This is a genomic window from Bradyrhizobium sp. SRS-191, assembly GCF_024586915.1.
GTDB lineage: Bacteria > Pseudomonadota > Alphaproteobacteria > Rhizobiales > Xanthobacteraceae > Bradyrhizobium.
This window is the reverse complement of record NZ_JANBVS010000003.1, coordinates 1-57,671: the sequence shown is the minus strand read 5'-3', so window position 1 is coordinate 57,671 and position 57,671 is coordinate 1. Positions and strand designations below refer to the sequence as shown.

Annotated in this window: 41 protein-coding genes (1 of these 41 running past the window's edge); 33 read left to right on the top strand and 8 right to left on the bottom strand. The window is 65.5% G+C overall.

Annotated features, from left to right (window positions below; genetic code table 11):
• The 14 genes from NLR35_RS07020 to NLR35_RS06955 all read left to right on the top strand — a co-directional run.
• Nucleotides 1–476: the 3' portion of an amino acid ABC transporter ATP-binding protein gene (locus NLR35_RS07020; RefSeq protein WP_306577290.1), read on the top strand. Its footprint begins 292 nt before the window's first position; only the last 476 of its 768 coding nucleotides appear in the window; the start codon falls outside the window, past its left edge; the stop codon is at nt 474–476.
• Nucleotides 477–500: 24 nt separating this feature from the next.
• Nucleotides 501–893: a RidA family protein gene (locus tag NLR35_RS07015; protein ID WP_257165825.1), complete on the top strand. Its 393-nt coding sequence runs from the start codon at nt 501–503 to the stop codon at nt 891–893.
• Nucleotides 894–904: 11 nt separating this feature from the next.
• Nucleotides 905–1,507: an urea carboxylase-associated family protein gene (locus NLR35_RS07010; protein WP_257165824.1), complete on the top strand. Its 603-nt coding sequence runs from the start codon at nt 905–907 to the stop codon at nt 1,505–1,507.
• Nucleotides 1,504–2,313, top strand: coding sequence for an urea amidolyase associated protein UAAP1 (locus NLR35_RS07005; RefSeq protein WP_257165823.1), 810 nt, complete (start codon nt 1,504–1,506; stop codon nt 2,311–2,313). The genes NLR35_RS07010 and NLR35_RS07005 overlap by 4 nt, the downstream gene beginning before the upstream one ends.
• 11 nt (nt 2,314–2,324) lie before the next feature.
• Nucleotides 2,325–2,966 (top strand): urea amidolyase associated protein UAAP2, encoded by a 642-nt coding sequence (locus tag NLR35_RS07000; protein ID WP_257165822.1) that lies wholly within the window; start codon nt 2,325–2,327, stop codon nt 2,964–2,966.
• A gap of 258 nt (nt 2,967–3,224) precedes the next feature.
• Nucleotides 3,225–3,800 carry a cupin domain-containing protein gene (locus NLR35_RS06995; protein ID WP_257165821.1) on the top strand — a complete coding sequence of 192 codons (576 nt, stop codon included), beginning with the start codon at nt 3,225–3,227 and terminating at the stop codon, nt 3,798–3,800.
• Between the two features lie 344 nt (nt 3,801–4,144).
• Entirely contained in the window at nt 4,145–5,161 is a 1,017-nt protein-coding gene (locus NLR35_RS06990) for an ABC transporter permease (protein WP_257166145.1), read from the top strand.
• 3 nt (nt 5,162–5,164) lie between these two features.
• Nucleotides 5,165–6,016, top strand: coding sequence for an ABC transporter permease (locus NLR35_RS06985; protein ID WP_257165820.1), 852 nt, complete (start codon nt 5,165–5,167; stop codon nt 6,014–6,016).
• Nucleotides 6,016–6,978 carry an ABC transporter ATP-binding protein gene (locus NLR35_RS06980; protein WP_257165819.1) on the top strand — a complete coding sequence of 321 codons (963 nt, stop codon included), beginning with the start codon at nt 6,016–6,018 and terminating at the stop codon, nt 6,976–6,978. Before NLR35_RS06985 ends, NLR35_RS06980 begins: the two co-directional genes overlap by 1 nt.
• Nucleotides 6,975–7,967: an ABC transporter ATP-binding protein gene (locus NLR35_RS06975; protein ID WP_257165818.1), complete on the top strand. Its 993-nt coding sequence runs from the start codon at nt 6,975–6,977 to the stop codon at nt 7,965–7,967. The genes NLR35_RS06980 and NLR35_RS06975 overlap by 4 nt, the downstream gene beginning before the upstream one ends.
• Nucleotides 7,957–9,411 carry an amidase gene (locus NLR35_RS06970; RefSeq protein WP_257165817.1) on the top strand — a complete coding sequence of 485 codons (1,455 nt, stop codon included), beginning with the start codon at nt 7,957–7,959 and terminating at the stop codon, nt 9,409–9,411. The genes NLR35_RS06975 and NLR35_RS06970 overlap by 11 nt, the downstream gene beginning before the upstream one ends.
• A gap of 47 nt (nt 9,412–9,458) precedes the next feature.
• Nucleotides 9,459–11,069: an ABC transporter substrate-binding protein gene (locus NLR35_RS06965; protein WP_257165816.1), complete on the top strand. Its 1,611-nt coding sequence runs from the start codon at nt 9,459–9,461 to the stop codon at nt 11,067–11,069.
• A gap of 66 nt (nt 11,070–11,135) precedes the next feature.
• On the top strand, nt 11,136–12,335 hold the full coding sequence (locus NLR35_RS06960; protein WP_257165815.1) for an amidase: 1,200 nt from the start codon (nt 11,136–11,138) through the stop codon (nt 12,333–12,335).
• The gene (locus tag NLR35_RS06955) at nt 12,332–12,823 is read left to right on the top strand and encodes a heme-binding protein (protein ID WP_257165814.1); all 492 of its coding nucleotides are present in this window, start codon (nt 12,332–12,334) and stop codon (nt 12,821–12,823) included. Before NLR35_RS06960 ends, NLR35_RS06955 begins: the two co-directional genes overlap by 4 nt.
• A 158-nt stretch (nt 12,824–12,981) precedes the next feature.
• Here the strand turns inward: NLR35_RS06955 and NLR35_RS06950 are convergent, their stop codons facing one another.
• Both NLR35_RS06950 and NLR35_RS06945 read right to left on the bottom strand, forming a co-directional pair.
• On the bottom strand, nt 12,982–15,033 hold the full coding sequence (locus tag NLR35_RS06950) for an acetoacetate--CoA ligase (RefSeq protein ID WP_257165813.1): 2,052 nt from the start codon (nt 15,031–15,033) through the stop codon (nt 12,982–12,984).
• Between the two features lie 46 nt (nt 15,034–15,079).
• Complete coding sequence (locus NLR35_RS06945; RefSeq protein WP_257165812.1) at nt 15,080–15,772, bottom strand: TetR/AcrR family transcriptional regulator; 693 nt, start codon at nt 15,770–15,772, stop codon at nt 15,080–15,082.
• 271 nt (nt 15,773–16,043) lie between these two features.
• Between NLR35_RS06945 and NLR35_RS06940 the strand changes: the two genes are divergently transcribed.
• The 7 genes from NLR35_RS06940 (at nt 16,044) to NLR35_RS06910 (ending at nt 23,896) form a co-directional block, all read left to right on the top strand.
• Entirely contained in the window at nt 16,044–17,264 is a 1,221-nt protein-coding gene (locus tag NLR35_RS06940; RefSeq protein WP_257165811.1) for an ABC transporter substrate-binding protein, read from the top strand.
• A 16-nt stretch (nt 17,265–17,280) separates the two neighbouring features.
• The gene (locus tag NLR35_RS06935; RefSeq protein ID WP_257165810.1) at nt 17,281–18,642 is read left to right on the top strand and encodes a serine hydrolase; all 1,362 of its coding nucleotides are present in this window, start codon (nt 17,281–17,283) and stop codon (nt 18,640–18,642) included.
• Nucleotides 18,643–18,879: 237 nt separating this feature from the next.
• A complete protein-coding gene (locus NLR35_RS06930; protein WP_257165809.1) occupies nt 18,880–20,112 on the top strand; it encodes a branched-chain amino acid ABC transporter substrate-binding protein in 1,233 nt (410 codons plus the stop codon).
• Between the two features lie 106 nt (nt 20,113–20,218).
• Nucleotides 20,219–21,166 carry a branched-chain amino acid ABC transporter permease gene (locus tag NLR35_RS06925; protein ID WP_257165807.1) on the top strand — a complete coding sequence of 316 codons (948 nt, stop codon included), beginning with the start codon at nt 20,219–20,221 and terminating at the stop codon, nt 21,164–21,166.
• Entirely contained in the window at nt 21,163–22,455 is a 1,293-nt protein-coding gene (locus NLR35_RS06920) for a branched-chain amino acid ABC transporter permease (RefSeq protein WP_257165806.1), read from the top strand. The genes NLR35_RS06925 and NLR35_RS06920 overlap by 4 nt, the downstream gene beginning before the upstream one ends.
• Nucleotides 22,452–23,201: an ABC transporter ATP-binding protein gene (locus NLR35_RS06915; protein WP_257165805.1), complete on the top strand. Its 750-nt coding sequence runs from the start codon at nt 22,452–22,454 to the stop codon at nt 23,199–23,201. Before NLR35_RS06920 ends, NLR35_RS06915 begins: the two co-directional genes overlap by 4 nt.
• Nucleotides 23,201–23,896, top strand: a complete 696-nt coding sequence (locus tag NLR35_RS06910) for an ABC transporter ATP-binding protein (protein ID WP_257165804.1) — start codon at nt 23,201–23,203, stop codon at nt 23,894–23,896. Before NLR35_RS06915 ends, NLR35_RS06910 begins: the two co-directional genes overlap by 1 nt.
• Before the next feature lie 131 nt (nt 23,897–24,027).
• Here the strand turns inward: NLR35_RS06910 and NLR35_RS06905 are convergent, their stop codons facing one another.
• From NLR35_RS06905 to NLR35_RS06895, 3 genes are all read right to left on the bottom strand, one after another.
• On the bottom strand, nt 24,028–24,276 hold the full coding sequence (locus tag NLR35_RS06905; protein ID WP_257165803.1) for a hypothetical protein: 249 nt from the start codon (nt 24,274–24,276) through the stop codon (nt 24,028–24,030).
• Nucleotides 24,277–24,481: 205 nt separating this feature from the next.
• The gene (locus NLR35_RS06900) at nt 24,482–27,559 is read right to left on the bottom strand and encodes a DEAD/DEAH box helicase (protein WP_257165802.1); all 3,078 of its coding nucleotides are present in this window, start codon (nt 27,557–27,559) and stop codon (nt 24,482–24,484) included.
• Between the two features lie 392 nt (nt 27,560–27,951).
• Nucleotides 27,952–28,353, bottom strand: coding sequence for a response regulator (locus NLR35_RS06895; protein ID WP_257165801.1), 402 nt, complete (start codon nt 28,351–28,353; stop codon nt 27,952–27,954).
• Nucleotides 28,354–28,465: 112 nt separating this feature from the next.
• On the opposite strand from NLR35_RS06895, the gene NLR35_RS06890 reads away from it, so the two are divergent.
• Both NLR35_RS06890 and NLR35_RS06885 read left to right on the top strand, forming a co-directional pair.
• Nucleotides 28,466–29,467, top strand: a complete 1,002-nt coding sequence (locus NLR35_RS06890) for a chemotaxis protein CheB (protein WP_257166144.1) — start codon at nt 28,466–28,468, stop codon at nt 29,465–29,467.
• Between the two features lie 6 nt (nt 29,468–29,473).
• Nucleotides 29,474–29,782 (top strand): hypothetical protein, encoded by a 309-nt coding sequence (locus tag NLR35_RS06885; protein WP_257165800.1) that lies wholly within the window; start codon nt 29,474–29,476, stop codon nt 29,780–29,782.
• A gap of 44 nt (nt 29,783–29,826) precedes the next feature.
• Here the strand turns inward: NLR35_RS06885 and NLR35_RS06880 are convergent, their stop codons facing one another.
• Complete coding sequence (locus NLR35_RS06880; RefSeq protein ID WP_257165799.1) at nt 29,827–30,045, bottom strand: hypothetical protein; 219 nt, start codon at nt 30,043–30,045, stop codon at nt 29,827–29,829.
• Nucleotides 30,046–30,232: 187 nt separating this feature from the next.
• Between NLR35_RS06880 and NLR35_RS06875 the strand changes: the two genes are divergently transcribed.
• Complete coding sequence (locus tag NLR35_RS06875; protein WP_257166143.1) at nt 30,233–33,400, top strand: CheR family methyltransferase; 3,168 nt, start codon at nt 30,233–30,235, stop codon at nt 33,398–33,400.
• Entirely contained in the window at nt 33,397–34,143 is a 747-nt protein-coding gene (locus NLR35_RS06870; protein WP_257165798.1) for a Crp/Fnr family transcriptional regulator, read from the top strand. The genes NLR35_RS06875 and NLR35_RS06870 overlap by 4 nt, the downstream gene beginning before the upstream one ends.
• 668 nt (nt 34,144–34,811) lie before the next feature.
• On the opposite strand, the gene NLR35_RS06865 is transcribed toward NLR35_RS06870, so the two are convergent.
• Nucleotides 34,812–35,120: a hypothetical protein gene (locus NLR35_RS06865; protein WP_257165797.1), complete on the bottom strand. Its 309-nt coding sequence runs from the start codon at nt 35,118–35,120 to the stop codon at nt 34,812–34,814.
• A gap of 596 nt (nt 35,121–35,716) precedes the next feature.
• Here NLR35_RS06865 and NLR35_RS06860 point away from each other — a divergent pair.
• The 3 genes from NLR35_RS06860 to NLR35_RS06850 all read left to right on the top strand — a co-directional run bounded on the left by NLR35_RS06860 (nt 35,717) and on the right by NLR35_RS06850 (nt 40,045).
• Entirely contained in the window at nt 35,717–36,847 is a 1,131-nt protein-coding gene (locus NLR35_RS06860) for a PepSY domain-containing protein (protein ID WP_257165796.1), read from the top strand.
• Nucleotides 36,844–37,104 carry a hypothetical protein gene (locus NLR35_RS06855; RefSeq protein ID WP_257165795.1) on the top strand — a complete coding sequence of 87 codons (261 nt, stop codon included), beginning with the start codon at nt 36,844–36,846 and terminating at the stop codon, nt 37,102–37,104. The genes NLR35_RS06860 and NLR35_RS06855 overlap by 4 nt, the downstream gene beginning before the upstream one ends.
• A 613-nt stretch (nt 37,105–37,717) precedes the next feature.
• Nucleotides 37,718–40,045 carry a TonB-dependent siderophore receptor gene (locus NLR35_RS06850; protein WP_257165794.1) on the top strand — a complete coding sequence of 776 codons (2,328 nt, stop codon included), beginning with the start codon at nt 37,718–37,720 and terminating at the stop codon, nt 40,043–40,045.
• Between the two features lie 62 nt (nt 40,046–40,107).
• Here NLR35_RS06850 and NLR35_RS06845 read toward each other — a convergent pair whose 3' ends face one another.
• Nucleotides 40,108–40,248, bottom strand: coding sequence for a hypothetical protein (locus NLR35_RS06845; RefSeq protein WP_257165793.1), 141 nt, complete (start codon nt 40,246–40,248; stop codon nt 40,108–40,110).
• Nucleotides 40,249–40,387: 139 nt separating this feature from the next.
• Here NLR35_RS06845 and NLR35_RS06840 point away from each other — a divergent pair, with 139 nt between their 5' ends.
• The 5 genes from NLR35_RS06840 to NLR35_RS06820 all read left to right on the top strand — a co-directional run.
• Nucleotides 40,388–40,624 carry an MbtH family protein gene (locus NLR35_RS06840; protein ID WP_257165792.1) on the top strand — a complete coding sequence of 79 codons (237 nt, stop codon included), beginning with the start codon at nt 40,388–40,390 and terminating at the stop codon, nt 40,622–40,624.
• 20 nt (nt 40,625–40,644) lie between these two features.
• Nucleotides 40,645–41,370: a thioesterase II family protein gene (locus tag NLR35_RS06835; protein ID WP_257165791.1), complete on the top strand. Its 726-nt coding sequence runs from the start codon at nt 40,645–40,647 to the stop codon at nt 41,368–41,370.
• A 76-nt stretch (nt 41,371–41,446) separates the two neighbouring features.
• Entirely contained in the window at nt 41,447–42,409 is a 963-nt protein-coding gene (locus NLR35_RS06830) for a TauD/TfdA family dioxygenase (protein ID WP_257165790.1), read from the top strand.
• Between the two features lie 56 nt (nt 42,410–42,465).
• On the top strand, nt 42,466–52,185 hold the full coding sequence (locus NLR35_RS06825) for a non-ribosomal peptide synthetase (RefSeq protein WP_257165789.1): 9,720 nt from the start codon (nt 42,466–42,468) through the stop codon (nt 52,183–52,185).
• A partial coding sequence (locus NLR35_RS06820) for an amino acid adenylation domain-containing protein (RefSeq protein ID WP_374940792.1) occupies nt 52,182–57,671 on the top strand: 5,490 nt, incomplete at its 3' end. The genes NLR35_RS06825 and NLR35_RS06820, both read left to right, overlap by 4 nt.

Sequence of the window (57,671 nt, the reverse complement as noted above, 5' to 3'; positions counted from 1 at the left end):
ATTTCGCGCTGTGGCCGCATTTGACCGTGCTGCAGAATCTCATGGAGGCACCGGTGCAGGTGCAGAAGCGCCCCGTGGCCGAGGTGCGCGAGGAAGCGATGGCGCTGCTCGCCAAGGTCGGGCTCTCCGACAAATGCGATGTGTTTCCGGCGCGGCTGTCCGGCGGGCAGAAGCAGCGCGTCGGCATTGCGCGTGCCTTGGCGATGAAGCCGGATGTGCTGCTGTTCGACGAGCCGACCAGTGCGCTCGATCCGGAACTGGTCGGCGAGGTGCTGCTGGTGATGCGCGAGCTCGCCCGCGAGGGCCGCACGATGGTGATCGTGACTCACGAGATGGGTTTTGCCCGCGACGCCGCCACCCGCATTCTGTTTATGGATCGCGGCCGCGTCGTCGAGACCGGCCGGCCGGAGCGCTTCTTCGTCAGCCCGGACACCGAGCGTGCGCGCCAGTTCATCCAGCGCTACGCCGCCGGGTAGTCAAGAGAACAGCGAGGACACGCCATGGATCCGATCTATCATCTCCTCCCCGACGCGCCAAAGCCGGTCACGCCCTACAGTCATGCGGTGCAGGCAGGTCCGTTCCTGTTCGTCACCGGCCAGCTCGCGACCGATCCCGACGACGACGCGCTGCCGCTGCCCGATGGCATCGAGGCGCAGACCCGCAAGGTAATGGACAATCTCGCGCGCGTGCTGAAGGGCTGCGGCATGAGCTTTGCGAACGTCGTGTTCGCCCGCATCTACCTGACCGATTTCAAGCGCGACTACGCGCCGATGAACGCGATCTTCTCGAGCCATTTCGACGATGCGCATCGGCCGGGCCGCACCACGATCGGCGTCTGCGATCTGGCGCGCGGCGGCATCGTCGAGATCGACATGGTCGCCTACAAGCCATGAGGGAGAGAGCGATGGATCCGATCGAGATTCCGGCCCGGCGCGGCAAGGCGGCCTTCGTTGCGGCCGGCCAGGTGGTCACCGTGATCAACACCCACGGCGAGCAGGTGGTCGACACCTGGGCCTTCAATCGCGCCGACCTCTCCGAGTTCATGTCGAACGAGCACACGCGGGCGCATTCGCTGCATTTGGTGCCGCGGCCGGGCGACGTGCTCCGGACTAACATGCGCCGGCCGATCCTGACCTTGATCGAGGACACCTCGGGCGGCATTCACGACACGCTGATCGCAGCCTGCGACCGCTATCGTTATGCGTTCCTCGGACATCAGGGCCACCACGACAATTGCACCGACAATCTGTTTGCCGGCATGGCCGAGCTCGGCCTGACGCCGCCGGAGGTGCCGAGCCCGCTCAACCTGTTCATGAACATTCCGTGGGATGCCGAGGGCACGCTCGGCTTCGCCGCGCCGCCGCGTCCCGTGCCCGGCGGCCATGTGTGCCTGCGCGCGGAGATGGATCTGGTGATCGCATTCTCCGCCTGTCCGCAGGACATCCTGCCGATCAACGGCAAGGCCGGGAAGCCGGTCGAGGCGCATTTCACGGTGACATCAGCATGAGCGGAGGAAGCAAGGCCGAGCGGGCCGCGGCCAACCGCCGCCGCTATGAGGAGCTGCGCGCGGCGGGGCAGGAGCTGAAGCAGCTGCCGCTGCCGACGCCGCTCGACGGCGCGCCGATTGCAACCGACGCGACTATCCAGACCGAGCAGGTTCCGCCCGGCTGGCACACGACGGTGCGGCTCTCGCGCGGCGAGGCGCTGCGCATCATCGATGATCACGGGCGTTCGAGCGTGTCGCTGCTGGCGTGGCGCAGCGAGGATTCGAGCGAGCGGATCAACTGCGCCGACACGGTGAAGGTGCAGTGGAGCGCAGCACTCTCGAAAGGCCGCATGATCTTGTCGGACATGGGACGGGTGCTGCTGTCGGTGATCGAGGATACCTCCGGCGCGCATGATCTTCTCGTCGGCGGCTCGACCGCGGACTCGACGCTTTCGGCCTATGGCGAGGTGACGCGCAACACGCAGGCGAACTTCATCTCCGCCGCTGCCAAGATCGGACTGGGCGTGCGCGACATCCCGCCGTGCGTGACCTTCTTTGCTCCCGTGACAACGGATACGACGGGACGCTTCGTCTGGCACGACGCGCGCAAGCGCGCCGGCGATTTCGTCGATCTGCGCGCCGAGATGAACCTGATCGTCGCGGTCTCCAACTGTGCCCATCCGCTCGACCCGGCGCGGCCGGCGGCGACCGCCCCGGTCACGCTGATCCGCCACCGCTTGCCGCCGCCCACAGCGGACGACGTCTGCCGCACAGCGTCGCCGGAAGCGGTACGCGCCTACGCCTTCACTGATCAGCTGTTCGCCTGAGGAGCACGATCATGTCATCGACCGATCCGGCCTCGATCGTTTACGCCTTCGATATTCCTGCCGAGCAGCCCTGGTCGCGGGTGCTGAAGAAGGGCCAGACACTGCGCATCATCGACAGCGAGGGCGAGCAGGCGGTGGACGCACTGATGTACGTGGCCGATGATACCGCCGAACGCTACAGCGCGCAGGATACGCTGCGTGTCCAGGATTCGGCCTATCTCGAGCTCGGGACGCGGCTGATTTCCAACCGTGGCCGGGTGATGGCGCGGATCACGGCAGATACCTGCGGCCGCCACGACACCTCGGCGGGCTGCTGTTCCTGCGAGAGCAACGCCGTGCGCTTCGGCGAGGCGACGCGCTACCTGCATGCCTGCCGCGAGAACTTCATCCTGGAGCTGTCGCGGCATGGCCTGACCAAGCGCGACATCGTCTCCAACCTGAATTTCTTCATGAACGTGCCGATCGAGCCCACGGGCAATTTCACCGTGCTGGACGGCCCCTCGGTGCCGGGCAACTACGTCGACGTGACCGCCGAGATGGATTTGCTGTTCGTGATCTCGAACTGCCCGCAGGTCAACAACCCCTGCAACGGCTTCGATCCGACCCCAATCCGCGTCGAGATCAGGGAGACGTCTGCAGCCGCGAGCCTTTAAGTCCGCCTGCAGGTCCATCTGATCGATGTTGGCAGCGAGCCAGAGAGGCTCAACTCCGCCTCGTCGCGCAGGTGATAGCAGCGACAGAGCAGGCGTCGGCCTATGCGGCGCAACGGCGTAACGGGAACGCCGGCGGCTGGAGGCGCCGCGCGAGGAGAGTTGGCCGCCTCCTTCGCCTCCCCGTTGCCAGCAGATGCTGGTAAATCACGTGAATGTTATGCATAAAGTCGGTGATGGAACCCCTTTTGGGACTGGTCCGTGAGCTCTGAACCGAACGCATTGAACATTGGCCCGCGGCTCCGGCGCGCCCGCTTGTCCAAGGGGATGCGGATGCGCGATCTGGCGCAGGTCGTCGGCTGCGACGAGAGCATGATTTCCAAGATCGAGGCGGGCAAGGTGATGCCGTCGCTGCCGATGCTCGACAAGATGGTCCACGCGCTCGACCGCGACATGGCCTCGTTCTTCGGTTTGAGGGTCGACGACTACAAGCTGGTGCAGAAGCCCGAGGAGCGGATGAAGGTGCCGGTCGATGCGCTGCGCGGCGGCAAGGGCGTCGTGTATGAGCGTCTGGTGCCCGTGGCCGCCGGAAACCTGCTCGAAGCGAACATCCACGTCGTGGCTCCCGGCGGTGAGAAGGTCGATCTCATTACTCATCAGGGCGAAGCCGTCGGTTATCTCATCTCCGGAACCATCGAACTCACCATCGATGATACGACCTATCTCATGACCGCCGGCGATTCCTTCTTCTTCAAGGCGTACCTGACCAACAGCTATCGCAACGTCGGATCCGACGAGGCGCGGATCGTCTGGGTCAACACCCCCCAGGTTCACTGAAGTCCCGCTGTCTCCATCTCCGAGATTGTCGCGATCGTCGCGGCTGAGCCATCGGCTGCCTGTGCATGAATTTCATGCATGTGGCTAGAACACTTGCAGGCCCGCCTGGAACCAGCATGTTTCGCGCTAGCTCTGGGGCCGCTTTTCGGGCCGCAACAAGCCAAGTTCCGCAGACCCTATAATTCAAGGGGTCTCTGTGACCCGTGGCATAGCGCTTGCTTTGAAGGTCAACATGACTGTGATGCATGCCGTGCCCCTGGCTGCGTCGACCTGTCGATGGGGCCTCACCCGCTGATGCGCGCGGCGTTAGCCGCTGCCATCAGCGACTGATGGCAGGCGCAGCGCTGATGGCTTTCGTTTGGAAACGACTGCTGGGCACCATCCCAAGTCTGGTGGGCGTCGTCGTTCTCACCTTCTTCATCTCGCGCGCTTTGCCGGGAGATCCCGCGGCGTTCTTCGCCGGGCCTGCGGCGAATGCCGCGTCGATCGCCAGCATTCGCGCCACGCTGGGCCTCGACCGTCCGCTGCCGGTGCAGTTTGTGAGCTACATCGCCGACCTCGCGCACGGCAATCTCGGCCGCTCGCTCACGACCGGCCAGCCGGTGCTGACCGATCTGCTCGAACGGTTGCCCGCATCGCTGGAGTTGTCGTCCTTTGCGCTGCTGTTCGCGATCGGCATCGCCATCCCGATGGGGGTGTGGGCAGCAACCCGCATCAATGGCGGCGTCGATCATGCCTGCCGCGCGGTGGTCACCGTCAGCGCCGCTTTTCCGACCTTCTTCGTCGGTTTGCTGTTCGTCTACGTCTTCTACTTCCTCCTCGGCTGGGCGCCGCAGCCGCTCGGCCGGCTCGACGAGATCGCCTTCTCGCCGCCGCCCCGTGTCACCGGCGCCTATACCATCGACGCCGCCATTGCCGGCGATTGGCCGGTGTTGCGCGCGTCATTGGCTCAGCTGATTTTGCCCGCGATCTCGCTCGGCCTGTTCGCGCTGGCCCCGATCGCGCGGATCACGCGCGCCGCGATGCTTGAGGCGCTGAGTAGCGACTTCATCCGCACGGCGCGCGCCAGCGGCCTGCCGGTGCGCAAGATCCTGATGGCTTACGCCTTCCGCAACGTGCTGCTGCCGGTCTCGAGCGTGCTCGGCATGGTGTTCTCCTTCCTGATCGGATCGAACGTCCTGATCGAGCAGGTGTTCGGCTGGCAGGGCGTCGGCGCCTATGCGGTGGCTGCCGTCATCGCTTCCGACTATGCGGCGGTCCAGGGCTTCGTGCTGATGATGGCCGTGCTCTACGTGCTCTTGAATCTCCTGGTCGACGTGTTCGCGACGCTGGTCGATCCACGCGTCCGGTTCGAGGGCTGAGCGATGAGCCTCACCACGTTCGCCCGCAACACCGGCTATGCGTTCGGCGAAAATCGCCTCACGCTGGTGGCCGCGATCATCCTGGCGCTGCTGACCTTGTGCGCGATCTTCGGTCCGTCGATCGCGCCGTACGATCCGCTGCTCACCTCCGCCACCACCAAGCTCGCGCGCCCCAGCCTCCTGCATCCCTTCGGGACGGATGCGCTCGGGCGCGACATCCTCAGCCGCGTCATCGTCGCGACGCGCCTCGACCTCGGCATGGCCGTCTCGGCGGTGGTGCTGTCCTTCGTGGTCGGTCTCGCGCTCGGCTCGCTGGCCGGCTATTTCGGCGGCTGGACCGACCGCATCATCGGCCGCGCGATGGACACCATCATGGCGTTCCCGCTGTTCGTGCTCGCCATGGGCATCGTCGTGGCGCTCGGCAACAGCGTCGCCAACATCATCATCGCGACGATGATCATCAACCTGCCGTTCTACTGCCGCTTCGCCCGTGCGGAGGTCAACGTGCGGCGCGAGCTCGGCTATGTCGAGGCGGCGCGCATGGGCGGCAATGGGCCGCTGCGGGTGCTGCTCAATCACATCGTGCCGAATATCCTGCCGCCGATGATGGTGCAGGCCTCGCTCAACATGGGCTGGGCGATCCTCAACGCCGCCGGCCTGTCCTTCATCGGGCTCGGCGTCCGGCCGCCGACGCCCGAATGGGGCATCATGGTCTCCGAGGGCGCCAGCTACATCATATCAGGCGAGTGGTGGGCCTTCATGTTCCCGGGCGCCGCGCTGGTGCTGGCGGTGTTCTCCTTCAACATGCTGGGCGACGGACTGCGCGACCTGCTCGATCCGAGGAAGCGCGTGTAATGGCGCAGCTCGAGATCGACAATCTCTCGGTGGAATTCCGCACCCGACACGGCGTGGTGCGGGCGCTCGACGGGGTAAGCCTGTCGGTGTCCCGCGGCGAGATCGTCGGCGTCGTCGGCGAAAGCGGCTCCGGAAAATCCGTCACCGCCTACACCGTGATGGGCCTCAACGACGAGGCCGCGAAGGTCACCAACGGCGCGATCACGATGGGCGGCATCGATCTCCTGGCGGCGCGCCCCGAGGCGTTGCGCGAGCTGCGCGGCCGCGAGATGGCGATGATCTTCCAGAGCCCGCGCACCGCGCTCAATCCGATCCGCAAGGTCGGCAAGCAGATCGAGGACGTCCTGCAGGAGCATGCCGCGCTGCCTCGGCGCGAGCTCAAGGCGGCGGCGATCGCCGCATTGTCGCGCGTGCGCATTCCCGATCCCGAACGCCGCGCCGAGGCCTATCCGTTCGAGCTCTCGGGCGGCATGTGCCAGCGCGTGATGATCGCGATGGCGCTGGCCTGTACGCCGTCGGTGCTGATCGCGGACGAGCCCACCACGGGCCTCGATGTAACAACCCAGGCCGTGATCATGGATCTGATCAAGGAGATGAGCCGCTCGACGCAGATGTCGACCTTGCTGATCACCCACGATCTCGGTCTGGCCGGTGAGTATTGCGACCGGATCGCCGTGATGCACGCCGGCCATATCGTCGAGATCGCGCCGACCGAAGAGCTGCTGGCGCGTCCAGCCCATCCCTATACACAGCGATTGCTGGCGGCGACGCCGGTGCCGGACTCGCGGCTCGACGATCTCAATGCCATTCCCGGCCATCTGCCCGACCTGCGCGGCGCCTTGCCGCCGTGCCGCTTCAGCGGTCGCTGCGAGCGGCGGCAGCCGATCTGTGACGAGGCGGAGCTGCCCTGGACCGAGCTGTCATCTCAGCACCTCGTGCGCTGCCGGTACCCGCTGTCATGACCGTGCTGCTCGAAGCCAGGTCGTTGTCCAAGCTGTACCCGATCAAGCGGGCGGGCAGGGGCGTCAGCCTCCATGCGGTGGACGATGTCAGCCTGACGATCGCGGCCGGAGAAAGCGTCGGTCTGGTCGGTGAATCCGGCTGCGGCAAGTCTACCATGGTGCGGCTGCTCGGCCGTCTCATCGATCCCACCGCGGGCCAGGTGCTGCTAGAGGGAGAAGATCTGACCGCGATCACGCAGACGAAGTTCGCGGCATCGCCGAGCCGGCGGCGCATCCAGGTCGTGTTTCAGGACGCCACCGAAAGCCTCAATCCGTCGTTCCGCGTGTTTCAGGCGATCGCCGATCCTTTGAAGCGGCTGCTCGGCCTCACCAGCAGCGCCGAGATCGAGCAGCGCGTGCGCGCAACCGCCGCGTTGGTGGGATTGCCGGAGGAGCTGCTGCAGCGCTATCCGCATCAGCTCTCGGGCGGCCAGCGCGCGCGTGTCGGCATCGCGCGTGCCGTGGTCGTCGAACCCTCGCTGCTGATCCTCGATGAGCCGACCTCGGCGCTCGACGTGTCCGTGCAGGCCGTGATCCTGCGGCTGCTCGACGATCTGCGCGACCGGTTGTCGATGAGCTATCTGTTCGTGTCGCACGATCTCAACGTCGTCAGACTGCTGTGCTCACGCGTCGTCGTGATGTATCTCGGCAAGATCGTCGAGATCGCGCCGGCGGAGGCGCTGTTCACGGCGCCAAGTCATCCCTATGCGCAAGCGCTGGTGGCCGCGATCCCGGATCCGGCGCGACGCGGTGAAACGCGGCCACGGCTCGATGGCAGTCCGGCGAGCCCGATCAACCCCGATCCCAACATCTGCCGCTTCTACGGACGCTGCCCCAAGGCCGCTGATATCTGCACCAAGGCCATGCCGCCGCTGCGCGCGGTCGGACCGGATCATTTCGCCGCCTGCCATTTCGCTCTCTCACCCGCTGGAGCCCACGATGAGCGCTGACAACGAGATCTGCCGCATGGACGCCGCCACGGTGGCGGCCAAGGTCAAGGACAAGACGTTCTCCGCCGCCGAGGTCACCGAAGCGGTTCTGCGGCGCATGGACAAGCTCGAGCCGCACATCCACGCCTTCTGCACGCCGACGCCGGAGGTGGCGCGCGCCGCGGCGGCCGCAGTCGACGCCAAGATCGCGGCCGGCGAAGACCCCGGGCTGCTGGCGGGCGTGCCGATCGGCATCAAGGATCTGGTCGCGACCAAGGACATCCTGACGGTGATGGGATCGCCGCTGTATCGCGACTTCGTGCCCGACGAAGACGATATCGTGGTCGAGCGCCTGAAGGCGGCCGGCGCCGTCATCATCGGCAAGACCAACGTGCCGGAATTCGGCTACAGCGGCGTCGGCCACAATCCGGTGTTTCCGGCGACGCGCAATCCCTGGAATCTGGACATGACGTCCGGCGGATCGAGCGCCGGCTCCGGCGCCTCGGTCGCGTCCGGTGTCGCGCCGTTTGCGATCGGCTCCGACGGCGGCGGCTCGATCCGAATTCCCTCGGCTCTCTGCGGCCTGTACGGCATCAAGGCCTCGATGGGCCGCGTGCCGCTGTATCCCGGCTGCCGCGACGAACGCTATCCCGGCGTCTCCAGCTGGGAGTCGCTCGAGCATGTCGGCCCGATGAGCCGCACCGTCGGAGACTCCGCGCTGATGCTGAAGGTGATCACCGGACCAGATCCGCGCGACCGCTATTCGATCCCGGCGGCCGACTTCGACTATGTCGATGCCACGAAGGAGAGCATCAGGGGCCTGCGCATCGCCTACAGCGAAGACTGGGGCTATGCGCCTGTCGATCCGGAGGTCCGTCGCGTCGTCTCCGAGGCGGTGCGCGTGTTCGAGACCGATCTCGGCTGCACGGTCGAGCGCGCCGATCCCGGTTGGGACGATCCGTTCCCGCATTTCTGGACCATCGTGGCCGGCGATACCGATCTCACCGGCCTGCGCCGGATGATGAAGGGACGTGAAAAGGAAATGTCGCCGCATCTTGTTGCATTGTTGCAGCGGCAGTGGACGGCGGAGGAGTTCACCGACGCCAAGATGATGCGGCAGATGGTCTGCAACCGCATGTGGCGGTTTATGGCCAACTACGACCTGCTGATCACGCCGACGCTCGCGGTCCCGGCTTTCCCGCTCTACATGCAGGGGCCCGAGATCATCGAAGACAAGATGGTCACGACCGGCGACTGGCTCTGCTTCACCTTCATCTGCAACCTGACCGGACAGCCCGCCGCGACGATTCCGGCCGGGTTCACCAAGTCCGGCCTTCCCGTCGGCATGCAGATCATTGGCCGCCATCTCGCGGACCGCACCGTGCTCGCCGCCTCCGGCGCTTTCGAGCAAGCGCGTCCGTGGGCGCACAAATGGCCGAAGCTGTTGAGCGACCTCGGCCTCTGACCCTGCCTATCACATCCACCTGACAACATCCAGAAAGGACGCACGATATGAAGCTCTATCGCAGTCTGGTCGCAGCGGCGTTGCTCACAGCGTCCGCTGTGCTGCCCGGCGCCGTTGCGCATGCGGAGATCGCCAAGGACACCTTGGTGATCGTATCCGAGATGGGCCCGAACGGTCTCGACACGATGGTGCCGACGGCGAACGATCACAGCCGCATGGTCGTCTGGCAGGCCTATGACCGCCTGGTCAGCCATGGCGAAAAGACGCTGGCGGACGGCACCGTGTCCTACGATGCGAAGGTCATGACGCCGGAGCTGGCCGAAAGCTGGGAGGCCAGCGAGGACGGTAAGACCTACATCTTCCATCTGCGCAAGGATGCGACGTTCCACGACGGCACGCCCGTCACCGCCAAGGACGTCAAATGGTCGTTCGATCGCGCCATCGCCGCCGGCGGCTTTCCGGCGGTGCAGATGGCGGCGGGATCCCTGGTCAAGCCCGAACAGTTCTCCGTCGTCGACGATCACACCTTCAAGGCCACGTTCGATCAGTTCAACAAGCTGACGATGCCGGACCTGGTCGTGCCCGTGCCGGTCATTGTCAACTCAGAGCTGGCCAAGAAGCACGCGACGGCGCAGGACCCGTGGGCGTTCGACTGGGTGTCGCGCAACGATTGCGGCGGCGGCGCCTACAAGGTCGAATCATGGACACCGGGCCAGCAGACCGTGTTCACGCGTTTCGACGCCTGGAAGTCCGGTCCCTTGCCGAAGCTCAAGCGCGTCGTCTATCGCCAGATCGCCTCCGCTGGCACCCGCCGCGCGCTGCTGGAGAAGGGCGACGTCGACATGTCGGTCGGCTTGCCGCCGAAGGACTATGCCGAGCTGGCGGAGCAGGGCAAGGTCACGATCATCGGCGTGCCCGTGCAGAACGACCTCGTCTTCGTCGACATGAATGTCAAGATCGCGCCGTTCGACAATCCGAAGGTGCGCGAGGCGATCTCCTATGCGATCCCCTACAAGGAGATCGTCAGCTCCGCGCTCTACAATCGCGCCAAGCCGATGTTCGGTGGCGATCCGTCCAAGCCTTATCCCGACGCGACCTGGCCGGTCCCGATCAAGCATGGTCAGGACCTGGCGAAAGCCAAGCAGCTGCTCACCGAAGCCGGCTTGCCGAATGGCTTCAAGACCACGCTCTCGATCGATCTCAGCGAATCCACCGTGCGTGAGCCGACCGCCATCCTGATCCAGGAGGCGCTGAAGAACATCGGCGTCGAGCTCACGATCGAGAAGGTGCCGGGATCGAACTGGTTCGCGCAGATGGCCAGCAAGACCATGCCGATGGTGATCGCCGAATTCTACGGTTGGCTCGACTATCCCGATTACTTCTTCTTCTGGACCTTCCATGGCGGCAACAATTCGGTGTTCAACACCGCCAACTACGTCAACCCGGATCTCGACAAGGTCATCGACGAGGCGCGGTTCACGAGGGATCCCGAGGTCTACAAGACCAGCCTGAACAAGATGGTCGACATCGTCATGACCGATCTGCCGCGCATCCCGCTCTACACCCGCTTCGCCGACTACGCGATGCAGAAGAACGTCAAGGGGTTCGAATACTGGTTCCACACCCATCCGGACTTCCGCAAGCTCTACAAGGAGTGAGGCGGGGAGAGAGGACGGCAGGCGTGCCCCGCAGGGCGCGCGCCTGCTCTTCATCAAGGACATGCTGTGCAGGACACTCTCGGAGCCTTCGTTCCCGGCGCCATTCTTCGGCGCCCGCCGCATCGCTCCGGCCCGCTGTCGGGCCTGAGCTTCGCGGTCAAGGACCTGTTCGATGTCGCGGGCGATGTGACCGGCTGCGGCAATCCCGACTGGGCCGCGAGTCATGACGCCCCGGAGACGGATGCCTGGGCGGTCGATGTGCTGCGGCGCGCCGGCGCGGCACTGACCGGCAAGACCATCACCGACGAGATTTCGCTCGGGCTGCTCGGCATCAACAAGTTTGACGGCACACCGCTCAACCCGCGCGCGCCGGACCGGGTCCCTGGCGGCTCGTCCAGCGGCTCCGCATCTGCCGTGGCCGGCGGCCTCGTCGATGTGGCGCTGGGGACGGACTCTGGCGGTTCGGTGCGCACGCCCGCGAGCTTCTGCGGGATCTATGGTTTGCGTCCCACTCACGGCCGCATCTCCGTCGCCGGACTGATGGCCCAGGCGCCGACATTCGACACCGTCGGCTATTTCGCCAGGGATGCGCTGACCTTCGGTCGGGTCGGAGGCGTGCTGCTCGGCGAGCAGCTTGCGGACGCGCTGCACCCGGAGATCGTGATCGCGTCCGATTGCTTCGCGCTCGCCGACGAGCCGGTCAGGCTGGCCTTGGAGCCGGTCATCGAACGACTCCGAAAAGCCGTGCCTACTACCGCGGCGGCGCTGGCCAAGGGCGAACTGCTCGAATGGGGGCGACATCAGCGCATCCTACAGAAGAGCGAATTTCATGCGACATTTCGCGACTGGATCGATCGGGTAAATCCGCGCTTTTCCTCGGAGGTGGCCGGCGCCTTTGCCGATGACGGCCGTATCGCGGCGCAGGATCTCGCAGCCGCCAAGGGATTCCGCGAGGTGGCATCGAAGCGCCTCGACGATGTGCTCGACGGCCGACGCATGCTGTGTCTGCCGACGTCGCCCATCCTGCCGATCGCTCGCGATGCGCGTCTGTCGGAGATGCGCGCCGCCGTGCATCGGATTGTCGATTTGACCTGCATCGCCGGACTGACGGGGCTTCCGCAGGTGAACCTCCCCGTTGCGACTTCAGGTCCCATTCCCGTCGGACTGTCTCTGATCGGCTGGCGCGGCGGTGACGCGTCGCTGCTCGCGGCGGCGCAGACGCTTGCAAAAGAGTTCTCAATCGGCCTGTACGAGGAGCTGTCATGACCGACGTCAAGGATGCGCGCACGCTGACGCTCGCAGGCGGGCTCAAGGTGCTGAACGCAGCGATCACCGAAGCCGACCGGATCGGCCAGCCGATGTGCATCGCCGTGGTCGATACCGGCGGCAACCTGCTGGCGTTCGGGCGCATGGATGGGTCGAAGGGACTGAGTGTGACGTCGTCCATCAACAAGGCGCGCACGTCGGCGTTGTCGGGTTCGCCGACCGGCGGCGCGCATGCGGACGTGGAAATTCAAGTCACCTTGGCGCATGAAAGCCGTTGGACGAATCTGATCGGTGGCCTGCCGATCTGCGTCGACGGCTTCATTCTTGGTGCGGTTGCGGCAGGCTCCGGGTCAGGCGCGCAGGATCTCGCCGTTGCCCGGGCCGGTGCAGCCGCCATCCCCGGCGCCGACATGTATATCGACTTCGAGCCGATGGGCGCGGAAGATTCAGGGATCGTCAGGGGCACGACGCTCCGGGCGCGGGTCTGAAGGCGGCTGGCCGTGATGCGTACGGTCGTAGGTGAACATTGAATGAAGCGTCACGTCTCGGCGCGTTTTCCGAGACCCATCGCGTCGTCGGAATCGGCGAAGCGAGAGCTGAACGACGTAACGATTCGACGGCCTCAATGCGGCTGAAGCAGGCCCGTTCACAATGAAGCCTGGCCCGGATGGCTCTGCAATCGAGAGCGGGCGAACCCGATGTACCAGTCGAGGCAATCCGGGTTGGCCATCGCATCGCGGTTGATGACCTTGTCCAGCTGCTGTCCGAGCAGCAGCTTCTTGATCGGAAGCTCCTGCTTCTTGCCCGACAGCGTGCGTGGGATCTCTGCAACCGCAAAGATCTCGTCGGGCACGAAGCGTCGCGACAGACTGGCTTCGACCGCCATGTTGATCTTCCGCTTCATTGCATCGTCGAGCGCAACGTTCTCGCGAAGGACGACGAATAGCGGCATGTAGCTCTCGCGGCCGAGATATTCGAGATCGACGACCAGCGAATCCAGCACCTCCGGCAGCGCCTCGATGGCCGAGTACAATTCGCTCGTTCCCATCCGCAAGCCATGCCGGTTGATGGTGGCGTCGCTGCGGCCGTAGATGATGCAGGAGCCGTCCGGATCGACCTTGAGCCAGTCGCCATGCCGCCAAATCGGCGCGCCGTCGCGGGTCTTGTACGTATCGAAATAGCTGGCGAGATAGCGTGCATTCCCGGCGTCGTTCCAGAACCGCAGCGGCATCGACGGCATTGGCTCGGTGCAGACGAGCTCTCCGACCTCGCCGACGACAGGCTCGCCCTGGTCGTTGAACGCCTCGACCGCCGCGCCGAGCGCGCGGCACTGCATCGTTCCGGGCACCTGCGGCAACTCGCGATTGCCGCAGATGAAGGCGCCGGCGAAATCGGTGCCGCCCGAGATGTTGGACCACCACATCTGCGCCTGCGCCGGGCTGCCATTGACCTTTGCGAGCTCCGCAAAGCGCAGGTCGAACCAGGCTTGCGTATCGGCGCTCAGCGGCGAGCCGGTGGAGCCGAGGCAGCGCAGGCGGGACAGATCGCCTGCGTCCGCCAGTTCGATGTCCGCCTTGACGCAGCTCGCGAAGAAGGCCGCGCCGGCGCCGAAAAAGGTCGAGCGCGAGTTTGCGACGAAGCGCCACAGCGTGATCCAGTCCGGATTGTCCTTCGGTCCCGCCGGACTGCCGTTGAAGATGCAGCAGGTGGTGCCGTTGAGGAGCGCGCCGACCTGGTTGTTCCACATGATCCAGCCTGTCGAGCTGTACCAGTGATAGCGCTCGCCGAACGAATTCGGCTGGTAGGAGCAGCCGATGTCGTTGTGCAGCCCGAGCAAAGCGAGCGTGACGATGATGATGCCGCCATGACCATGCACGATCGGCTTCGGCAGCCCCGTGGTGCCGCTCGAATAGACGATCCAGAGCGGATGGTCGAAGGGCAGCCAGTCCGGCTCGAAAGCGTCGATGCCCGGGCCTGTTCTTGCCAGGATATCCGCGAGACGGACGTCCCCCTCGGCTTGCGCGCGGGCGTCGTCACTGTGGAGGATAACGTGACCCACCGTCGGCAACGACCGGCGCAGCTCCTCGACGACACCGCGGCGATCATGCCGGCGTCCCGCATAAGTGACGGCATCGCAGGCGATCAGCACCTTGGGTTCGATCTGCTTGAACCGGTCGATCACGGCAGGTGCGGCCATGTCGGGTGCGCAAACACTCCAGATGGCGCCGATGCTGGCCGCGGCGAGAAACGCGATCATGGCTTCCGGGATATTGGGCAGATAGGCGGCGACCCGGTCGCCGGGCGCGACGCCTTGCTCACGCAGATGCAGCGCCAGAGCGGCCGCCTTTCGCCGCAACTCCGGCCAGGATGTTTCCGTCAGCCTGCCGTCCTCGTGGCTGCTGATGATCGCGGGCAGGCCCGCGGCATCGGCTGCGCCGACGTGACGAAACACCTGCCTGGCGTAGTTGACCGAAGCAGCGGGAAACCAGACCGCTCCCGGCATCGTGCGCTTGGCCAGCACGGTCGAGAACGCGGTCGGCGACTGCAGGTCGAAATAGTCCCAGATGCTGCGCCAGAAGCTGTCGAGGTCGCGGATGGACCATTGTCGCATCTCCTCGAAGGTCTCGAAGCGGAGGCCGCGATTGTCCTTCAGCCATTGCCGATAGAGAGCCATTTGCGGGACGTAGGGAGCTGTCATCATTCATTCCGGCTTGTTTGCATCTTACGGAAACGCCGAGAGGCGCTCATTTCGATTTCTGCTTGCGCCGCTTGTAGAGCGCGTTGAAGCCTCCGGCCATGAAGGTCACGAACCGCTCGCGCACGGCCACGAAATCGTCGGACTTGCACCGACCGCCGGACAGGCGGTCGATGCGGCCCGTCCGTGACAGGATCAGCGAGTACGCGCCGGAGGTGAACTGGAAGCTCCAGAACAGGTCCTCCGGCGCGGCGTCGGGCAGCGCCTTCTGCAGCAGCCCGATGAGACGCAGCACCATCGGATCGAGATAGGCGTCCATCATCTCCACGCCATAGCCGGGCGCGTTGGCGACCTGCGCGAAGATGCGGCCGAAATGCCGCCAATTGTCCTCTTCGTTGACGTAGACGTCGAACGCGCCGTCATAATAGGCACGCAGCGCGCCTTCCACGGTCGGACGATCTCCGGCCTTGGCCTCGTAGGCATCCAGCCCGGCCGTGCGCACCGTGACGGCGTATTCCATGCGGCGTTCGAACACGGCATCGAACAACGCCCTCTTGCCCTCGAAGTAGTAATGGATCAGCGCGGGATGGATGCCCATCTTGTCGGCCACATCCTTGATCGTCACGCCGTAATAGCCGAGCTGCGCGAACAGCTCCTCGCTGGTGTCGAGGATCAGCTTCAGCGTGGTCGCGCGTTGTTCCGCGCGGGTGCGGCGCCCCTCAGGCTTCGGCTGTGCTGCCATGCTCTCCATGATCCCTGATCGGCGCACGCGGCGCCATTGCTGTCTCGACGATGCGGGGAGGGGCGCTCCCGGTCAAGCGACACTTCGGCCTTCCGACAATTTCATTTAGTGCTAAATGAATGAACTTGACCGGCGGTCGGCCGGACGGTAGGTCTGCAAGCGTGACGGACGTGATCTCCAAGCAGGTGGGCAGCCTGAGCTGCCGCGCTTGGCGTGCGCTGACGTCACCAACAATCGGCTGGCGATCGATCAGCCGCTCATGGGAGGATACATGACACGGATCAAGTCGACGGGGGCCGCCCTGCTGATGCTCGGCATGGCCCTTTCAGCCCCGGCGTTTGCGCAAAAGAAATACGACGTCGGCGCCACCGACACCGAGATCAAGATCGGTCAGACCAATCCCTCGAGCGGGCCCGCGTCCACCTTCGGCGCCATCGGCAGGGCGGAGGCCGCCTACATCCGGATGATCAACGAGCAGGGCGGCATCAACGGGCGCAAGATCAACCTGATTCAATACGACGACGCCTACAGCCCGCCGAAGACGGTCGAGCAGGTGCGCAAGCTGGTCGAAAGCGACGAGGTGCTGACCACGTTCCAGATCATCGGCACGCCGCCGAACGCCGCGGTCCAGAAATATCTCAACGCCAAGGGCGTGCCGCAACTTCTGGCGGGAAGCGGCGCGTCCCGCTTCACCGATCCCAAGAACTTCCCGTGGACCATCTCCGCCAACCCGAACTACCAGTCAGAAGCGCACATCTATGCGAGATACATTCTCGAGAACCATCCGAACGCCAAGATCGGCATCCTCTATCAGAACGACGATTTGGGCAAAGATTACGTCAAGGGGCTGAAGGACGGGCTCGGCGCGAAGGCCGGCATGATCGTCAAGGAGCTGTCTTACGAAGTGTCCGACCCGACCGTGGATTCGCAGTTGGTCACGCTCAAGGCCTCAGGGGCCGACCTGTTCTACAACATGTCGACGCCCAAATTCGCGGCCCAATCGATCAGGAAAGCCGCCGAGCTCGGCTGGAAGCCTGTGCATATCCTGGAGGTCAATGCGACGGGAGTCGGTCAGGTGCTGGTCCCGGCGGGGCTGGAGAACGCCAAGGACATCATCTCCGTCGCCTACGGCAAGGATCCGCTCGATCCGCAATGGGCCGACGACGAGGGCATGAAGCGCTACAAGGCGTTCATGGCGAAATACGCGCCGGGCGAGGACGCCAACAGCGGCTACGCGACCTATGGCTACTCGACGGCGGCGCTGCTCGTCCAGATCCTCAGGCAATGCGGCGACGAGCTGACGCGGGCCAACATCATGAAGCAGGCGACGAACATCAAGGGCTTCGTGCCGGATCTGGGGCTGCCGGGGATGTCGATCACGACGACGTCCGATGACTACCGCATCAACAAGCAATTCCAGATGATGAAGTTCGACGGTCAGCGCTGGATTATTTCTGGGCCGATCCTCACCGACGACTTCAAGGCGGACTAGCTCATCTCGTCTGGTCATGGCCTCGGCCGGGCGCCGCTTGCGGGCCCTGACGCCGGTGGTCCTGCCCCGACGTCCACACAGAACTCTCTGCATCGGAGCGCCGCGCATGACCAGTGAAGCCGTTCGCCGCCGTCGGGGCTTCGATCCCGCGGCGCTCGCAGCGATCGGCCCGGCGCTCGCCGAATTCGTCGATCGCGGCGAGCTCGCAGGCATCGTGTCGCTGACGTCGAGAGGCGGCGAGGTCGTTCACGCCGAGACCATCGGCTGGCGCGATGTCGAGACCAAGAGCCCGATGCGCCCGGACACGCTGTTCCGGATCGCGTCGATGACCAAGCCGATCACCTCCGTGGCGGCGATGATGCTGGTCGAGGAGGGCAGGATCGATTTGGCGGACCCGATCTCGCGCTGGGTTCCGGAACTCGCCGATCTGCGGGTGCTGCGCAACGCCGCTGGCCCGCTCGATGACACCGTGCCCGTTAATCGCCCGATCACGATCGAAGATCTGCTGACGCATCGCTCGGGGATCGCCTACGCGTTCTTTTCGGAAGGCCCGCTCAAGCTCGCCTACGAGCGCACGCTCGGCGATCCCGCCATGAACCGGTCGACGCCTGACGAATGGCTCGCCGCGCTCGGCACGCTGCCGCTCGCGTATCAGCCCGGCGACCGATTCCACTACGGCCATTCGACCGACGCGCTCGGTTTCCTGATCGGCCGGGTCGAAGGCAAGCCGTTTCGGGAGGTGCTGCGAGAGCGCATTTTCACCCCGCTCGGCATGGCCGATACTGATTTCTGGCTGCCGCACGCGAAGCGCGATCGTCTTGCGAGCTTGTACGGCTATGACGAGGCGGCAGGCCGGCTTGTGAAGCTCCAGCCGGTGATGTACGACGCGCCGCCCGACTACACGCCGGGCGGCGGCGGCTTGATCTCGTCCGCGCCCGACTATCATCGGTTCGCGCGCATGTTGCTCGGAGGAGGGGAGCTGAATGGCGTCAGGCTGCTGCGGCGTGAAACCGTTGACCTGATGCGGACCAACCGTCTGACGTCCGCGCAGCGGCAGGTCCCTTTCGCAGGCATGCCGCTGTGGCAGACCTCCGGATTCGGGCTCGGACTTGCGCTTGGGGATACGTCCGCGGGCAATCCCTATGCCTGCGGCGCGCCGGGATCGATGACCTGGCCCGGCATCTTCGGCACGTGGTGGCAGGCCGATCCCGCCAACGACCTGGTCATGATCTATCTGATTCAGCATCAGGTGCCGGTCTCGGCCGGAGCAGGGGCCACGATCGCCACCGGCCGAGGCGCTACGGGCCGCCGTGCTCTTCCCATCTTTCAGAGTGGAACGTACGCAGCCCTGTCCGACATGGCGGAACAGGCGATATGACCTTGCCGCGCGCATCCTGGTGGGAAGGACTTGTCCACGATGTGGACGCTGACATTCCGCGCGATGAAACGTCGAGCCGCGACGAGCTGCTGCCTCGCATAGCGGAACTGTAACATGCCTTCACGCCATCCTTGAGCTTGTGTTCCGGCCGTTATTCTGCTCAGTGCCTCTTCAAATTGCGCGATGATGCGCATCGATCGATCGACTGAAGTCGACAGCCAGTGAGGAAACAAGAATATGCGCAAGTTAACTTTGGCCATTACCCTGATCCTTCCGATGCTCGGCCATGCCGCGCAGGCCGAGGACACCATCAAGATCGGCTATATCGACCCGCTGTCCGGCGGGGGCGCCAGCGTCGGCGAGGGCGGCCTGAAGACCTTCCAATATCTCGCTGACGAACTCAACGGCAAGGGCGGCATTCTCGGCCGCAAGGTCGAGATCGTGCCGTTCGACAACAAGACCAATCCGCAGGAGAGCTTGGTTCAGGCCCAGAAGGCCATCGACGCCGGCGTTCGCTTCATCACGCAAGGCAACGGATCCTCCGTCGGTCTCGCGCTGGAGGACTTCGTCACCAAGCACAACACCCGCAATCCCGGCAAGGAAGTGCTGTATTTCAACTATGCGGCCGTCGATCCGAGCATGACCAACGAGAAGTGCAGCTACTGGCATTTCCGCTGGGACGCCAGCTCCGACATCAAGATGGAGGCGCTCACCAACTACATGAAGGACATTCCGTCCATCAAGAAGGTGTACCTCATCAACCAGGACTATTCATTCGGCCAATCGGTCCGCAGCGACGCGCGCAAGATGCTCGCGGCGAAGCGGGCAGATGTGCAGATTGTCGGCGACGAACTGCATCCGCTGCTGAAGATCACGGACTTCTCGCCCTATATCGCCAAGATCAAGGCGTCCGGTGCCGACAGCGTCATCACCGGCAATTGGGGACAGGACATTGCGCTGCTGCTCAAGGCCGCTGCCGACGCCGGCTTGAAGGTCAACTGGTACACGTACTACGCGGGTGGCGCCGGCGGTCCGACCGCGATCAAGCAGACCGGCCTCGATCATCAGGTGTTCCAGCTGACCGAAGGCTTCGCCAACTCGGGCAACCCCTCCGCGATGGACTACGAGAAGGCGTTCCGCGCCAAGGTCAACCTGTCACTGTGGTATCCGCGCGCGGTCAACGAGATGCGCATGTTCAAGGCGGCGGCCGAAAAGGCCAACTCCGTCGATCCGGTGAAGGTCGCGGCGGCGCTCGAGGACCTAAAGTTCGAGGTTCTAGACGGCGGCACCGGCCTCATGCGCAAGGATGACCACCAGTTCTTCCAGCCGATCTACATCTCGTCGTTCGGCAAGCTCGCGGCGAACGAGCCGTTCGACGAGGAGAACACCGGCTGGGGATGGCATCTGGTCTCGAAGGTCGATACGCCTCAGGCCATGGTGTCGACAACCTGCAAGATGACGCGGCCGTAACCATCGGCGCCGGCTTCCCGCACGGTTCACCGTGCGGGAGGCTTTCTGCCGATCGATCAGAGAATGAGCGGCAAGGGCATCGAAGCCCGACATTCGCGAGTGCGCCGTGCTTGAACTCATCGTCATCTCCACCCTCAACGGCGTGCTGTTCGGCATGCTGCTGTTCCTGCTGTCGAGCGGCTTGACCGTCATCTTCAGCATGATGGGGGTGCTCAATTTCGCCCATGCCAGCTTTTACATGCTGGGCGCCTTCTTCGGGTTCCAGCTCACCAAATGGGTGGGCTTCTGGCCGGCGCTGCTGCTGGCGCCGCTGCTCGTCGGGGCCATCGGCATGGCGGTCGAGCGTTACGGCCTGCGCAACACGCACAAGCATGGCCACGTCGCCGAGCTGCTGCTGACCTTCGGCCTTGCATTCGCGATCGAGGAAATCGTCTCGATGATCTGGGGGAAGACGCCGCTCGATTACCGTGTGCCGGCGCTGCTGGACTTTCCCGCGTTCACGATCTTCTCGACCAACTATCCGGCCTACAAGCTGTTCATGCTGGCAGTGTCGGTGACGATCTTCGTGGTGCTGCTGATCGTGCTCAAGCGCACCCGCGTCGGTCTGATCGTGCAGGCGGCGTTGACCCATCCCCACATGGTGGGGCATCTCGGCCATAATGTCGGACGCGTCTTCATGGTGGTGTTCGGGGTCGGCAGCGCGCTGGCCGGTCTCGCCGGCGTGATCGCCGGCCCTGCCTTGGTGACGCAATCCGACATGGCCGCGGCGCTCGGACCGATCCTGTTCGTGGTCATCGTGTTCGGCGGCCTGGGCTCGCTGCCGGGCGCCTTCATCGCCTCGCTGGTGATCGGCCTGGTGCAGACCTTCGCCGTGGCCCTGAACGGCTCGCTGGCAAGCGCCTTCGGCCCGCTCGATCCGGCCGCCGGCCCATCGGTGCTCACCGACATCTGGAACGTCACGATCGCGCAGGTCGCGCCGATCGTTCCTTACCTGCTGCTGGTGCTCGTGCTTATCGTGCGTCCCGTGGGCCTGATGGGGACGCGTGAATCATGACCGCCGCAGTGACCTCGGCTTCGCACCCTCTGGCGAAATCCGCCGGCTCTCCCCTCCGCTTCTACGCCATCTGGCTGATCGGCATTGCCGCGCTGATCATCCTGCCGCTGCTGTTCAGTTCGGGCGGATCGCTGACATCTTTCAGCCTGATCGGGATCGCGATCGTGTTCGCGCTCTCCTACAACATTCTCCTCGGCCAGACCGGACTGCTGTCGTTCGGCCATGCGGTTCACTACGGCCTCGGCGGCTTCGCCGCCTGCCACATGATGAACGCGGTGGTCGCGCATGGCTGGCCGATTCCGCTGCCGTTCATTCCGCTGTTCGGCGGACTGGGCGGGCTCGCTTTTGCCATGCTCCTCGGTTGGGTCATGACCAAGCGCGCCGGAACGGTGTTCGCGATGATCTCGCTCGGGATCGGCGAGCTCGTCGCGTCGTCGTCGCTGATCCTGCGCTCGGTGTTCGGCGGCGAAGCCGGCATCACCACTGACCGCACGGCCTTGCCGCGCATGTTCGGCTGGACCTTCGGGCCGCAGCTGCAGGTCTATTACCTGATCGCGTTCTGGCTGGTGCTGTCGGCGATCGCGATGTACGCGCTGACCCGGACGCCGCTCGGGCGCATCAGCAACGCCGTTCGCGACAATCCCGAGCGCGTCCAGTTCATCGGCTACGATCCTCATGTCGTTCGCTATCTCGCCTACTGCTTTGCCGGCTTCTTCGCGGGCATCGCGGGTGGCCTTGCCGCGATCAGCTTCGAGATCGCCAATTCCGCCTATCTCGGCGCGATCCAGTCGGGCCTCGTGCTGTTTTCCACCTTCATCGGCGGCACGGCCTATTTCTTCGGTCCGATTCTCGGCGCGATCCTGGTGACCTATCTCCAGCTCGGCCTGACGAGCCTCACCAGTGTCTGGCAGCTCTATTTCGGCATCATCTTCATCGGCATCGTCATGTTCTCGCCGGGCGGCATCGCCGGCCTCCTGATGATGCACCGGCCGCTGATCCGGGCCGGGACACTCGGAATGGTGATCCCGTCCTATCTCCTGGCTGTCGTGCCGACCGCGGCGCTCGCCTGCGGCGTCATCCTGACCATCGAGACCGTCGCGCGCTATTCCGGCGGCGACGCCATCAACCTGTTCGGCGTCGCGTTCAATCCACAATCGCCGGTGACGTGGGCTGTCGCCGCAGTCCTGGTGGTCGGTGGCTTCCTTGTCGCACGTTTGACCTGGCAGCGGATCGCCGAAGCCTGGGACAGGGCCGCCACCGTGGCGCGTGACCGGGGGTATCTGGCATGACCGCGGCCATCGAAGTCCGTGCCGTCGAAAAGCGCTTCGGCAACGTCGGCGTCATTCGCGACCTCAATCTCAGCGTCAACAGGGGTGAGCGCCACGCCATCATCGGCCCGAACGGCGCCGGCAAGTCCACGACGTTCAACCTGATCAGCGGGCATATCCGGCCGACCTCGGGCGAGGTGAGGTTGAACGGCGACGTCATCTCCGGCCTGCGGCCGTTCGAGATCAATCGCCGCGGCCTGTCGCGCTCGTTCCAGGTGACCAACGTGTTCGCCCGCATGACCGTGTGGGAGAACGTTCGGTGCGCCGTGCTGTGGGCGACCGGACACCGCTACGCGTTCTGGAAGAACGTCGACAGCCTGCCGGAGGTGCGCCAGCGGACCGCGGAGATCCTCGACGACATTCATCTGACGCATCGGCGCGACGTTCCTGCGGGATTGCTGACTTATGCCGAGCAGCGCGAGCTCGAAATCGGTGTCACCATCGCCAGCGGCGCGACGGTGGTGATGCTCGACGAGCCCACCGCCGGAATGAGCAACGCGGAAACCGAGCGGGCCGTGGCCTTGATTAGGCGGCTCACCGAAGGGCGGACGCTGGTGATCGTCGAGCACGACATGAGCGTGGTGTTCGGCCTTGCCGATCGCATCTCGGTGCTGGTCTATGGCCACATCATCGCGTCGGGGACGCCGGAGGAGATCCGGCGGGACCCGAAGGTGAGGGAAGCCTATCTCGGCGAGGAGGCCCACTGATGCTCGAAGTCAGGAACCTCCACGCCTATTACGGCAAGAGCCACATCCTCCAGGGCGTCGATCTCGACGTTGCCGCGGGCGAGGTGGTGAGCCTGCTTGGCCGCAACGGCGTCGGACGCTCGACCACTGTCAAGGCGATCATGGGCGAGGTCAGTCCGCAGGGGACGATCCGCTTCAAGGGCCGGGACATTGCCGGCCTGCCGAGCTACAAGATCGCCCGGCTCGGGCTCGGCTACGTGCCCGAGCATCGCGATATCTTCCCGAGCCTCACGGTGCGTCAGAATCTCGTGCTCGGCATCAAGGATATCAGGCGGCCGGGCAAGTGGCGCCTGCAGGACATGCTCGACATGTTCCCCAATCTCGCCGCGCGCGCCGATACCCCCGCCGGCGTCCTCTCGGGCGGCGAGAAGCAGATGCTGACCACCTGCCGAACCCTCATGGGCGACCCCGATCTGATCATGATCGACGAGCCCACCGAGGGGCTGGCGCCGCTGATCGTGCAGCAGGTCGGCGACCTGATCGCGCGAATCGCCGCGGCCGGCGTCGCGATCCTGCTCGTCGAGCAGAAGCTCTCGATTGCGATGCGTATCTCCAAGCGCGTCTACGTCATGGGCCACGGGCGTGTCGTGTTCGAAGGAACGCCGGACCAGCTCAAGGCCAACACCGCAGTGCGCCAGGAGTGGCTCGAAGTCTGATGGCGCTTGGCGTTGAGCCCGCCGATCTGCTGACGCTGCATCGTGAAATCTAAAAGATCGTCGTTTGGCCGGACGCCTCGCATGGCATGACGGGTAACGCGCTACTTTCCCTTGGACGCGTCCGAGAGCATTCACCTTCGCCGTGCGATTGATGCTCCCAAGAGAAACGCGATTAGCAGAGAAGCGAGCGGGGCCTCTCGAGCGACGTTGCTCAAGACGCTGAGCGGCATTCCCGGCTTGCGTCCTGACTCCACAGTGTCGTGCACCTGCTTTGCAGCCCGCCTGGCGACATCGACGAAAGAATCGATGGCGGATTTCTTGTCTTCGGCGGGGTAGAGCCCCTCATAGATGAACGGCTGGAGGGCCGGATCGTCGCTCATAATCTTCTCTCTTTTGAAGTGGGCTAGGACAACAATGTCGCGGAGTTCGGAATGGTTCCGCGCCGTCCGCCGTTTTGCAGGGTCCCGAGCCGGCGGGCGCGGCTCTGACAACGTCCTCGGCAAGGTCGCATGATCGACGCCGTGTCCGCCTTGCGCACCCGGATCGCATCCCCGATGGGAGGTGAGCTATGTCCGACATCCTTCGTCATGATAGGCGACTGTCTTCAACGCGGACCTGCTGCGCAGCAAGACGGATCTTGCGGCCGCGCGCCGGTCCCGTCTTTGGCCTTGATGGTCCGGTGCGCTTGAGCGCGGCGAGAAATCGAATCGCCGTGTCCAGCATGCGGCTGTGGCGGATATCGTGTTTGTAGAGCAGCCGGGATCGCGTGCCCTTGGCGCCTTGCAAGACTGAGGCGGTCCGCAGTCGCGCGGCGATGCCGCCCGTTCCGACATCCAGCCGCGCGATGCCGAGGGCCCGGCACTCAAGGCCGACCCGCGCTGTCGCGATCAGGTTGCACGCTTCCGGCGGCAACGGGCCGAAGCGAAGCCGGATGTCATCCTCGATGTCGTCGATCTCGGCGGCGCTCTCGGCGTGAGCCAGTCGCGCGTAGACATCGAGCCGTGTCGGCTGGTCCTGGACGTAGTTCGTCGGCAGCAATGCCGGCAGATCGACGCGCAGCTCCGGAAGCCAGATCTCGGCGGCGCGGTGCGGTCGTCCGTTCAGGGCACGTGACAGCAGCTCGTGATAGAGTGGCGGACCGAAAATCTGGACATGGCCCGCCTGCTGCTCCGACAGCAGATCACCGGCGCCGCGCAGGTCGAGATCGCGTGCGCTGATCTGAAATCCTGCACCGGTGAAGCTTAGCTCCTGCAAAGCCTGGAGCCGTTTCTCGGCCTCGTCGCCGGCAGCATCGGTGAGCAGATAGGCGAAGGCACGGGTGCCGCCGCGCCCCACACGCCCGCGCAATTGATGCAGCTGGGACAGGCCGAAGCGTTCGGCGCCGGAAATCAGGATCGTGTTGGCGCGCGGAATGTCCAGGCCGTTCTCGACGATGTTGGTCGCCAGCAGGACGTCGGCCTCGCCTGCCACGAAGCGCATCATCTGCGCATCGATATCCCGCGCCGGCATGCGCCCATGGATCATGGTGATGCTGAGCTCGGGGACCACTTGGCGGAGCCGTTCCTGCATCGGGCCGAGATCCTTGATCCGCGGACAGATCACGAAGCTCTGCCCGCCTCGGGCGTGCTCCTTGCGCAGCGCGATCGCCAGCGTGGCATCGAGGAGCGGTGCGCTCCTGGTGATCACGGGGCGACGTTGCGTCGGCGGCGTCGCGATGACGCTGAGATCGCGCAAGCCCGCGATGGCGCCCGCCATCGTGCGTGGGATCGGCGTCGCACTCATCGTCAATGTATGGACGCCCATGCGCAGTGTCGCGAGCCTCGCCTTGTCGGCGGCGCCGAAATGTTGCTCTTCGTCGACGATGACGAGACCGAGATCCGCGAACCGCGCGTCGTCCGTGGCGAGCGCCGTGGTGCCGATGACGAGCTTGAGCGAACCGTCCGCGAGCTGCCGCTTGGTGCTGCGCGCCTCCGCTGCCGATGACAAGCGCGAGAGGTGACCGATGCCGATCCCGAATGGTGCAAAGCGTTTCGTGAATGTCTGGACATGCTGTGCGGCGAGCACCGTCGTCGGCACGATCAGGGCGACTTGCCGGCCGGCAAGGACCGTCGCTGCTGCGGCCCGCAATGCGACCTCGGTCTTGCCGAAGCCGACGTCGCCGCACACGACTCGGTCCATGGGATGTCCCGCACCTAGGTCCTTCAGCACGTCTTCGATCGCGGCAGCCTGATCCGGCGTGGTGACGTAAGGGAATCGCGCCACGAAGCGCTCGTACTCCACTGCTGGAGCGGCGATGCGCGGCGCCTCGGTGCGAAGCCGCGTGCGAATCTGCTCGGACAGCATCGCCGCCGTACGGTCGATCTCGCGTTCGGCCTCCAGACAACGCGACGCCCACGAGCTGCCATCGGCATCATCGAGCTTGATCCCGCTCGGATCGCGCGCATACGGCCAGACCATCGCGAGCTCGGCGAGCGGCACCAGGATCGCCTCGTCGCCGGCGAAAACGAGACGGACCATCTCCCGCGTGCTGACATCCGGCGCCGAGACGATCTCCAACCCGTCGAGCCGCGCCAGCCCGCGCTGCAGATGAATCACGGCGCTACCCGGCACGGGAATGCCGCCGGCGGCCGCGGCTGTTGCTTGTTGGCGTGCCATCGGCAGGAGATGCCGGGCCCTGCTGCCGAGCACCTCCGCCGCGGTAATGACGATCCGGGGGCGGCCCGCGTCGGTCGTAAAGCCGCGATCCAGATCGACCAGCAGCGAGGTGATCACGTCGCCTCGCGTGCGCGTTGCCGCGGTCCAATCGACGCACCGCTCGGTCTTCACTTCGGCCAGGCGCTCCATGCGCTGCAGATCGCTCTCGGCGGCAGCGGTGAGAATGATCCGGGCGCCTCGCCGCCTGCAGCTTTCGATGAACCGCCGAAGTCCGGTCCGGGCTGCTCTCTGCTCGGCGAAGCGCGGGATCGGCTCGCTGTCGTCGGTCTTTGGCAGAATCTGTCCGCTGCGCAACGCGTGCTGCCAGCCGCTGCGGCTGATGAAGGCGTGCTCGCGGCGGCTGTTGTTGACCCCGTTCTCATCGAGTGCTCCAAGCCGCAGCTCCGCCCGCTCGGGAACATCGCTATCGACGACGATCTCGGCGCCGCTCAGATAGTCGAAGATGTCGACCGGCTTCGCCTCGCGGCCAATGCCGCGTTCCGACATCGGATCGATCAGCAATGTGTCGGCCGCTGCGATCTCGTCCTGTTGCACGGGGTCGAAAAAGCGGATGCCGCTAACCACCCCGTCGGCATGATTGATCCGGACGGGTCCGAGCGCGCCGGCCAGAAACAGCTCGGTGGTCTGGCCGTGGAACAGCACGCCGCCCGGATCGTCGGGAGGCTCATCGGGTGTATAGCCCAGGCTGACCAGCGTGGTGCGAAATCCCTCCAGGTCGATGGATTGCCCGGTCTCCATGCGCAGGCAGGCATCGTCCCAGCACCGCCGCGGCGGAACGCGCGGCAGCATGGCCTCGACGGTCGAAATCAGCATCGGCTTGCTCGCGCGCTCGGCCAAGCGCCTCAGCACATGGGCGCGGCGTCCGGCCAGTTCGCGCGATGGCTCGGCGTCGTCGAACGGCAAGGTGTCGAAGCGCGGCAGCACGAGAACGCCGCAGGCGGGATCCATCGCATGGAGGACCGCGGCGAGGCGTTCGGCGCGGGGTTCGTTGCTCGCAATGAAGAGCAGTCCCGGTGATACCGGCTGTTGCCGTGCTTGCAGCAGATGAACTGCGATGAGGCCGAGCGAGGCCGCGGACGACGGCAGCCGTTGCGTTCGCGATTGCGAGGTGCCGGCTGGTGTTGGTGATTTGCGCGAAGCTCTGGACTTGACCATCCCCACGCAAACACCGCCCAGGCCATCAGAGTTCCGGCGCTGACCGCGCATCGTCCGGGAATGCTGGCCCTGCGGGCGAGGTGTAGCAATGATCGTCACCGGCAGCTTGAGGCCGTTCGCATGATCATTGCATCTGCGGAGGCTACGGGCGACGCTCTCGGTAGAGCGGGACGCCGGCCCACGCATCAATGCTCGTCCAGCTTCGTCGCAAGAAAGTCGGCGACCGACGAGATGTCGATTGGCTTTTCCCAATGCGGAACGTCGGCGAATTCGGGGCGTATGGCGCCCTTGTCATAGCCGGTCGTAAAGACGAATGGAATGTTGCGCTCGCGCAGCGTTCGCGCGACAGGGAAAACCATATCCTCCCTGACATTGATGTCGAGCAGGGCGGCGTCGAAATTCCGTCCCGATCGCAGCAGCGCCTGCGCCTCGTCCAGATCAGACATCGGGCCGATCACATCAGCGCCGCGGCGCCGGAACTCGCGGGCGAGATCGTCAGCCAGAAAATATTCGTCCTCGACAATCAGGATGGATCGCCCGGCGAATGGCTGTGAGGAGCTGCGGGAAATGGCCGAGCCATGATGCATGACGTTCTCCTATGAGAATGACTGATAGGAACGACTGTTGGACAAATACCTTATCGGCAGCAGTTATGGAACGACCTCCGTTCCTGCGCCGGCGCTTGAGAGGGATCGGGCCTTGTCCAACCGAGACATCATCGTCATCGGCGGCTCATCGGGGGCGACCGCACCATTGAAGGAGATTCTCGGGCGGCTGTCGCCCGACATCCCAGCCGCGGTGTTTGTCGTCCTACACGTTCCTGCAGGTGGAATCGGTATCCTGTCGACCGTTGTCAACGCCGTGGGCCGTCTGCCCGTCAAGCACGCCGCCCATGGGATGCCGATCGAAAACGGAACCGTGTATCTCGCCGCGCCCGATCATCATCTGCTGGTGGTGGATGGCCAGGTCGTGCTGGGCCGCGGTCCCCATGAGAACATGGTGCGGCCCGCGGTCAATCCCTTGTTCCGATCCGCCGCGCTGCATTATGGGCCAAGGGTCATCGGGGTCATCCTAAGTGGACTCCTATCAGACGGTGCGACCGGCCTCAACGCAATTAAGCGCTGCGGCGGGGTCGCGGTGGTGCAGGCGCCGACGGATGCGCTTGCTGATGAGATGCCGCGGCGTGCGCTCGAAGCCGGTCCTGTCGACTACTGCCTGCCCGGCGCTGAGATCGGGGACGTTCTCGCCGAGCTGACCGAGACCCAGGCTGGGGCTGCGGGGCCGGCTCCGTTGGACATCCGCCTGGAGGTGGAGATGGCGGCCGGCGAGAGGGGCGATAGCGAGACGATGGCTGCGATCAGCAGGCCGGCGGCGTCGATCTGTCCGAGCTGCGGCGGCGTGCTGTCCAGCCTCACGGTCGACAAGCCGCTCCGATTCCGCTGCCAGGTCGGGCTCGCCTCTACGGCCGACGTGCTGGCCAGGGAGCAAGAGAGGCGGGTCGACGAGGCGATGCGCGTGGCGTTGCGCATCATCGATGAGCGCGCGGAGCTGGTGCGTCGAATGGGTGATGATGCGCGCGCCAGCGGCCGCAATGCCATCGCCGAGATGTATGAAGGCAGGTGTGCGGAGTACCGGCGCTACGCCGATCTGATCAGGCAGGTCGTGATCAAATCGCTGGATCTGCCATCCGGAGAGAGGTGAGCAGAGATGCTGGATCCGAGGTCGTATTCTTCTGCCGATGACACCGCGGCTGAGATCCGCTCCGAGGAGACGCAGTTGCGCAAGGCGGTCGCCGACATCTCGGAGGGCCGCATGCGGCTGCGCAACCAGCAGCTCCTGGTTGCCGAGATGCATGAGCGAGGGACCGCGCCGGCAGATTGCAGCAGGAGAGAGACGGCTGAGCGGCTCACGGTGCTGTTGCGCGACAGCCTGATCGAGTGGGATCGGCATCGCGTGCTGATCGAGCAACGGTTGGCTTATCTGTACGCCCGGCACCGGCGTGAGCTGAAGTCCTGACCTCGACCCCGTCGTGGAGACCTCCGGCTCGACCTGCCGACGCCTCACCGGTCGGGAGAGGCCAACTTGACGAACTGAACGCCGGTCGCGCACCAGGCGAACATGCAGCCATGCCCGTCCGCGAAATTCCTGATCCGGCCGGTTGCCACGTCGTTGTAGCCGAACAATCGCTCGACGTCCGCCATCACGAGGTGCAGGCCCTGGCCTGGAACCAAATGGTCCAGCTGCATTTGCAGAAGAGGCAGGCTGAGTGGCTCGCTCATGAGATAACAAGTAGAGGAAACGGGCGCGATCGATTTTGCGGCAGATCAAGCGGCGCTCGCGTGGGGCGAGACGTGGCGACCTCTCGCGCCGCGGAAGCCATGATCGGTGACGGCTATTTCGTTCGCGGGATGAATGGGCTAATTTGCCTCTCGTTTCGGCTGAGGCGGACTTGATTTGCGACAGGATATGGCGAGTGGCGGCTCTCAAGCGGGCGAAGGTCACAAGGCGCGGCGGCCGCTGATCATCGGTGTCGGCGCCTCGACCGGCAATACCGCGAGCCTTGCGCTGTTCCTGGCCAAGTGCGCGCTCGACCAGGATCTCGCGATGGTGCTGGTGCTCCAGCATCGCGAGGCGCTCGACCAGGACTGGCTGCGCCAGGTGCTGCAGCCGCTCGAAAGCGTGCAGTTTCGGGAGGTCGAGGACGGCGCGGAGATCGAGGGGCAGTCGATCTATCTGTGCCCGCCCAACGTCATCGCGACCTTGCAGGACAACCGCTTCGTCCTGCGCCAAAGTCCCCAGGCCCCCGGCGAGCGCGGCACCATCGACAGCCTGCTGGTGTCGCTTGCCGAGGACCGCGCGGAGCAGTCGATCGGCGTCATCCTGGCCGGCACGGGGGGCGACGGAACGCTCGGGGTTGCGGCGTTGAAGGATCATGGCGGGCTCGCGCTGGCCGAGCGCCTCGCCGACGAGGGCGAAGGGGAGCCGCAGGACAGCAGCAGGGCCGCGGCCATCGCCGACTTCGTGCTCCCGGCCGAGGACATCCCGGACCACATCCAGGTCTACGCCCGCCATCTGCGCCGGCTCGAGGAGCGCCACGGCTTCGACGAGGTCCTTGCCGCCGCCGCGGTCTCGCTCGGGCGGATCGCCGACATCCTGCGCAACAAGACCGGCAACGACTTTCATGGCTACAAGCAGAACACTTTCCTGCGCCGCGTTCAGCGCCGGATGCAGGTGGTTCAGATCGGCGACATCGCGGCCTATGTCGACTTCCTGCGCACCGACAAGGACGAGGTTCAGCAACTCTTCAACGACCTGCTGATCGGCGTGACCGAGTTCTTCCGCGACAGGCGGGAGTTCGAGGTTCTGGAGCAGGACGTCATTCCGCAGATCTTCGCCGGCAAGCAGAGCGGACAGCAGATTCGCGTCTGGGTGCTCGGCTGCGCCACCGGCGAGGAGGCCTATTCGATCGCGATCTTGCTGCGTGAGCATGCAGCCAAGCTCGACTCGTCGCCCTCGCTGCAGATTTTCGCCACCGACATCGACGGCCGGGCACTGGCGGCGGCGCGGGTCGGCCGCTATCGCACCGACATCGAGGCCAACATCACGCCCGAGCGGCTGGCGCGCTGGTTCGTCCGCGAGGGCGATACCTATTGCGTGGTGAAGGAGCTGCGCGAGATGATCATCTTCTCGCAGCACAATGTCATCAAGGATGCGCCGTTCTCCAAGCTCGACCTGGTGTCCTGCCGCAACCTGCTGATCTACCTGAATGCCGAGCTGCAGAACCGGGTGATCCCGCTGTTCCACTTCGCGCTGCTGCCCGGGCGGTTTCTGTTCCTCGGCAATTCGGAGAACGTGACGCGGCACCCGAAACTGTTTTCGCCGGTCGACCGCCGCTCTCGGATCTTCCGCAAGCTCGATACCGGATCGCGGCTGCCGCCGGAGTTTCCGATCAGCGCGGCCGCCGGGCGCGTACCGGTGGAGATGCCGGCGATCCGCGCCGTCGGCTCCGATGTCGGCCTGGAGCGCAAGGCCCAGCGCATCGCCGAGCGCTACGCCCCGGCCTATGTCATCATCGACGGCAACTTCCAAATTTTGCATTTTTCGGGCCGGACCGGCCGCTTCATCGAGCCGACCGCCGGCGCTGCGACGTTGGATCTGCTCAGCCTCGTGCATCGCGACCTCAGGCTCGAATTGCGCACGGCGCTCGCCCGTGCGCGCGAGACCAGCCAGACCGTGCATGCCGATCAGGTTCTGCTCGGCGTCAACGGTCACACCGTCGGGGTCGACGTCACCGTCGAGCCGGTGGACGATGGCGCCGACGTACATCGCAGCTTCGTCGTGCTGTTCAAGGAAGGCCCGCTCCGGCCGTCTGCTTCGCTTGCGGGCGGCAACGGCGGGCTCGTGCGCAGCGAGCATGTCGAGCGTCTCGAGAGCGACCTGAGGGCGACGCGCGAACGGTTGCAGGCCACGATCGAGGAGCTGGAGAGCACCAATGAGGAGCTCAAATCCTCCAACGAGGAATATCAGTCGCTGAACGAGGAGCTGCAATCCGCCAATGAGGAGCTCGAGACCTCGCGCGAGGAGCTGCAATCGGTCAACGAGGAGCTCACGACCGTCAACGGCGAACTTGCGCATCGCGTCCAGGAGCTGACGCGCGCAACCAGCGACCTGAAGAACTTTCTCGAAAGCACGCAGATCGCGACCGTCTTCGTGGACAACGATCTCCGGGTGATGAACTTCACCCCCGCGATCACCCAGGTGCTGCATCTGGTCGAGACCGACGTCGGGCGGCCGATCGCCCATATCAAGGCGAAGATCCCGATCGAGGAGCTGTACGAGGACGTCCGCCGGGTGCTGCGCACGCTCGCCAGCGCCGAGCGCGAGCTGACCGCGCCGGACAGCGGCACCCGCTTCATCGTCCGCATGCTGCCCTATCGCAGCGTCGACAACTTCATCGCGGGGGTGGTGATGACCTTCATTAACGTCACTGCGATCACGCGGGCCGAGGAGCGCCAGCGCCTGCTGCTGGCGGAGCTGCAGCATCGCGTACGCAACACGCTTGGCGTCGTCCGCTCGATCGCTCGGCGCTCGGCCCAGACCAGCGCGACGGTCGAGGACTATGCCGCCCATCTCGATGGCCGGCTCGGCGCGCTGGCGCGCACCCAGGCCGCGGTGACGCGGGACCCGGAAGCGGGCGTCGATCTCGAATATCTGCTGGCCGACGAGCTGATGGCGTACAAGGCGCGCGAGGGCGAGCAGGTGCGGATGTCCGGGCCGTCGATGCGGCTGCAGCCTAAGGCCGCCGAGACATTGTCGCTCGCCATTCATGAGCTGGCGACCAATGCAGTGAAATACGGCGCGCTCAGCCAGCCGACCGGGCGCATCGAGATCAGCTGGCATATCGACGAGAGCGTCGATCCCAGGGAATTGGTGTTCGAATGGCGAGAGAGAGGAGGGCCCGAGGTGAAGCCGTCGCAGCGAAAGGGATTTGGCACCGAGATCCTGGAGCGGACGTTGGCGTTCGAGCTGAAGGGCAGGACGCAGCTGTCGTTCAATACGGCGGGCCTGCAATTCCAGATCATCCTTCCGCTCAGCCGCAGTTTCGTCCAGAGCCCCGCGACATCACAGCGATGAGCGGCCGAGGCATCACCGCGCATACGGCGGATGTCGTCCTCCGCCGGCTGCGTGCGTTCCGCGCGGTGTCCGACGAGGCGGCCGCGAAGCTCGAACAGGCCGTGCGGGGCCACGTCGTGCTGGCTTCGGCCGGGCAAGAGCTGGCAGCCGAGGGGGATGCCGCGGTCACCATCCGCATGATGCTGACCGGCTGGGCGGTCCGCTACAAGACATTGGAAGATGGCCGCCGGCAGATCGTCAATCTGGCGTTGCCCGGTGATACCTGTGATGCGCAGATCTATCTCGTGAAGCGGCTCGATCATTCGATCGCGGCGCTGACGCCGGTCAGCTACGCCGAGCTGGATCGCGAGCGCTTCGAGAGCCTGATCGCGTGCGATCGCAAGCTGGCCGAAGCGTTCTGGTGCGAGACGCTCTCCAATGCCGCGATCCAGCGCGAGTGGACGCTGAACCTCGGGCGTCGCGATGCCTATGAGCGCGTCGCGCATCTGCTGTGTGAGGTGATGACGCGGCTGCGGGCGGTCGGGCTGGTCGATGGCGACAGCTGCGCGTTTCCGATCACGCAGATGGATCTGGCCGATGCCACCGGCCTCTCGGTGGTGCATGTGAACCGGACGCTGCAGGAGCTGCGCTCCGCCGGTCTGATCGTGCTGCGCGACCGCACGTTGACCGTCCCGGATCTCGACGCGCTGATGGAGACCGCTCTCTTCACACCGGACTATCTGCACTATCTGTCGCCGGACTGATCGCACACGGACGGGCGTCGGTGTCGTCTCGGCGGCGGTTTGGGGCGTTTCCGTCGCGGCTTGCATTCGCGGCATGCGCGTCACCATCTCGCGGCGCCTGGTGCGTCCGAGTTGATCGGGATGTGGCCCTCGGAGATCATGAGGGCGCGGGGAATGCCGGGCGCTGGCCGCACCCATGGCCCGCCTGCAGAAAAGAAAGCAGGCGGCAGTCACCACAGGTTCAGCCGAGACATCCCGGCATTCCCCGCGCGATGGTTGGGCGGCTTATACGCATTCTCCCCGGGGACCGGGCTGTCTTGCCCCCGTCACGGACGGATCATCATGACCATCCGCTTGGCCTCAGCGTCGGGAGACCAGGACCATGCGACTTCGCCGGCGCGCGGCCTCGTTCGTCCGCATGGCCTTGAGCCACGCTGCGAGACCCTCGCACCCACCGCATCCCACCCCGCGCGTCGTGACGATCGCGATGCGCCCCTCATGGCGAGGCGGGACCGGTACAGATAAGCATGAATACGGAAAAAACGAAAGCGGAATATTTTTCGCGGAGGGACTGGACAGAGCAAATCAGTCTGGACGCGCAGGGGAATTTCGTGTCCAGGCGCACCGCGTGGGCAGGCGTTTGATCGAAGCGAAGCGAGCAAGGGGGGCGACGATCGTACCGGACCGCGCTAACGGCGTCGCCACGACGTGATCAGGCCTGCGAGCCCGGCATCGAGCATCTCGTCCCCCTCTGCCAGGGCCGCATGGTATGTGAGCCAATATTTGCCAACGAGCGCGTAATGCGCACAAAGAGCTTCGCTTGGAGCCTGACAGACCACGAGCCGCGCGAGCTGGCCGTTGTCGTTCAGCCGAGCATAGTAGCGCTGAATGCGCGTGATCCCGCCCGGCTGCATCGTGTAGCTCAGGTCGAATGTCCGGTATCCAGCACGGTCCGGGCCTCGGCTCATCTCCGAGCGGCGCTCGCGCCAGGACCGCAAGTCCGATCCGAGGGCGCTCTCGTCGTCAGGCGAGAAGATAGAGTGAGCAGGGCCCTTCGTCTCGGAGGTGCCTTGTGGGGGCAATCAGCCCGCGGCTGTCAGCGGCTGCCCATCGTCGCCGGCGGCCGGCCCCGCTTTCGTCACTGTCTGATTCACGCATCGCGGCGACGGCCTGAATGTCGTCCCGGCGCGACCATCGGAGCGCTCGGCTCATGCACCGCGCTGGAGCGCGCATGCCACATTTGGTGCTCTACCTTAAAGGGATTCCAGCGGACGCGGCGGTGAAATCATTTGATCGGCGCTGGATGATCCGCATGATGCCGGCTCACGATCGATTTGAGTGGTCAGACGTCTTGCCGTTGCAATGTTCGGACCGGTCTCTGGCGCGCCAGGACAACGTCCCTTTTTTCCGCTGCTATCGTGCACCCTGCGATCGTGGCCTGTTTGTTTCTGGATTTGTCGCGTTTCCATTGCGGGGGTCGGCATCCTCACGCGGCTGAGAGTTTGGCCGAGGCCTTCGTCGATCTTGAACGCAAACGATCTGGCGCGGCTGGACGCGCTTCGGCAGGTGATGAATCAAGGTGGGTTCGAGCGCAATGCGGGTTTGGGTTCAGGTGCACACATGGACGTCGCTGATCAGCATGATCTTCATGCTGATGTTGTGTCTGACGGGACTGCCGCTGATTTTCCATGACGAGATCAATCATCTTCTCGAGGATGAGATCGCAGCACCTGCGATGCCCGCGGATACACCCATTCTGCCGCTCGATCGCCTGATCGCTGCTGCAAGGCAGCAGCTGCCGGAGCAGCACGTGCTGTTCGTGACCCTGAAGGCCGCCGAGCCGCTCGTGGTCGTCGCGCTGTCGCCGACCGTAATCCCGGTGCCCGGACAGCTGCATCGCGTGACGGTCGACGCCCGCACCGCCGCCGTGCTGGGCGAGGAGGCGCCGCATCAGGACGTGATGGACGTCATCCTGCGGATTCACCGCGACATGTTCACCGGTCTGCCCGGCGAGCTCTTTCTCGGCCTGATGGGGCTCGTCTTCGCGGCATCGATCGTGTCCGGCGTCGTCGTCTACTGGCCGTTCATGCGGCGGCTGCAGTTCGGAACGGTCAGGGATCGCTCAGTTCGTCTCAAATGGCTCGACCTGCATAATCTGCTCGGCATCGTCACGGTGAGCTGGACGCTCGCGGTGGGGCTGACCGGCACCATCAACACGCTCGCGGTCCCGTTGTCCGATCTGTGGCGCGCCCAGACGATGCCGGCGCTGCTCGCGCCCTATCAGGGCAAGCCGCTCGCCGAAGCGAAGTCGGTCGAGGCCGCGGTCGACGCCGTGCGCATCGCTCATCCGGATCGCCAGGTCGCATCGGTGACCATGCCGACGACGACGCGGTTCGGCAGCCCGCAGCACGTCATCGTCTGGACCAAGGGCAAGACGCCGTTCACGGCGCGCATGTTCTCGCCCGTGCTGGTGGATGCGTTGGACAGCACGAAAATGGTGGCGCCCGCATTGGCCTGGTATCTGCGCGCGCTGCAAGTGTCGCGGCCGCTGCATTTCGGCGATTATGGCGGGCTGCCCTTGAAGATCATCTGGGCGCTGCTCGACATCATCACCATCATCGTGCTGTGCAGCGGCCTCTATCTCTGGGTGGCCAAGCGATGGGGCAGCAGGCGCAGGACGTCCAGCGTCCCCGCGCAGGCGGCGGCCGCCGGGGTGTCGCCATGAGCTCCTCCGCGACATCGGCGGGCAGGCTGCCGCAGCTCTCGACATGGCAGGTGTTTCGCGCCCCGTTGCTGATCGGCCTCGTCGCGGCCGCCGGGCTCGCGTTCGGCCTGTTCGGCGAAGGCCTGTGGGATGGCCTTTGCTGGCTCGGACTGTCGGTGCCGGTGCTGTTGTCTCTGATCTACGGGACGCGGTGGAATCGTCGGGGGAAGGCCGCCACTGATGGTCGTCAGGCCGACCCGAGCGACGCTGCTCTCTGAGCGATCGCGCGCCTCGCATTGAAAGCGAGCATCATCGTCATCGAAATCGCGCTGACCTCGGATCCGAGGTCATGCCGCTCACTCGCTCATGTGCGATGCCTTGCGCCATGTGAACGCATGACGCGCGATGGCGCACGTCCATTCTCGATCGATCCGTAACTCAGGCCCCGCGCTGCTCGTCCGAGAGCGATGGGCGCGAGCAGCGTGTGATACAATCAGACACGGACTGATGCATGTCGTCACATGACAGGACATCGTTCGTCCCGTCTGCGGCGCGCGTGCAGCAACATCACAGCAAAAATTTGTAGACTGATGAGTTAAAATTGTTCAAGAAAGTCTGGCATGACCGGGAGTTGAACGAGCGGAGTTCGTTCGCGCCGAGTCGAGCTGGCAGATCTGCGTCGTTATCGACGACTCCTGCGCTTCTTTGGAAGGCTTCGAAGAAGCATCAGCGAAGAAAATCCCGCTGTAACGACAATCCCTTGAATCACGTTCGCGGACAGTCGTGTCGCTTGTTAGACCTGTTCTACGTGGCAGGACGCCATCCTCGAATACCTGTGTGTTAGGAGCGCCGACGAACCAAGTTGGAACTTGGAATGATTGGGGTGTCGGAATGGTTTGTCGTGCGAAGGATAAAGACGTCAGGTTGATGTCGTGGGGGCTCGTAAGCTCGTTGGCGCTCACGCTGGGGATCGGGGGTGTTCAGCCGGCATCCGCCCAGATGAAACTTCCCGACGTGACCGTCGATGCACCCAAGCCCAAGACCCGGCAGGCCACGCAGAGAACCCAGGCCACCACCACACGGAACGCGCAGCGGCGTGTCGCGACGCGCAACCTGCCGCCGAGGGCTCCCGTGCCCTACGTGACGCCCTCGACCGGCACGATCGGCGCGCCGCCGTCCCCCTATGCCGGCGGCCAGGTCGCAACCGGCGGCGGCCTCGGCCTGCTCGGCAATCGCGGCGTGATGGACACGCCGTTCAACCAGACGAGCTTCACCTCGCAGCTGATCCAGAACCAGCAGGCCCGCACCATCCGCGACGTACTGGTCAACGATCCCTCGGTGCGGACGATCCAGGCGGCCGGCGGTGGTGCCGACAGCCTTTTCATCCGCGGCTTCTACTACGACAGCGGCGACTATGCGTTGAACGGCCTGGCCGGTATCGCGCCGTACTACTCGACGGGCGCCAACTTCATCGAGCGCGTGGAACTGCTGAAGGGGCCCGCGGCCCTGCTCAACGGCATGACCGTGGGCGGTACGGGTGCATCGAGCGGCGGCGCCGTCGGCGGCAGCGTCAATCTGGTGACGAAGCATGCGCCCGATGCTGACATCACGCAGCTGACGACGACCTACGCCTCGAAGTCGCAATTCGGCGAGCAGGTCGACGTCAGTCGTCGCTATGGCGAGCACAAGGAGTGGGGCGTCCGGCTGAACAGCACCTATGTGAACGGCAACACGCCGTGGGACCGTCAGAAGGACGAGTTCGGCAACGCCCATCTCGCCGTCGATTATCACGGCGAGAATGTGCGGATCGACGCGGATGTCGGCTATCAGGCCGATCAGCTGAATCCGCCGCTGCGGTTCTTCACCGTCGGAGCGACGACGACCAGCATTCCGGCGCCGCCGTCGCCCGGCACCAACTTCCAGGTTCCGTGGGCGTACTACGCCCCGACCGATTTCTTCTCCACGGTGAAGGGCGAAGTCGATCTCAATGACCGCATCACGGCTTATGCGGGATTCGGGTATCACGACAGCAACATCAACTACCGCTATGCCTCGCCGGTGATTTCCAACACGGGCGCCCTGAGCGGCCTTCCATTGACGGGAAGCGAGACCTACCAGACATTTGCCGGCGAAGCCGGCTTCCGCATGACGGCTGACACCGGGCCGATCAACCATGCCCTCAATGTCGGTTATTCCGTCACCGATCGCACCTATACGCAGCGCGTCGTGACTGCCGCGACCATCCCGGCGACGGCGTGGAACCTCTATGCCGATCCGAGCAACATCCCGCTGACGGGCTTCTCGTCCACCCTGGCGGCCAATCAGCAGGTCGGGGCCAATCTGTGGAGCGTGGGCGTCTCCGACACCATGTCGATTCTCAACAAGCGGATCCAGCTGACGGTCGGCGCCCGCCGGCAAACGGCAGGCACGGAGGTCGCGAATTTTCTTCCCAACACCACGAGCCGGCCGTTCGCAGATACCTCGGTCTGGACCCCGGCCTATGCGCTCGTGATCAAGCCGGTCGAGCATGTCTCGCTCTACGCCAACTACATCGAGGGCCTGCAGACGCCGGTCGTCGTGACCGGCAATTTCGCGAATGTCGGCACGGTGTTCCCGCCCGGCCAGACCAAACAGGTCGAAGCGGGTGTCAAGGTCGATTTCGGCCGCATCACGACCACCGTCAGCGCCTTCGATATCTCACGGCCGAGCGTCATCAGCGTGACCGCGGCAGGCGCGACGCAGGCGAGCCAGGCTCTCAACGGCTTGCAACGCAACACCGGCGCCGAGTTCAACGTGTTCGGCGAGGTCATGCCGTCGCTGCGGCTGCTGGGTGGTGTCGCCTATACGCATGGCGTGCAGGAGCAGACCCAGGGAGGAGCGACGGACGGCAAGCGTGCGGTCGGCGTGCCCGAGCTCACCGCCAGTCTCGGCGCCGAGTGGGATACGTCCTTCATGCGGGATCTGACCCTGACCGGACGAGTCGTCTACACCGGGGCTCAGTACGTCGACGTGAAGAATACGATTTCGTTGCCCGATTGGACGCGGGTCGATCTCGGCGCGCGCTACACCTTCAAATCGCCGTGGAATGGAAAGCCGATCGTCGTTCGCGCCAGCGTCGAGAACGTGTTCAACAAGGCCTATTGGGCATCCGCCTATAGCGGCGTGATCACGCTCGGAGCACCACGCACCTATCTCGTCTCGACGACGTTCAACTTCTGAGCCCGACAGAGACAAGCCCGATCATGAGGCCGCTGCGGGAAGATGCGCGGCGGCCATTGATTTCAAAGCGATGAGTTGGTCGCAATCATCGCTTCAAGCGAATCATTAAAATTGTTGTTCGTGCGCAGGATCATGCCGTCGCGCAATGCGTGATGATCGATCGAATCGTCATTGATGTGCCTGCTCACCGGCTGAATACGCATGCATCCTGATGTTGAGTTGTCGCGAAGACGTCACCTTGGAGAGATTAAAAACTTTGAGTAGCGGTATCCTTTTGACTGTCATTCTCAACTGCATTACTCGTAGTTCATCGCCATCGCTTGTTAGTAGGAGTAGCCGGACATGATGGTCTTCGACAGAGATGACGTCACCTTCACCGTCGTCGTGAATCACGAAGAGCAATATTCGATCTGGCCGACGTTCAAGGACATCCCGAACGGCTGGACCGCTGTCGGCGTCACCGGCAGCAAGAAGGAATGTCTGGACCATATCGAGCGGGTCTGGACCGACATGCGGCCGCTCTCGCTGCGCAAATTTATGCAGGACAATTCTCAGGCCACGCCGGCAGCGCAATCCTGAAGCACGGGAGACTGGCTGCGATGCGGCTGATCTGTTTGCCCTACGCGGGAGGCAGCGCAATGATCTATGCGCGCTGGCGGCGAGTTCTGCCGGCATGGATCGATGTCGTCCCCATGGAGCTGCCGGGGCGCGGCATGCGAATGGACGAGCCGCTGCAGACGGATCCTGCTGCCTTGGCGGATCAGCTTGCGGCTGAGCTGGCCGGCGAGCGGCGGACTGCGCCTTATGTGCTGTTCGGGCACAGTCTCGGTGGATTGATCGCATTCGAGGTCGCGCACGGATTGCTTGCGCGCGGGGCAGCGCAGCCGGAGATGTTGCTGGTGTCGGGGACCGAGGCGCCGGCCATGCGCGACGGCGGCCGCTGGCGGGAGCCGCTCGGCGATGACGCGCTTCGCGACGAACTGACGAGGCTGAAGGGAACGCCTCGGGAGGCCCTGCAGAGCGCGGAGATCATGGGGCACGCTTTGCCGATCCTGCGGGCCGACTTCCTGATGTGCGGCAACTACGTCCATCGGCAACGGCCGCCCTTGCCTTGTCCGGTTCATGTGTTCGGCGGCGACAGCGACGAGACGCGCCGCGAGGCGCTGGAGGCCTGGCGCGGCGAGACAGCGGCGGGCTTCGGGTTCGACATGCTGCCCGGCGACCATTTCTTCATTCACGCGCAGCAGGCCGAGCTGTTGAGCCGCATCACCGCGCTGCTGGCGCGGCAGGGATCTCCGCGGCTTGCGGCAGCCGGCGCGGGGTGAGGCGTGCGCGCCTAGCGAGCGGGCCGGACTCTTGAAGACGAGCTGATGCTGATTTGGAAGGAAGTGGGGAGGAATCATGTTCATGATACAACCTAAAATAGATCGAGAGGCGCTTCCGTTCCTTTTGCGGGCCAGCCGCAGGCAGCAACCTCTGACGGATGTCGTCAGCGAGCTGCGCGACATGATCCAGCGTCAGCTGTATGCGAGCGGCGGGATTCTGTTCCGCGATTTCCATCTCGACGGCGCCGAGGGGTTCAGGAGTTTCGCCGCGAGCTTCGGCGATCCGCTGCTCACCTATGAGTTCGGCTCGACGCCGCGCACGCAGGTCAGCTCCGGCGTCTACACCTCGACGGAGTATCCGCCGCACCAGAGCATTCCGCTGCACAACGAGCAGGCCTATACGCGCGACTGGCCGATGAAGATCTGGTTCTACTGCCAGCAGGCGGCGCAACAGGGCGGCGAGACGCCGATCGCCGACAGCCGGCTGATCTACCGCGACATGCCCGATGCCATCCGGAGCCGGTTTGCCGAGAAGGGCGTCATGTATGTCCGCAACTATGGCAGCGGCCTCGATGTCGACTGGCGGCAGGTGTTCGGCACGGAATCCAAGGCGGATGTCGAGGCCTACTGCGCCGCCCATTCGATCACCTGCGAATGGAAGGACGGCGATGAGCTGCGCACCCGGCAGGTCTGCCAGGGCACCGCGGTCCATCCCGTGACCGGGGATGTCGTCTGGTTCAACCAGGCGCACCTGTTCCATGTCTCGAGCCTTGCACCAGAGGTGCGCGAAAGCCTGCTCGACATCGTCGGTGATGCCTTGGAGCTGCCGCGCAATGCCTATTACGGCGACGGCTCGCCGATCGAGGACGCGACGCTCGCCGCGGTGCGCGGCGTGCTCGACCGGCACAAGATCATCTTCCCCTGGCAGACGGGCGACGTTGTGATGTTGGACAACATGCTGACGGCGCACGCGCGCGAGCCGTTCAAGGGACCGCGGCGCGTGATCGTCGCGATGGCGCAGGCCCATCGGCTGCAATGAGCCGCCTCCGCCGAGCCTGCTGACCGAACCCACGCTGCCACCGGATATTCAACGACATGCGCCCAGAAACTCTCGTCGAACGACTGCGTGAGCACGCCGCCCAGCGTGGCGACCATCCGGCGCTGCGCTTCATCGAAGGCGATGAGGTCGTTGGCGAGCTGAGCTTTGCTGGTCTCGATCAGCGCGTTCGCGCCCTTGCCGCGCAGCTGCAGGACCTCGGCGGCGCCGGCGAGCGGGCCGTCATCCTGCTGCCGAGCAGCCTCGACTACGCAGTGGCGTTCTATGCGTGTCTCTACGCCGGTGTGGTTGCGGTGCCGGCCTATCCGCCCGAGGGCGGCAAGGAGCGCTACACGAATCGTCTCGAGGGCATTCTCCGCAACGCGGCGCCTCGCTTCATCCTGACGGCGACCGACTTGCGCGAGACGATCACAGCGTCTCTCGGCCAAACCGTTGCCCATGTCGTGGCCGTCGACGCCGTGCCGGCGGATCAGGCGTCATCCTGGCGCGAGCCGCGCCTGAAGAGCGATGCGATCGCATTCCTTCAGTACACGTCGGGCTCGACCTCGCAGCCGAAGGGCGTTTGCGTCACCCACGGAAACCTGGTCGCCAACGAGATCGCGATGGAGGCCGCGGCCGGCGTGACCACGGACGACGTCTTCGTCAGCTGGTTGCCGCTCTATCACGACATGGGACTGATGGGCGGCCTGTTGAGTCCGTTGTTCACCGGCTACACGACGGTGTTGATGTCGCCGCGCAACTTCCTGGAGCAGCCGCGCCGCTGGCTCGACGCCATCGATCGTCATGGCGGCACCGTCAGCGGCGGACCGGATTTTGCCTACGCGCTGTGCGCCGATCGGATTTCCGACGAAGCGATCGCACGGCTCGATCTCAGCCGCTGGCGTTTTGCCTTCTCCGGCTCCGAGTTCGTGCGTCGCGCGACGCTCGATCGTTTCGCCGAGCGCTTCCGGCCGGCGGGTTTCAATTCGCGCGCACTGACGCCGTGCTACGGCCTCGCTGAAGCGACCCTGCTGGTCACGGCCGGCGATCGGGCTAATCAGGCGGCGTGCCATACGCTCGATCCGGTCGCGCTGGCGAGCGGACGTGTCGCCGAGGCGGACGAAGGCGCGGCGCTGATGGTCTGCGGCGTCGCGGCCGAGGATCACGCCGTGCGGATCATGCGACCGGATGCGTCGCGCGAAGCCGATGCGGACGAGATCGGCGAGATCTGGGTCGCCGGCCCGAGCGTGGCGCAGGGCTATTGGAAGAACGCGAAGGCCACGCAGCGGACCTTCGTGGAGAAGGACGGCTCGCGCTGGCTGCGCACCGGTGACCTGGGCTTTCTCCGCGACGGCGCGCTGGTCGTGACCGGCCGGCTCAAGGATCTGCTGATCGTTCGTGGCCAGAACATCTATCCGTTCGATCTTGAGCAGGCCGTCGAGGCCGGGGTGAGCAAGGTCCGCAAGGGACGCGTGGCGGCATTTCCCGTCGAGATCGACGGCGCTGAGGGGATCGGCATCGCCGCGGAGTTCAGCCGGACGGTGCTGAAGCGCACGCCGTCCGACGTCCTGATCAAGGCCATCGGCGACGCGGTCATGCGGCAGACCCAGGAATATCCCGGTGTCGTCGTGCTGCTGAATCCGCAGGGCATGCCGCTGACGACCAGCGGCAAGCTGCAGCGCTCAGCGTGCCGTGCCGGCTGGATGCAGGGAACACTCGACAGCTTCGCGGTGTTCGCGCGGGGACGTGAGACGGCGGACCGCGCAGGCGCTGACGCCCTCACGGAGACCGAACGCTCACTTGCGCCGATCTGGCAGGACGTGCTTCGCATCGCGACGGTTGGCCGTGACGACGACTTCTTCATGCTCGGCGGCAATTCAATTGCGGCTGCGCAGATTGCCGGTCTGGTGCGCAAGAGCCTGGGTGTTGAGCTCGACCTCCGCAGCTTCTTCGATGCGCCGACGCTTGGCGCTCTCGCTGCTCATATCGATGCAGCGGGCCAGGTGGCCGATGTCTTGACTACTGGTGTCTTGCCGCCGCTGCAGGCCGCAGCCCCCGATGCGCGCCGGCTACTGTCGCCGGCACAGGAGCGGCTCTGGTTTCTCTGGCGCATGGACCCGGCCAGCACGGCCTACACGGTCGCCTGCGTGATCAGGCTGGATGGCCCGCTCGATCAGGCGCTGCTCGTGCAGGCGCTCAGCGAGATCGTCGCGCGCCACGAGCCGCTGCGATCCACCTTTGCGTCGCAGGAGGGGCGGGCGACGCAGCTGATTCATCCCGTTCAGGAGGTGCTCGTCGCCGTCGAGGATCTGCGACGCTGCCCTGCGGCCGATCGCGCGATGCGGGCCGGGGCGCGCGTCCGGGACGAGCTGGCGAGGCCGTTCGATCTCGTCAATGGCCCGCTGCTGCGTGCCGTCCTGGTGCAACTGGCCGACGACCGGCACGAGCTGTTGCTCTCGGCGCATCACATCGTGGCCGATGGCCTGTCGCTCGATGTGCTGCTGCGCGAACTTTCGACCATCTATGATGCGCTTCGGCACCGAACGGCCTTGCCGCCGGCGCCGCCGCTGCAATATGCCGACTACGCCGCCTGGCAGCGGACCTGGCTGTCCGGTCCAGAGGCCGATCGGCAGATGGCCTATTGGCGGGCCCGTCTCGGCGAGGCGCACGAGCCGATGGCGTTGCCGTTCGATCGGCCGCGGCCTCCGGTCCAGAGCTATCGCGGCGATACGTTGCACCTCGAGATCCGGCAGGATCTGGCCGAGCGGCTGCGAATGCTGGCCGCGGAGCAGCGCGTCAGCATGTTCATGCTGCTGCTGGCCGCCTATCAGCTGCTGCTGTTCCGCTACTGCGGCCAGCCGGATCTGCGGATAGGCGTGCCCGTTGCCGGCCGCCGGCAGGCTGAGCTTGCTTCGCTGGTCGGCTGCTTCGTCAACACGCTGGTACTGCGCGCCGATGTTGCGCACGAGATGAGCTTCGCCGATCTGCTGAAGCAGGCGAAGGAGGAGGTGATCGCGGCGCTGGCGCACCAGGATCTGCCGTTCGACCGCCTCGTCGAGACGCTCAATCCCGTGCGATCGAGTGGTCACAATCCGCTGTTCCAGGTCAAGTTCAACTACATGACGGCGCCGCGCGGCTTTGCCGCGGTGGACGGCCTGCGCGCCGAAACCCGCATCATGGATCTCGCCGGCTCGCATTTCGATCTCGCGCTCGATGTCGTCGACGGCGCAGGCGGCATGTCGGCAAGCCTCAACTACGCGACCGACCTGTTCGATGCCTCCACGGTCGAGCGGATCGGGGCCCAGTTCGTCGATTTCCTGCAACAGATCGCCGAGGGCGTCGCGCGGCCCTTGGCCGACTTCGTCCTCGTCCCTCACGCTCGTCAGGCGATCGCGCGGGAGGTTGTCAGCTTCCCATTTGCCGACATTCTTGGCCTGATCAGCGCGGCCGCTGCGGGGCAGGGCGAAAAGATCGCTCTGCGACATGGGCAGACGTCCATCACGGTCGACGAGCTGCATCGCTGGTCGGATCAGATTGCGCGGACTCTGGCATCGCGTGGTGTGACGCGCGAGACGCCGGTGGCGCTGTGGATCGAGCGGTCTCCGGCGTTCGTCGCGGCGTTGCTCGGGGTGCTGAAGGCCGGTGGCGCCTATGTTCCGCTCGATCCGGCCTGGCCTGTCGCGCGCGTCCAGCGCATTCTTCAAGACGGGGACATTCGTACGCTGATCGCGTCCGGCGACCGACTCGCGGCCGCCCGGGCGTTGCAATGCCTGGTGCTCGACGCGGAACGGCGGGATGGTGGGGAAGCCGACAAGTTCGTTCCTCGACCTGTCCATCCTGACCAGACCGCCTACGTCATCTACACCTCAGGCTCGACCGGAGCGCCTAAGGGCGTCGCAGTATCGCATGGCGCGCTGGCGAACTACGTGCAGGCATTGTTGGCGCGGCTGCGACCGAAGGCGAATGCCAGCATGGCGATGGTCTCGACCGTCGCGGCCGATCTCGGACACACCGTCCTGTTCGGCGCGCTGGCGAGCGGCGCCACGCTGAACCTGCTGCCCGCCGATGCGGCCTTCGACGCTGACGATTTTGCGCAAGCGATGCGCGACGGGGACGTCAGCATCCTGAAGATCGTCCCGAGCCATCTGCGCGGTCTGCTGCAGGCGCGGCGCTCGGCCGACATGCTGCCGCGCGATGTGCTGGTGCTGGGCGGAGAGCCCTGCGATCCGCGCCTGATCGCAGACGTTCGTCAGTTGCGTCCGCAATGCCGCATCGTCAACCACTATGGCCCGACCGAAACCACGGTGGGTATCACCACCCATGAGTGGAGCGAGGCCTCCGGCGCTGTCGTGCCGGTCGGTATGCCCCTGGCGAATCTGCGCGTTCATGTGCTCGACGACGCCTTGAACGCCGTGCCGTCGGGCGTCGCCGGCGAGCTGTATGTCGGCGGCGCGGGGCTTGCGCGGGGCTATCGCGGCGCGCCGGGGCAGACGGCCGAGCGCTTCATTTCGGATCCGTTCGGTCCGCCGGGCGAGCGTCTCTACCGCACCGGCGATCGCGTGCGCTGCGATCACCAGGGAAAAATCGTCTTCCTCGGCCGTCGCGATGATCAGATCAAGCTGCGCGGCTATCGCGTCGAGCCGGCCGAGATCGCGCGAGTGATGAACGCGCTCGACGGCGTGGCCGATGCGGCCGTCGTCGTACGCACGATCGACGCCGAGCAGGACCGGCTGGAGCTGGTGGCCTATTACGTCCCGGCGCCGGGTGCGGCGCCGCAGCCGGATGCGTTGCGGACGCAGCTCGCAGCGTTGGTCCCGGACTACATGGTGCCGGCGCGCGTGATCATGCTCGACCGTGTCCCGCTGACGGCGAACGGCAAGCTTGATCGGGCCGCGCTTCCGCAGCCCGAGGACGAAGCCGCCGTCTCCTACGCCGATCCGGTTGGAGAAGTCGAACAGACCATCGCGGCCGTATGGCGCGAGGTGCTCGGTCGGGATCGCGTCGGCCGCAACGACAATTTTTTCGAGCTCGGCGGTGATTCCATTCTCTCCCTGCAGATCATCGCACGGCTGCGCAAGCGCGGGCTCATCCTGACCCCGAAGCAGGTGTTTGCGCAGCAGACGATCGCGGCCCTGGCCGGTGTGGTTGTGACCACCTCCACACGGGCTGTGGCGGCGCCGGCAGCAGCACCCAGCGTCGTGAACGCCGGCGTTGCGGAGCTGCTGCCGATCCAATTGCGGTTCTTCGCCGAGCCGATCGCCAACCGCGATCACTTCAACCAGGCGGTTCTGCTGACGCCGCGGGATCGCGTCACGTGGAGCGTGCTGCAGGCCGCGCTCGCTGCTGTCGTGGCGCATCACCACGCGCTTCGCACGAGCTATCGACAGGTGGGAGGGTCCTGGCAGGCGGCAGTCGCCGCGGAGCCGGCAGCCTCCGATCTGCTGTGGGTCCGAACGGGCGCGCAGCCGACTGAACTGGGCGCGATCGCGTCAGTCGCGCAGGCGAGCCTGTCCCTGGCATCGGGAGCCCTGCTGCGGGCCGTCGGCTTCGACATGGTGGACGGCAGCCAGCGCCTGCTGATCGCGATCCATCATCTCGCGATCGACGGCGTGTCCTGGCGCATCCTGCTCGAGGACATCGCCACGGCGTGCGGGCAGATCGAAGCCGGAGCTGCGGCTGTCACCTTGCCGGGCCACAGCGACCCGTCGTCCTCCTGGGCGCAGCGGCTGCGCGCGCATGCGACCTCCCACCGGCTGGTTGCGGAGCTGCCGTTCTGGCTGGCGGCCTCTCGCGGCGGTGAGCCGGCTTGCGACGACGATCACGGCGGCGTCGACGTCGAGGCCGAGGCGGAGGAGGTCGTGCTGAAGCTGGATTCGGAGCTGACCGCGCATCTCCTCGAAGCTGCGCCTTCCGCCTACCGCACCCGGATCAACGATCTGCTGCTCGCTGCGCTGTCACGCGCGATCTGGAGCTGGTGCGGCCGCGATGACGTCGCGATCGAGCTTGAGGGCCATGGCCGCGAGGACATCTTTGCCGATGCCGATCTCACGCGGACGGTGGGATGGTTCACCAGCGCCTTCCCGTTCCGCCTGCAGGGCGGCGCCAGCGCCGACGGCGACCTCATCAAAACGGTCAAGGAGGCGTTGCGCGCCGTTCCCGATCACGGTCTCGGCTATGGCGTCCTGCGTCATCTCGGCAGCTCCGAGCATCGTCAGGCCCTGTCGCGGCTGCCGAACCCGCGGATCGTCTTCAACTATCTCGGCCGTTTCGATCAGGAGCTGGGCGATGCGGCTGCATATCGGATCGCTGCCGAAGAACCCGGCCCGATGCGGGCGGCGGACACGCCGTTGCGGGCCTGGCTTGCCATCAATAGCGAGGTGCGCGACGGCGCGCTTCGCCTTGCCTTCCGCTACGGCCGGCGCCGTTATCGGCGTGCGACGATCGAGCGGCTCGCCGAGCTCTACGGCGCTGCGCTACGTGATCTCGTCGATCATTGCCGGGAGAGCGCGGGAGGCCTGACGCCTTCCGACGTCCCGCTGGCGCAGCTCGACCAGGCCATGCTCGATCGGCTCTGCGCAACGCTCGACGTTCGCAATGTCGAGGACATCTATCCGCTGTCGCCGATGCAGCAGGGCCTGATGTTCCACGCGCTGCGTGACGGCAAGGATGACGCCTATGTCAACCAGCTCGCGGTCGAGCTGCGTGGCGTGACGCCGGCGCAGCTGCGCGATGCCTGGCAGGCGGCGAGCGCGCAGCATGCCGCGCTCCGTACCGGATTCGCCTGGCAGTTCTCCGAAGCGCCTCAGCAGGTCGTCTATCGCCGGCTGGATGTTCCAGTCGTTGAGGAGGATTGGCGCGGCCGTATGGCCTCGCTGCGGGATGAGGCCGATCTCGACGCCGCGCTCACGGACGCCGCGCAGCGTGAACGTGCCGTCGGCTTCGACATCACCCGTCCGCCGCTGCAGCGGCTGCGCCTGATCCGGCTTGAGGACGATCGGGTCTGGCTGATCTGGACGCATCATCACATCGTGCTCGACGGCTGGAGCTCGGCGCGGCTGCTCGCCGATGTCCTGCAGCGCGCGGGCGGCGCCGCTCCGGCGGTCTCGCCAGGCAGATATCGCGACTACATCGCCTGGCTGCAGACGCAGGATCGGGGCGCCGCGACGAGCTTCTGGCGCAACACCCTGGACGATCTGGCGGAGCCGACGCTGCTGGCCGATGCATTGCGCAGCAGCGCGGCGGTGGTGCCGGCGGTCGGACATGGACGGCTGACGCTGGCTCTGGACGATCGGCTCGCGACGCGCCTCCGGCGGTTCGCGACCCAGCAGCGCGTGACGATGAATACGCTGCTGCAAGGCGCCTGGGTGCAGCTGCTGCGCCAGCACTGCGGTCAGTCGACCGTGTGTTTCGGCGTCACCGTCGCCGGGCGTCCGGCCGAGCTCGCCGGCGCGGAGCACGTGGTCGGCCTGTTCATCAACACATTGCCGCTGATCGATGCGCCGCATCCGCAGGCGGCGGTCGGCGACTGGTTGCGCGCGCTACAGGCGCGCAATGTCGCGGCGCGCGACTATGAGTGGATGCCGCTGCACGACATCCAGCGCCTCGCCGAGCATGGCAGCCGACAGCTGTTCGACAGCATCATGGTGTTCGAAAACTATCCGCTCGATAGAACGCTGGTGAATCGCAGCGACGGCGCGCCGCAGGTCGGACGTGTCGAGCATGTGACGCCGACGAATTATGCGATGGCGGTGTCGGTGTTCGATGGCGCCGACGGCCTGCGGCTCGACTTCAATTATGACCGGGCGCAGCTGGACGAGCGCGCGGTGCGGCTGGTGAGTGCGGCGGTGCGCGACTGGCTGCTGCAGATATCGGCGGATGCGGCTCGCGCGACGGGCTGCCTGCAGGCGACTGGTTACGATGCCGTCAGACGCGTTCTGCGCTGGGGCAGAGGTGATGGCAACGTCATCCCGCCCGGACAAAACCTCGTCGCGCAGATCGAAGCCCAGGCGGCGCGAACGCCGGATGCGATTGCCCTCGTCAGCGGCGAGCGCCGGATGAGCTATTCCGAGCTGAACGCGCGCGCGAATCGACTGGCGCATCGGCTGATCGCACGGGGCGTGGGCGCAGACGTGGTGGTCGGCCTCGCGCTGGAGCGCACGCCGACGCTGCTGGTGGCGTTGCTCGCGGTGCTGAAGGCTGGCGCAGCATATCTTCCGCTCGACCCCGACTATCCGGCCGATCGCCTGGCCCACATGCTGCGCGACAGCGGCGCGAAGCTGCTGCTCACGCAAGCCTCGCTAGGGGATCGATTTACGCGGGCGCTCGATGATGGCTGTGCCGAGGCCTGGCTGCTCGATGACACCGTCGGCCAGGGAGCCGGCGCTGCCGCCAATCCCGGCGTTGCCATTCACCCCGAGAGCCTCGCGTATGTGATCTACACATCCGGCTCCACCGGGCTGCCCAAGGGCGTGATGGTGCGTCATGGCGCGGTCGCGAATTTCCTGGCCACGATGGCGGAGCAGCCGGGGATTGCGAACGCCGACTGCGTGCTCGGCCTGACGTCGCTGTCTTTCGACATCGCCGTGCTGGAGCTGTGGCTGCCATTGACGTGCGGGGCACGCATCGTGCTGGCCGATCGTGCCGCCACGCAGGATCCTGCGACGTTGAAGGCGATGGTGATCAGGCACGGCGTGACCATTATCCAGGCGACGCCGTCGAGCTGGCGTATGCTGCTCGACCACGATGAAGGCGCCGCATGGCTTCCCGACGGCTGCCGCGTGCTGAGCGGCGGCGAGGCTCTGGCTCCGGATCTGGCGCGGCGGCTGACGGCGCTGAGTGACGATGTGTGGAACCTGTATGGGCCGACCGAGACCACGGTGTGGTCGGCGCGCCATCGGCTCGATGCTGATCATCCCACACCCGTGCTGGGGAAGCCGATCGGCAACACCACGCTGCATGTGCTCGACGCGAATTTCAACCTCGCTCCGCCGGGCGTGGCGGGTGAGCTCTTCATCGGCGGCGAAGGACTCGCGCGCGGCTATTGGAGCAGGGCAGGGCTGACCGCGGAGCGTTTCATCCCCGATCCGTTCGGGCCCGCCGGTGCGCGGCTGTACCGGACCGGAGATCTGGCGCGCTGGCGTGCCGATGGTCCGCTCGATCATGTCGGCCGCGCCGACCACCAGGTGAAGATCCGAGGCCGGCGGATCGAGCTCGGCGAGATCGAGGCGCAGCTGCGCGCGCAGCCCGGCGTGCGCGACAGTGTCGTGGTGGCGCAGGAGCTCGGCGGAAGCCGGCAGCTGATCGGCTATGTCAGCGGCGACGATACGCTCGATGCTGCGAGCCTGCGTGCGGCGCTCGTGCCGGTGCTGCCGGACTACATGGTGCCGTGGCGGCTGATCGTGCTGCCGCAGCTGCCGCTGACGCCCAACGGCAAGATCGACAGGCGCAGATTGCCCCCGCCATCCCAGGACGATCAGGCCGAGCACGAACATGAGGCGCCGATCGGCGAGATCGAGATCACGCTTGCTCGCCTCTGGGCGGAGCTGCTCGGGGTGAATAGCATCGGCCGCAGGGATCGCTTCTTCGAGCTGGGCGGACATTCCCTCCTGGCGGTGCGGCTGATGAGCCGCGTGTCGCAGGAGTTCGGCATCGCGCCGCCGCTGTCCAAACTGTTTGCTCACCCGGAATTGGCGGAGTTCGCGCGTGTCGTCTCGATCAGCCTGATCGAGGATGAATTCGAGGCGGGTGAGCTGCAAGAGCTGATCGAGGCGGAGTCATGATGAGACGAGCATCAGCCAAGCCCGACCTGAAGGATCTCGGCTGGGAAGAGCTGCAGCGCCTCGCGCTCGCCGCCAGGGAGCGGGGCCGCAGGAGCGGTCGGCTCGATCCCGGAGCAATCCCGACCATCGATCGCGGCGACAAGCTGCCGCTGTCGTTTGCGCAACAGCAGCTGTGGCTGGTGACGCAGCTCGAGGGCACCGGCACGAACTATCATCTCGATGCCGTGCTGCGGCTGGAGGGGCAGCTCGATGTCGCAGCCTGGCGCCGCAGTCTCGATCGTCTGCTCGCGCGCCACGAGGCGTTGCGCACGATCTTCGTTGTCGAGCAGGGCGCGCCACAGGTGCAGCTGTTGCCGCCCGATACGGCGTTGCCGTTGACATCGCATGATCTGCGTGGCCGGCCGGATCGCGACCAGCACTTGTCCGAGCTGCTCGACCGACGCCGGGGCGTGCCGTTCGATCTGGCCCGCGGACCACTGATCCGCATCGACCTGATCCGGCTCGATGATGACGTGCACGTCGCACTCCTCAGCTTGCATCACATCGTCGCCGACGGATGGTCGATGGGCGTGATCGTGCGCGAGCTTTCGGCTCTGTACGGCGCATGCGTTGCCGGCGAGGACGATCCGCTGCCGCCACTCGCGTTGCAGTACCCGGATTTTGCAGCGTGGCAGCGGGGAGCTCTGACGCATGAGCGGCTGAAGCGCCAGCTCGATCATTGGACGACGGCGCTGGCCGGGGCGCCGCCGGTGCTGGCATTGCCGACCGATCGTCCGCGCACGGCGCCGCGATCGTTGGCGGGAGCATCTGTGCCGGTCGAGGTCGACAGCGAGCTGTCGGGCGCCATCGGGCAGCTTGGCCGCACGATCGGCGCCACGCCGTTCGTGATCGTGCTTTCGGCCTGGGCCATCGTGCTGTCGCGGCTCGCCGGTCAGCACGATGTCGTGGTCGGCACGCCCACGGCAAACCGGACACAGGCCCAGGTGGAAGGGCTGATCGGCTTCTTCGCCAATATGCTGGCGCTGCGCCTCGATCTGACGGAGTCGCCCGATGTGGGGCAATTGATCGCGCGGGTGAAGGCGGCAGCATTGGCGGCGCAGGACCATCAGGATCTTCCGTTCGAGCAGCTCGTCGATGCGCTCCAGCCGCCGCGCGAACCGGAGTACACGCCCATCTTCCAGACCGTCTTCGCCTGGCAGAGCAACGAGATCGGCCGGCTCGCACTGCCCGGCATCGAGGTCGAGCGTCTTGCGACCGCGCAGCGGCAGATCAAGTTCGATCTCGAGCTCGACCTCAGCGAGACGGCCGGCCGCATCGTCGGACATCTGAATTATGCGACGGCGCTGTTCGACCGCGACACGGTGCTGCGCTATCGCTCTTACCTGTTCGCTGCACTGCGGGCCATGGTCATCGACATCGGTCAGCCCGTGCATGGGATCGATCTGCTGTCCGGCGAGGAGCGGTCGCTGCTGCTGGACCGCTGGAACAGCACGGATCTATTCACCCCGCCGGACCGCTGCATCCAGGAACTGATCACCGACCAGGTCCACCGCCGGCCGTCTGCCGTGGCGCTGGTGTATGACGGTGTTCGCCTGACCTATCAGGAACTCGAGCAGAGGGCCAATCGCCTCGCGCATCATCTCGTTGCGCGCGGCGCCGGTCCCGATCGTCTGGTCGCGATCTGTCAGCAGCGCGGCATCGATGCGATCGTCAGCATTCTCGCGGTTCTCAAGGCGGGCGCAGCCTATCTGCCGCTCGATCCGGTTTACCCGTCACAGCGGCTACGCGAGATCTTGGCCGACGCCGCGCCTCTGCTGCTGCTGTGTGACGATGAGGGGATCGCGACGCTCGGCGACGTCCTATGCCCGGTCATCGACGTCAGGCGCGATGCGTCAGCGTGGCGGGACGCGCCCGACGTCGCGCCCTCGATTGACGGTCTGACATCACGCCATCTCGCCTACGTGATCTACACCTCCGGCTCCACCGGCAAGCCGAAGGGAGCGATGATCGAGCACTTCGGGCTGGTTAATCTCGCGCTGGCGCAGATTGCGCTGTTCGATCTCAGCGAGGGCAGCCGCATCGTCCAGTTCGCGTCCCTCAGCTTCGATGCAAGCGTGTGGGACATCGTCATGGCGCTGTGTTCCGGCGCCGAGTTGCATCTGATCGGGCGCGACGCCCATCGCGACGCCTCGTTGCTTCTCGATTATCTCGCTGACCACCGCATCACCCATGCCACGCTGCCGCCAGCGATGCTGCAGGGCCGGCCGGACCTCGCGCGCCTCGCTGCTCTCGAGGTCCTGGTGCTGGCGGGCGAACTGCCGAGGGCCGAGCTCATCGCGGCGCTGCCGCCGAGCGTTGCCGTGTTCAACGCCTATGGGCCCACGGAAGCCACCGTCTGCGCCACGGCATGGCGGCGCCCTCCGGCCTTCGGCGATGATGTCGTTCCGATCGGACGTCCGATCGCCAATGCCCGGATCTATCTGCTCGACGGGGCAGGTCTGCCGGTGCCGCGCGGCGCGGTCGGCGAGATCTGGATCGGCGGCGCCGGGATCGCGCGGGGCTATCTCAACCGGGATGATCTCACGGCTGAGCGCTTCGCGGCCGATCCGTTTGCGCCTGCTGACGATGCGCGCATGTACCGCACCGGCGATCTCGGCCGCTATCGTGCCGATGGCGACATCGAATTCCTCGGCCGCAACGATCATCAGGTCAAGATCCGCGGCTTCCGCATCGAGCTCGGCGAGATCGAGGCGCGCTTGAGCGCGCTCGCCGGGGTGCGCGACTCCGCCGTACTGGCGCGCCGCACTGCGCAAGGCGACGCAACGCTCACGGCCTATGTCGTGCCGACCGACGAGGTGGGTGATGCCGCGCAGTGGAGCGCTCGATTGCGCGCCGACCTGCAGGCCTGCCTCCCAGACTACATGGTGCCCTCGGCGATCGTCTGCCTGCCGGTGCTTCCGCTGACGCCGAACGGCAAGGTCGACCGGCGTGCCTTGCCGGCCCCGGACGACGGCGCTCTGCCGCGCCGGATCTACGAGGCGCCCCAGGGCGAGATCGAGCGCGAGCTCGCAGCGATCTGGAGCGAGCTTCTCGGCATCGAGCAGATCGGACGGAACGATCATTTCTTCGAGCTCGGCGGGCAGTCGCTTCTGATCGTTCGTCTGCTGGACCGCCTGCAGCGTCGCGGTTTCACGACCAATGCACAGACCGTGTTCGTGAAGCCGGTGCTGCGCGAGCTCGCGTCAGGCGTTCGGCGTATCGAGCAGACCGGCATTCCGGCCAATCTCGTCACGGCCCAGACGACGGCGATCACGCCGGAGATGCTGCCGCTGATCGCCCTCAGCCAGCCGGAGATCGAGCGGGTGGTCGATCAGGTGCCCGGCGGCGTTGCCAACATCCAGGACGTCTACGCGCTGTCGCCGCTGCAGGAGGGCATCCTGTTTCATCACATGCTGGCGACGGAGGGAGACCCTTACGTGCTGGTCGCCCAGATGGCGTTTCCCGACCGCGACCTGCTCGATCGCTATCTCGCCGCGGTTCAGCAGGTGATCGACCGGCACGACGTGCTGCGGACGTCGATCGTCTGGGATGGTCTGTCCGTTCCGGCGCAGGTGGTCTGGCGCCATGTGCGGATCGAGGTCACCGAACTCGCGCTCGGTGGCGACGAGCCGGCGCATCTGCAACTCGCCCGGCGGTTCGATCCAAGATCAACCCGGCTCGATCTCGCCAAGGCGCCGCTGCTGCGGTTCGCCGTCGCGCATGATCCCGAGCACGATCGCGTGCTGCTGCTCGTCCTGCTTCACCACATGATCGGTGATCATTCGACCTTGGAGGCCATTCACCGGGAGGTCGAGGCCATCATGTCGGGGCGGGCGCATGCCCTGCCGGCCCCGACGCCGTTCCGCAATCTCGTCGCCCGAACCCGTGATGCCGTGAGGCAGGAGGCCGAGCAGCATTTTTTCCGCGGCATGCTCGCGGATATCGATGCGCCGACTGCGCCGTTCGGGCTTATGGAGGTGCGCAGCGATGGCGACGGCGTGTGCGAAGCGAAGTTGCCGATTGCTTCCGCGCTCGACGGTCGGCTGCGATCCCTGGCGCGACGCATCGGTGTCAGCCTGGCAAGCCTCTGCCATCTCGCTTTCGGGCAAGTGCTCGCTCGCAGCAGCGGCCGCGAGCAGGTCGTGTTCGGCACCGTGCTGCTCGGCCGCATGCAGGCTGGCGCCGAGCTTGATCGGAGCCTCGGCCTGTTCATCAATACGCTGCCGTTGCGCCTGGATCTCGACAGCACCTCGGTCGAGGACAGCGTGCGCGCGGCGCATGCCCGGCTGGCTGAGCTGACGACGCATGAGCATGCCTCATTGGCGATGGCCCAGCGCTGCAGCGGCGTCGCGCCGCCGGCCCCGCTGTTCACGGCTATTCTGAACTATCGACACAGCCGAAGGGAGCATGACGTCACGGTGGCGCCTGCAAGCCCGCTTCGGGCGATCGAATGGCTGGGAGTCGAGGAGCGCACCAACTACCCGCTGATGCTGGCTGTCGACGACGACGGTGATGGCCTGCGTCTCACGGCTCAGGTCGTCGGCCCCGTGCCGCCGGAGCGGATCTGCGCGATGATGCAACAGGCGCTCGATCGGCTGGCGTCAGTGCTGGAAACTGATCCGCACATGCCGGTGCGCCGGCTCGACGTCGTTCCGGCAGGGGATCGTGCGCGATTGCTCAGGGCGTGGAATGCGACGGCGCGGGAGCAGGACACGCGCTGTCTGCATCGACGATTCGAAGCGCAGGCCGCACGCGCACCTGACGCGATCGCGCTGGTCCACAGCGATGCCACGATCAGCTATGGCGAGCTGAATGCGCGCGCGAACCGGCTGGCGTCTCGTCTCAGGGCGCGCGGGATCGGCGCTGATATGGTGGTCGGTCTGGCGCTGGACCGCAGCGTCACGATGATGGTGGCGCTGCTCGCGGTGCTCAAGGCCGGCGGAGCCTATTTGCCGCTCGACCCGGATTATCCGTCCGAGCGGCTCGCTCACATGCTCGGAGATAGCGGTGCGAAGTTGCTGCTGACGCAGGCTGAGTTGCAGGATCGCTTCGCGCCGGTGCTTGAGGTGAGCGGAGCGGAAGCTTGGCTGCTCGATGCGCAGGCCGGACGGGGTGACGGTGATGCGGGCAATCTCGCTGCAGAGGTTCATCCCGAGAACCTGGCCTATGTGATCTACACCTCGGGCTCGACCGGGCTGCCCAAGGGCGTGATGGTGCGTCATGGCGCAGTGACGAACTTCCTGGCGACGATGGCCGAACAGCCGGGCATCCGTGCTGAGGACCGTGTGCTCGGTCTGACCTCGCTGTCGTTCGACATCGCGGTGCTGGAGCTGTGGCTGCCACTGACGCACGGCGCGCGGATCGTGCTCGTCGATCGCATGGCGGCGCATGATCCGGCGGTGCTGAAGGCGATCGTGGCGCGGCATGGCGTGACCATGATCCAGGCG

Excerpts from the sequence above, each read along its gene's own strand:
- NLR35_RS07015 (WP_257165825.1), top strand. The coding sequence starts at position 501 with ATGGATCCGATCTATCATCTCCTCCCCGACGCGCCAAAGCCGGTCACG.
- NLR35_RS07010 (WP_257165824.1), top strand. The coding sequence starts at position 905 with ATGGATCCGATCGAGATTCCGGCCCGGCGCGGCAAGGCGGCCTTCGTT.
- NLR35_RS07005 (WP_257165823.1), top strand. The coding sequence starts at position 1,504 with ATGAGCGGAGGAAGCAAGGCCGAGCGGGCCGCGGCCAACCGCCGCCGC.
- NLR35_RS07000 (WP_257165822.1), top strand. The coding sequence starts at position 2,325 with ATGTCATCGACCGATCCGGCCTCGATCGTTTACGCCTTCGATATTCCT.
- NLR35_RS06985 (WP_257165820.1), top strand. The coding sequence starts at position 5,165 with ATGAGCCTCACCACGTTCGCCCGCAACACCGGCTATGCGTTCGGCGAA.
- NLR35_RS06980 (WP_257165819.1), top strand. The coding sequence starts at position 6,016 with ATGGCGCAGCTCGAGATCGACAATCTCTCGGTGGAATTCCGCACCCGA.
- NLR35_RS06975 (WP_257165818.1), top strand. The coding sequence starts at position 6,975 with ATGACCGTGCTGCTCGAAGCCAGGTCGTTGTCCAAGCTGTACCCGATC.
- NLR35_RS06970 (WP_257165817.1), top strand. The coding sequence starts at position 7,957 with ATGAGCGCTGACAACGAGATCTGCCGCATGGACGCCGCCACGGTGGCG.
- NLR35_RS06965 (WP_257165816.1), top strand. The coding sequence starts at position 9,459 with ATGAAGCTCTATCGCAGTCTGGTCGCAGCGGCGTTGCTCACAGCGTCC.
- NLR35_RS06955 (WP_257165814.1), top strand. The coding sequence starts at position 12,332 with ATGACCGACGTCAAGGATGCGCGCACGCTGACGCTCGCAGGCGGGCTC.
- NLR35_RS06950 (WP_257165813.1), bottom strand. The coding sequence starts at position 15,033 with ATGACAGCTCCCTACGTCCCGCAAATGGCTCTCTATCGGCAATGGCTG.
- NLR35_RS06945 (WP_257165812.1), bottom strand. The coding sequence starts at position 15,772 with ATGGCAGCACAGCCGAAGCCTGAGGGGCGCCGCACCCGCGCGGAACAA.
- NLR35_RS06940 (WP_257165811.1), top strand. The coding sequence starts at position 16,044 with ATGACACGGATCAAGTCGACGGGGGCCGCCCTGCTGATGCTCGGCATG.
- NLR35_RS06935 (WP_257165810.1), top strand. The coding sequence starts at position 17,281 with ATGGCCTCGGCCGGGCGCCGCTTGCGGGCCCTGACGCCGGTGGTCCTG.
- NLR35_RS06930 (WP_257165809.1), top strand. The coding sequence starts at position 18,880 with ATGCGCAAGTTAACTTTGGCCATTACCCTGATCCTTCCGATGCTCGGC.
- NLR35_RS06920 (WP_257165806.1), top strand. The coding sequence starts at position 21,163 with ATGACCGCCGCAGTGACCTCGGCTTCGCACCCTCTGGCGAAATCCGCC.
- NLR35_RS06915 (WP_257165805.1), top strand. The coding sequence starts at position 22,452 with ATGACCGCGGCCATCGAAGTCCGTGCCGTCGAAAAGCGCTTCGGCAAC.
- NLR35_RS06910 (WP_257165804.1), top strand. The coding sequence starts at position 23,201 with ATGCTCGAAGTCAGGAACCTCCACGCCTATTACGGCAAGAGCCACATC.
- NLR35_RS06905 (WP_257165803.1), bottom strand. The coding sequence starts at position 24,276 with ATGAGCGACGATCCGGCCCTCCAGCCGTTCATCTATGAGGGGCTCTAC.
- NLR35_RS06900 (WP_257165802.1), bottom strand. The coding sequence starts at position 27,559 with ATGGATCCCGCCTGCGGCGTTCTCGTGCTGCCGCGCTTCGACACCTTG.
- NLR35_RS06895 (WP_257165801.1), bottom strand. The coding sequence starts at position 28,353 with ATGCATCATGGCTCGGCCATTTCCCGCAGCTCCTCACAGCCATTCGCC.
- NLR35_RS06885 (WP_257165800.1), top strand. The coding sequence starts at position 29,474 with ATGCTGGATCCGAGGTCGTATTCTTCTGCCGATGACACCGCGGCTGAG.
- NLR35_RS06880 (WP_257165799.1), bottom strand. The coding sequence starts at position 30,045 with ATGAGCGAGCCACTCAGCCTGCCTCTTCTGCAAATGCAGCTGGACCAT.
- NLR35_RS06875 (WP_257166143.1), top strand. The coding sequence starts at position 30,233 with ATGGCGAGTGGCGGCTCTCAAGCGGGCGAAGGTCACAAGGCGCGGCGG.
- NLR35_RS06870 (WP_257165798.1), top strand. The coding sequence starts at position 33,397 with ATGAGCGGCCGAGGCATCACCGCGCATACGGCGGATGTCGTCCTCCGC.
- NLR35_RS06860 (WP_257165796.1), top strand. The coding sequence starts at position 35,717 with ATGCGGGTTTGGGTTCAGGTGCACACATGGACGTCGCTGATCAGCATG.
- NLR35_RS06855 (WP_257165795.1), top strand. The coding sequence starts at position 36,844 with ATGAGCTCCTCCGCGACATCGGCGGGCAGGCTGCCGCAGCTCTCGACA.
- NLR35_RS06850 (WP_257165794.1), top strand. The coding sequence starts at position 37,718 with ATGGTTTGTCGTGCGAAGGATAAAGACGTCAGGTTGATGTCGTGGGGG.
- NLR35_RS06845 (WP_257165793.1), bottom strand. The coding sequence starts at position 40,248 with ATGCGTATTCAGCCGGTGAGCAGGCACATCAATGACGATTCGATCGAT.
- NLR35_RS06840 (WP_257165792.1), top strand. The coding sequence starts at position 40,388 with ATGATGGTCTTCGACAGAGATGACGTCACCTTCACCGTCGTCGTGAAT.
- NLR35_RS06835 (WP_257165791.1), top strand. The coding sequence starts at position 40,645 with ATGCGGCTGATCTGTTTGCCCTACGCGGGAGGCAGCGCAATGATCTAT.
- NLR35_RS06830 (WP_257165790.1), top strand. The coding sequence starts at position 41,447 with ATGTTCATGATACAACCTAAAATAGATCGAGAGGCGCTTCCGTTCCTT.
- NLR35_RS06825 (WP_257165789.1), top strand. The coding sequence starts at position 42,466 with ATGCGCCCAGAAACTCTCGTCGAACGACTGCGTGAGCACGCCGCCCAG.